The sequence below is a fragment of the Amycolatopsis sp. MEPSY49 genome (assembly GCF_051337345.1).
Taxonomy (GTDB): domain Bacteria; phylum Actinomycetota; class Actinomycetes; order Mycobacteriales; family Pseudonocardiaceae; genus Amycolatopsis.
In genome coordinates this window covers 1107078-1162051 of sequence record NZ_JBDLYJ010000001.1, presented here as the reverse complement: position 1 = coordinate 1162051, position 54974 = coordinate 1107078, and the positions used below count along the sequence as shown (strand labels likewise).

Below are 54974 nucleotides of genomic sequence, written 5' to 3'. Positions count from 1 at the left end.
AGCGCCGCGTCGGCGGCCAGACGCTGCAGGTCCGGCCGACCCAGCTGTCCGACATGGACGCCGTCAACCGGATCCTCGGCGACCTCTCCGGCGTCCGGCCGACCCGCGACGACACGACCGGCCTGCTCACCGCGCCGGTCAACGACCCCGTCCTGCTGTCCACTTTGGTCCGCAAGCTGGACGAAGCCGGCATCACCGCCGACGAGCTGGCGCTGCGGCTGCCCAGCCTCGACGAGGTGTTCCTCGCCCTCACCGGACATACGGCCGAACAGCCCCCTGCGTCTTCTTCGGACAAGACCCTCGAAGGGAGCCTGGCATGACGACGCTGGCACTCGACCGCCCGGCCCCGCCGCGGCACATCAGCCCCGCCAAGGGCTTCGGCCACGCGCTTTCGCTGGCCTGGCGCGGCATCCTGAAGATCCGCAAGAACCCCGAGCAGCTCGCCGACGTCACCCTGATGCCGATCATCTTCCTGGTGATGTTCGTGTACCTGTTCGGCGGCGCGCTGTCCGGCTCGACCGACGCCTACCTGCAGATGGTCGTGCCCGGCATCATCGTGATGAACATCCTGCAGGCGTGCCTGGCCGTGGGGACGAACCTCAACACCGACATCACCAAGGGCGTGTTCGACCGGTTCCGCAGCATGCCGATCGCCCGCTCGGCTCCGCTGATCGGCGCGGTGCTCGCGGACATCGTGCGGTACGTCGTGTGCCTGACGGTGCTGATGGTGGTGGCCACGATCATGGGCTACCGCATCGCGACCAGCCCGGCGGAGTTCGTGGTGGCGATCCTGCTCGCGCTCGCGTTCGGGCTGTGCTTCTGCTGGGGCTCGGTGTTCGTCGGCATGGTGATGAAGTCGCCGGGTTCGGCGCAGGCGCTGATGTTCGTCTTCATCATGCCGCTCACCTTCGGCAGCAACGTGTTCGTCTCGACCTCGACGATGCCGGGGTGGCTGCGGGCGTGGGCGGACATCAGCCCGGTGAGCCTGATGGCGAACGCGCTGCGCGGCCTGATGAACGGCGGCGCGGTCGCCGGCCCGCTGGCCGGGGCGCTCGCCTGGATGGCCGGCGCGGTCATCGTGTTCTTCCCGCTGGCCACTTGGGCCTACCGCCGGCGGGTCTGAGAAAGGCGCGCGACACGGGGGTGACCCGCGCCAGGGGGAGCTGAAGGGGACGTTCGCCGGGGGCGAGCGTCCCCTTCAGCCGACTTCGGCCAGCAGCCACCCGATGGTGTCCTTTTTGGACATCGCACGGGACTCCTCGTAACGCGCGTCGTAGTCCGGCAGGGCCGCGCGCAGCTCTTCGATCAGCGCCCGCACCTCCGGGCTGCCGAGGTCGAGCCGGCCGCGGACCACCGCCGACGCGGCGAGCACCCGCGCCGCCTGCTCGGGACGTCCTTGCGCCGCGCGCACCATCGCCAGCAGCTCCACCGACCCGGCCAGGTCCGGCATGTCGCCGCGGCGGTTCGTCGCGCGGATCGCGATGGCCACGTGGGACTCGGCCTCGTCCGGGTGGCCCTCGGCCAGCAGGATCCGGGCTTCGAACGCGTGGATGAACTCGTCGCCGATCCCGCCGGGGAACCAGTCGTCGCCCCCGAACGCGGCGACGCGGTCGAGCAGTGTCCGCGCTTCGGCCAGCTCGCCGGTGCGCAGCAACAGCTCCAGCCGCCCGAACATCAGGATGGCCCGCTGCTGCGGGTTCGTGATGCCTTCGCCGTAGCGCTCGGCCGCCTCCTGGTCGCGCCACGCACCCTCGAAGTCCCCGGTCCGCGCCCGCTCGACGGACAGCCGCCACCAGTGCTGCACGGCGTCCTCGTGCGAACGCAGCTCCATCGACAGCGCCAGGCCCTGCTGGTAGATCTCGATGGCTTTCGCGCTTTCGCCGTCCTGGGACAGCGCGTAACCCTTGAAGCTCAACGTCATCGCGGTGCCCCAGCGGTCGCCGACCTCCGCGAACCCGGCGTGGGCCAGGTCGCGCGCCCGGTCCGCGCCCTCGACGTCACCCGCGTCGTCGAGCAGGAAGCTCTCCACCCAGTGGCCGCCGGCCCGCGTCCACGGATCGGGGTGCTGCGCGGCCCGGTGCACTTCGCGCACGGCGACCTCGCGGTCGCCGCCGAGGAAGGCCAGCATCGGCAGGGCCACGGCGAGCCCGGGATACCGGTCGACGGCGTCCGTGCGCACGCATTCGTCGACCAGCCGCAGGATCTCGGACTGGTCCGAGCGCACCGGGACCGCGTCCATGAGGTAGATCAGCGCGTGGTAGGCGGCCGACACCGCCGGCGGCAGCCGGTCGCCGAACGCGAGGGTCTCGCGCAGCAGCCCGCCGACCCGGCCGCCCTGGCCGAGGATGGTGAGGTACCAGAACATCCCGTCCAGCAGCGCGACCGCGTTGTCCACATCGGACATCTCGATCGAGCCGCGCAGGGCCGCGATCATGTTGTCGCTCTCGGCCTCGAACGCGTCGATCGCCTTCAGCTGCTCGGCGGTGCGCAGCGTCGGCTCCAGCCCCTGCGCGAGGTCGGCGTAGTACGACGCCATCGCGCGGCGCGTCCGGTCGTGCTCGCCCGACTCGATCAGCCGCTCGGTGGCGTACGCGCGCAGCGTCTCCAGCATCCGGTACCGCGGCTCGCCGCGGCCGCCGTCGATGGTGTCCACAATGGACTTCTCGACCAGGCTGCCGAGGACGTACGGGACGTCGGCGGCGGGCAGCAGCTCGTCCGCGCAGACGGCCTCGATCGGCTCCAGCTCGGCGCCGCCGGCGAACACCGCGAGCCGCCGGGCCAGCACCAGCTCGGCCTCGGTCAGCAGGTCCCAGCTCCACTCGACGACCGCGCGCAGGGTCCGCTGCCGCGGCAGCGCCGTGCGGCTGCCCGAGGTCAGCAGCCGGAACCGGTCGCCGAGCCTGCCGGCGATCTGCGCCACCGTCATCGACCGCAGCCGCGCCGCGGCCAGCTCCAGCGCGAGCGGCATCCCGTCGAGCCGGCGGCAGATCTCGCCAACCTGGTCCACAGTGGACTCGTCGAGCACGAAGTCGGGCCGCACGGCGGCCGCGCGGTCGAGGAACAACCGCGTCGAGTCGAGCTCGGCGGCCTCCGCGGGCGCGGCGCGCTCCGCGGGCACCGGCAGCGGGCCGAGCGGGCAGAGCGCCTCGCCGGTGATCGCGAGGGGCTCGCGGCTGGTGGCCAGGATCCGCAGCCGCGGCGCCCGCTGCAGCAGCTCGTCGGCCAGCCGGGCGGCGGCGTCGACGACGTGCTCGCAGTTGTCCAGCACCAGCAGCGCTTCCGCGCCGCCGAGCGCTTCGAGGGCCTGCTCGACGGGGTCGAGCGGACGGCGGATCTCGGTGTCGGTGCTGCGGATGTCCCGGATCTCCAGCGCGCCCAGCAGCGCGCCGCCGAGGTCGTCGGGGTCGCGGACGCCGGCCAGCGCGGCGAACCAGACCCGGCCCCGCTGGTGCGCCGGGTGCCGCGACGCCGCTTCGGTGGCCAGCCGCGTCTTGCCCGCCCCGCCGGGTCCGGTCAAGGTGACCAGCCGGGCGCCGCCGAGCAGCTCGGCCAGCAGCTTGAGCTCGTCGTCGCGGCCGATGAACGTGGTGAGCCGGGTCGGCAGCCGGTCGGTCACCGGCGACGGCGGCGCGAACTCGCCGCGCAGCGCGGCCAGGTGGATCTCCTGCAACTCGGCCGACGGGTCGACGCCGAGCTGGTCGGCCAGGGTGCGGCGGATGCCGGAGTAGACGCCCAGCGCCTCCGACTGCCGCCCGGCCGCGCACAGCGCGCGGATCCGCAGCCCGGCCAGCCGCTCGCGCAGCGGGTCGGCGTCGGCCGCGGCGGCCAGGTCGGCGAGGACGGCGGCGTGCTCGCCCAGCCGGATCAGGGCGTCGAAGCGGTCTTCGGCCGCCTCGGCCCGCAACTCGGTGAGCCGGCGGGCGGGCGCCGGCGCGAACGGCGCGTCGAGGACGTCGGCGAGCGCGCCGCCCTGCCACAACGCGAGCGCCTCGGCGAGCAGCTCGGCCGCGTAGGCCTCCCGGCCCGCGGTCAGCTCGCGGCGCCCCTCCGCGGCGAGCCGTTCGAAGCGCTCGGCGTCGACGTCCTCGCGGGCCACGGCGAGCCGGTAGCCGCCGGGGCCCGATTCGACCGGCACCGGCAGGGCCTTGCGCAGCCGCGAGACCAGCGACTGCAGGGCGTTGGCGGCGTCGGCGGGCGGTTCGCCACCCCAGAGTCCGTCGACGAGCGCGTCGGCCGGGACCGCGCGCCCGGCGTCCAGCGCGAGCCGGGCCAGGAGCATGCGGAGGCGGGCGCCACCGATGTCGATCGGCGTGCCGTCGTCGTTCACCGCCCGCAGCGGGCCCAGCAGCGCAACGCGCATGCGTCCAGCTTTCCAGACGACACCCGGGCAGCGGGGCGGGCCGACGTAAGTGCTGATTATCCGGACAAAAGCGACGGGCCTCTTCGAACCATGCATTCGTGGCGATACGTTGCGGACGAGGTCCATCCGATACGGACAGGAGCGTTCATGAGGGGAAAGAAACCGGCCGTGGTCGCGGCCGCCGTGGTCGCCAGCCTCTGCCTCGGCACCGGCGTCGCCGCGGCGGGCGACGGCTGGGGCCCGGCGCGGCCCGGCAGCGACGGCGCCGGGGACAGCTACTACCCGCAGGACGGCAACGGCGGCTACGACGTCGCCGACTACAACCTCAAGGTCACCTACGACCCCGCGTCGCACCAGCTCACCGGGAACGAGGACATCGCCGTGCGGGCGACCCAGTCGCTCAGCTCGTTCAACCTCGACCTGCACGGCCTGACCGTCGACTCGGTGAAGATCGACGGCCGGAGCGCGCGGTTCGCCCGGACCGGCGACCACGAGCTCGTCATCACGCCGTCGCGCGCCCTGCGGCGCGGCCAGAACTTCAAGGTCAAGATCGCCTACCACGGCGTGCCCGCGCCGATCAGCGACCCGGCGCTCGGCAACAACGGCTGGCAGTACGCCCAGGCGGGCGGCGCGTTCGTCGCCGGCGAGCCGAAGTCGGCGACCACCTGGTACCCGGTCAACGACACCCCGCTCGACAAGGCCACGTTCCACCTCGCGATCACCGTGCCCGACGAGTGGGGCGTGATCGCCAACGGCCGTGAGAAGCCGTCGATCAAGACGCCGGACGGCACCACGCACGTCTGGGCCGAGGAAACGCCGATCGTGCCGTACATGACGACGGTCGCGATCGACAAGTGGACCTTCGACAGGCAGAAGCGCAAGGACGGGACGCCGATCGTCAGCGCGTTCGCCCCGGGCGTGCCCGACTCGACGAAGCAGGCCGAAGCGCGGCTGCCGGAGATCCTCGACTTCCTCGAGTCGAAGTTCGGCAAGTACCCGATCGACGCGGCGGGCGGCATCTTCCTCAACGAGCAGATCGGCTTCTCGCTGGAGACGATGAGCCGGCCGATCTACTCCGCGGGCTGGGCCGGCACGGTCCCGACGATCGTCCACGAGAACGCCCACCAGTGGTACGGCGACTCGGTGGCCGTGGCGCACTGGCGGGACGTCTGCCTGAACGAGTGCTTCGCCTCCTACGCCACTTGGCTGTGGGACGAGGGCAAGGAAGGCGTCGACCTGAACAAGCAGTACGCGGACGACGTCAAGAAGGCGTCGACGGCGTTCTGGAACGGCAAGCTGTACGACATGGGCGCCGGCCAGGAATTCACGTACGTGTACTCCAAGGGCCCGATGATGCTGCACGCGCTGCGCAACTACGTCGGTGAGCAGGCCTTCTCCAGGGTGCTCAAGACGTGGCCGTCACTCCACCGCGACGGGAACGCGAGCATGCAGGACTTCCAGCGGTACACCGAGCTCGTCGCGCACAAGAACCTGCAGGGGTTCTTCGACGCGTGGGTGTACGGCGCCGGCAAGCCCGCCGACCAGTACCTGTTCCCGGGTGGGCTGAAGCCCGCCGCTTGATCCGATGGTTCGTGAAGGCCACCCCGCGGTCGTAGGGTGGCCTTCACGGCGTTTCGGAGGTGGGGCATGGCGAAGGTGCTGATGACGGGGTTCGCGCCGTTCGGCGGCGAGTCGGTGAACCCGTCCTGGCAGGCGGTTTCCTTGCTCGGCGCGCGCCGGGACGACGTCGCGGCGGTCGAGCTGCCGTGCGAGTTCGCGGCGTCGCTGCCCGCGTTGCGCGCGGCCTTCCTCGAGCACCGGCCGTCGCTGGTGGTGTGCGTCGGCCAGGCGGGCGGCCGGCTGGAGGTGACCCCGGAGCGCGTCGCGATCAACCTGGTCGACGCGCGCATCCCGGACAACGCGGGCGAGCAGCCGGTCGACGTCCCGGTGGTCCCGGACGGCCCGGCGGCGTACTTCACGACGTTGCCGGTGAAGGCGTGCGTGGCGGCGATCCGGTCGGCGGGCGTGCCGGCGTCGGTGTCCCACACCGCCGGGACGTACGTGTGCAACCAGGTCTTCTACGGCTTGATGCACATGCTGGCGGAATTCCCGGGAGTGCGCGGCGGGTTCGTGCACGTGCCGTTCAGCCCGGAGCAGGTCGCGGCGTCGGGCCAGGCCGCGCCTTCGCTGGGGGTGGACCGGATCGCCGACGCGCTGGAAGCGTTGGCGGACACGGCGTTGGCGACGGCGGAGGACATCGCGGTCAGCGCGGGCGCGGAGCATTGACCACGGCCGTGATCTGACGCACACCGTCACCGAATCCCCCTGTCGGGCGACCGAACGGTGGTTGCATGTCCGGACGACTGCCCGGAAGAAGAGGTGAACGATGATCGGGTTCGAGACCGACCTGCAGGATCTCCGCGACTCCGCCCGCGCGCTGGCCGGCGCCGCCGAGGCCGCGGAAACCGCGTCGAGCGGCCTGCGCGGGACCGATGTGCCGGTTTCCTCGGACGGTGGCGGGATCTTCGGCGGTATCACCGGGATGCTGCCCGTGCAGAACGCCTTCGGCCGGACGCTGGGGATGCCGGAGGTCGCCAAGGCCTACAACGACCACCTGGCGAAGATCCAGAAGCTGGTCGCTCAGCTGCACCAGACCACCGCGGACACCAGCCACGCGCTGATGCGGGTCGCGGAACTGTACGAGAAGGCCGACCAGGACTCGAAGCAGCACGTCAACCGCGCGGCCGCGGGCCTGGAAGCGAACTGAGGGAACCATGGACGGCTACTTCGACACCGGCCTCGACGCCGAACCGATGTCCAGCGGCGCGGATCGCCGCGCCGAGCTCCTGGAAGGGATCTCCGAGGACCTGAAGGAGGGCGCGAACGACGCGCTGGACGCCCTCGACGTGCTGCGGACAACCGACTTCCTGCTGTTCGGCTTCGACGACTCCAACGAGAACGTCCGGAAGATGCAGGACGAGATCGCCGGGGTCTACCGCGAGTTCTCCGACGCCGACATCGACCACGAGTCGGCTTCGGGCCTGCAGCACCTGATCATGAACCACGACGCCGTCTGGAAGCAGCTGCAGCGCGACTCGAAGCCGAAGCTCGACGACGCCCGGCAGTTCCTCGAGGTGTGGCGCGGCTCGGCGGCGAACGCCGTCAAGGCTTACCTGAACGACCTGGCCGACACCTTCACCGAGGTCGAAACCAAGATCACCGTGCTGGAAAGCGGTGTCGTCGCGGCGCGCGAGGCCATCGCGTCGGCCCGGCAGGACCTGAACAGCCTCGGCGCCACGTTCAAACAGACGGCGGAGGACTACAAGAAGGAGCAGGACCGCAAGCGCGCGGCGGCCGGGTCGAAGGTGCTCGCGGCGACGTTCGCGGGCGCGGTCACCGGGCTGCTCGCCGTGGCCACCGGCGGCGCGGGTGCCGCGGCGGGCGCGTCGATCTTCACCGCCGCCAACGGCGCGCTGGTCGCCGGCAACGCCGCGGGCGGCGCGATCACCGCGATCGTGGCCAACCAGGCGGAGATCAAGGGCGACAACGCCATGGACCTGTACGGCAGCTTCATGGACAGCGCGGGCAAGATCCGCGACGCCGCCGGCGAAGCCGCCCACACGCTGGCGAACCGCATCGGCGACGAAGCCGTCGACCTGCCGGCGATCCCCGACGCGCCGGACGTCAGCCCGGGGTCGAGCTTCGACCCGGACAACTTCGAGACCGACCACACTTCGCGTCGGACCGAGAAGAACGTGCGGGACGCGAACGTCGACATCGCGCCGGACGGGCAGGTGTCCAGCGGCGCAACGCACGCCGGGAGGCTGGATGGCTGACCGCGAGGCCCTGTTGGCCGAGCTGTCCGCGCTGTCGGCGACGGCGACGTCCGCCGACGGCGCCGTTTCGCTGTCGGTCAACACCGACGGCGTGCTGACCCGGCTGCGGCTCACCGACGCCGTCTCGGGGATGACGCCGGCCGAGATCGCGGACGCCGTGCTGCGGACGTACATCGACGCGCAGCGGGAGTCGGCGCAGCGGACCGGGCAGCTGCTGGCGCAGGTCGGCACCGGCGGCTACCTGATGGACCGGCTGCGCTGGCGGATGCAGTTCGAACCGACGCCGCCTCCGGTTTTCGCGCCCGATTCTGCTGCTGCTCCCCCTGCTTCTTCGGAGAAGGACGACGCCGTGCTGAAGGACCGGTCTTCGGACGCCCCGCCCGCGGCGCCGCCGGCCGGACCGGTCGCGGACGACGACTGGTACGACAAGGGAATGCGGCTCGGCAAGGCCTGGTGAGTCAGGACGGCTTGAGGTCGCTCCTGAAGAACCCGAGGAGCTCGTCCACGCGGCCGCCGCGGACGTCGAGCGAGACGTAGAGCGCCGCTGCCCGGCGGTCTTCCGCGCCGAAGAGCACGATGGCGGTGACGCTGCCGGCCCCGGCGACGTACCGGCCGTGCAGCCCGCCGCCGTCCCACGTGCCGCGTTCGACCTCGCCACTGCCCATCTGCAGCTTCGCGCCCGCCTCGACGTCTTCGACGGTCACGCCCTGGTAGTAGCTGACGACGTCGCCGCGGCCCAGCCCGCAGCTGACCGCGGCCTGGGCGTGCACCAGCTCGGCCACCTGGTCGGCCCGCACGCAGGTCGCGCGGTCCGGGACGGTGCCGGCGAGCGAACGCAGGCAGGGCGTGAAACCGGCCTGGTCGCGCTGGGCCGTCGTCGTACAGTCCACTGTGGACTGAGCCGCGGAGCGGCTCTGGTTGACGAGCACGACGACGGTGACCACGATCGCGACGACGACGAGCACGGCCAGCGCGATCAGCCACGGCTTGGTGTCGCGGCGCTTCGGCGGCGGCTGCGGCGCGTACCGGACGGCTTGCGGCTGTTGCCACTGCTGGGGTCGCGGCGGGGCCACGGGCGGGCGGACCGGCGCGAAGGCGGGCACGGTGAGGTCGGAGGCGCTGCCCAGCGGGACGTGGTGCAGCCCGAAGGCGACGGCCGTCTCGGGCTGGTCCTGCGTGGTCGGCGTGACGCCGAGCTGGCGCGCGAGCAGCCTGGCCAGCAGCGGCATCCGGCTCGGCCCGCCGACGAGGTAGACGCCGGCGAGCTGCGCGGGGCTCAGCCCGGCCCGGCGGATCGTCGCGCCGAGCAGTTCGGCGCTGCGGAGCAGGCTGGGGCGCACGAGCGCTTCGAGCTCGTCGCGGCTGACCAGGACATCCCCGAACGGCTCGGGCATCGGCACGTGGGTCTGGGTGTGGCGCGAGAGGCTTTCCTTGGCGTCACGGACGTCCTGCAGCAGCGCGCGCCGGGTACGGCGGTCGGCGGTGGACTGCGGGCGGAGAAGCCGTTGCCACTGCGCGGGATCGGCGTGCGAGACGGACCGTCCGATGTGGACGAGCAGCGCCTGGTCGATGTCGAGGCTGCCGAGATCGGGCAGGCCGTCCTCGGCGAGCACGGCGAAGCCCTGCCGCGTCACCCCGACGACGGCGCAGTCGAAGGTGCCGGCGCCGAGGTCGTAGACACCGATGGGCCCGGCGAGCCGGTGCCCGATGCTGGCGTAGTGCGCGGCGGCGGCAACGGGTTCCGGGACCAGCCGGACATCGGCGAGGCCGGCCTTGGCGGCGGCGGTCCGGACGGCGTCCTGCCGGGTGGCGCCCCAGCCGGCGGGGTGCGAGATCCGCGTCTGCCCGGGCGACCGGCCGAGCTGCCGTCCGGCTTCCTCACCGATCCGGCGCAGCACGGCGGCGAAGGCGTCGGTGACGTCGACCTTCGTGCCGCCGAGGTCCAGGGTGCCTTCATCGATGCGCCGCTTGGGGTTGGGTTCGAAGCGACTGGGATCGAGCCGCGCCCGCCGTTCGGCATCCTGCCCGACGACGAGGAGGCCGTCATCGTTGACGAAGACGGCGGAGGACATGGTGACCGAGCCGTCGACTTCGATGGCCCGCGGGCCGCGCCCGAAGGCGGAGAGGACGCCGACGGTGCTGGAAGTCCCGAAGTCGATCGACAGCACGTCCACAGCGGTCCCCTCCCAAGCCCCGCGGGCATCGTCTCACGGGCTGGGGAGGCGGCGTCGCTCAGGCGCAGACGTCCCGCTCGGCGGTCGAGACGGTGACGTCGTGATCATCGAAATCCGCGACGCCCGTCCTCTCGAAGCTTAGCCAGGCGAAACCCGAGCACGTAAGCCTCGGTGGCCTCACGTGCGGCGGTACGAGCAGCCTCGACGTCCCGGCCGGTCGCCCGGTCGACGGCCGCCTTGTCCGCCTTCACTTCCTTCCAAGTCCGGCTCATCTCGTCAGCCCTCCTCTCCGTGCCGCAGGTGGTCTCGGACGGCCGAGGCGAGGACCCCACGAGGAACATGCCGATCGCCACTTCGACCCGATCCGCGCGACGCCAATGTCCGCCTCGCTCCCCAAAAGCGGGAAGGGCGGCTCCCCCGAACCGGGGGAACCGCCCTTCCTACGTGCCGCTCAGCCGATCACTCGCTTTCGGCTTCGCCGCTCTGCTCCTCGTGGCCCGCGCCGATGCTGACCGGCGGGGCGTCCGGGACCGACGACGGCTTGCGCTCACCGCGGAAGGTGAACCGGGCCTGGTCGTCCTTGTCCTCGGGGTTGCCGCTCCAGCCCTCGACGTCGACCAGGATGATCTGACCCGGCTCGACCTCGCCGAACAGGATCTTCTCCGACAACTGGTCCTCGATCTCGCGCTGGATCGTGCGGCGCAGCGGCCGCGCACCCAGCACGGGGTCGAACCCGCGCTTGGCCAGCAGCGACTTCGCCTTCGCCGTCAGCTCCAGCTCCATGTCCTTGGCGCGCAGCTGCGTCTCGACCCGGCCGATCATCAGGTCGACCATCATGATGATCTGTTCCTGCGTCAGCTGGTGGAACACGATGATGTCATCGATCCGGTTCAGGAACTCCGGGCGGAAATGCTTCTTCATTTCCTCGTTGACCTTCTGCTTCATCTTCTCGTACCGGGTGCCGGTGTCGTTGGACCCGGCGAACCCGAGCGAGACGGACTTCGAGATGTCCGACGTGCCCAGGTTGGACGTGAAGATGAGGACCGTGTTCTTGAAGTCGACCGTGCGACCCTGACCGTCGGTCAGGCGGCCGTCCTCCAGCACCTGCAGGAGCGTGTTGTAGATCTCCTGGTGCGCCTTCTCGATCTCGTCGAACAGGACCACCGAGAACGGCTTGCGACGCACCTTCTCCGTCAGCTGGCCGCCCTCTTCGTAGCCCACGTAGCCCGGAGGGGCACCGAAGAGCCGCGAAGCGGTGTAGCGGTCGTGGAACTCACCCATGTCGATCTGGATGAGCGCGTCGTCCTCGCCGAACAGGAACGAGGCCAGCGCCTTCGACAGCTCGGTCTTACCGACACCCGACGGGCCGGCGAAGATGAACGAGCCCGACGGGCGCTTCGGGTCCTTCAGACCGGCACGCGTACGGCGGATCGCCTGCGAGACGGCCTTGACCGCGTCCTCCTGGCCGATGATGCGCTTGTGGAGCTCCTCCTCCATGCGCAGCAGCCGGGTGGTCTCCTCCTCGGTCAGCTTGAACACCGGGATGCCGGTCCAGTTGGCCAGCACCTCCGCGATCTGCTCGTCGTCGACCTCGGCGACGACGTCGAGGTCGCCGTCCTTCCACTGCTTCTCCCGCTCGCCCTTCTGGCCGAGGAGCGTCTTCTCCTCGTCACGCAGGCGGGCGGCCCGCTCGAAGTCCTGCGCGTCGATCGCGGACTCCTTGTCGCGGCGGACGTTCGCGATCTTCTCGTCGAACTCGCGCAGGTCCGGCGGCGCGGTCATCCGGCGGATGCGCATCCGCGCGCCGGCCTCGTCGATCAGGTCGATCGCCTTGTCCGGGAGGAACCGGTCGTTGATGTACCGGTCCGCCAGGGTCGCGGCGGCGACCAGCGCCGAGTCGGTGATCGAGACGCGGTGGTGCGCCTCGTACCGGTCGCGCAGGCCCTTGAGGATCTCGATCGTGTGCTCCAGCGACGGCTCGCCGACCTGGATCGGCTGGAACCGGCGCTCGAGGGCGGCGTCCTTCTCGATGTACTTGCGGTACTCCTCGAGCGTGGTCGCGCCGATCGTCTGCAGCTCACCGCGGGCGAGCATCGGCTTCAGGATCGACGCCGCGTCGATCGCGCCCTCGGCGGCACCCGCCCCGACCAGTGTGTGCAGCTCGTCGATGAACAGGATGATGTCGCCGCGGGTCTTGATCTCCTTGAGCACCTTCTTCAGGCGCTCTTCGAAGTCACCGCGGTAGCGGGAGCCGGCGACCAGGGAGCCCAGGTCCAGCGTGTAGAGCTGCTTGTCCTTGAGCGTCTCGGGCACCTCGCCCTTGACGATGCTCTGCGCGAGGCCCTCGACGACGGCGGTCTTGCCGACGCCCGGCTCGCCGATGAGCACCGGGTTGTTCTTGGTCCGGCGGGACAGCACCTGCATGACCCGCTCGATCTCCTTGCCGCGCCCGATGACCGGGTCGAGCTTGCCCTCGCGGGCGAGCACGGTCATGTTGCGGCCGAACTGGTCCAGGACCAGCGACGACGACGGGGTGCCCTCACCACGGCCGCCGGAACCGGTCTCGGTGGACTCCTTGCCCTGGTAGCCGGACAGCAGCTGGAGCACCTGCTGGCGGACGCGGTTCAGGTCCGCACCGAGCTTGACCAGGACCTGCGCGGCGACGCCTTCGCCCTCGCGGATCAGGCCCAGCAGGATGTGCTCGGTGCCGATGTAGTTGTGGCCGAGCTGCAGCGCCTCGCGCAGCGACAGCTCCAGCACCTTCTTCGCCCGCGGCGTGAACGGGATGTGCCCGCTCGGCGCCTGCTGGCCCTGGCCGATGATCTCTTCGACCTGCTGGCGCACGCCCTCCAGGGCGATGCCCAGCGACTCCAGCGCCTTGGCGGCGACACCCTCACCCTCGTGGATCAGACCCAGGAGGATGTGCTCGGTGCCGATGTAGTTGTGGTTGAGCATCCTGGCCTCTTCTTGAGCCAGGACGACCACCCGCCTCGCGCGGTCGGTGAACCTCTCAAACATGTGCACTCCCTCGACTGCTGCGCCGGCGGCCCGTTTCCATCGTGCTTTCACCGCGATGGATTCAGCACCGTGAGACCACTCTAGTAGCCAACTCGTCGCACTGGCGTACCACTGGGGCTCTTCGTGGCCTTTTCCGCACCCGGACGTGGGGTCTGCCGGGTGCTTCCATCTTCAGGTTGCCCTGCACCTTTACGTCAACCCCAACGTGCGGGCGGCCACCCGGATTCCGCCGTTCGCGCGGTGTCCGCTCACCGCGAACAATCCGCAACCTGGGAGTGACCGGGGTGACAGCCACCCGATCGGCGCAATCCATTAGGTTAGGCACGCCTAAGGAGGACGTCGTGACGCAGCCGAGCACCCGCGAGACAGCGGACGGCCTCGCGCCGTCCCTGCGGCGGCTCGACCTGCGGCGGGACGTCCCGGAGACCGGCATCCGCTGCTCGGCCGCCCTGGCGGGGTTCCTGGGCGAGTGGCGTACGCGCCTGACCGCCTGGCTGCGGCGCGAGTACGGCGAGGCCCCGCCGCGGACCGCCGACGCGTACCTGGTCGCGTGGTACCTGCACGTTCCGGCCCAGGTCGGCGCCCTGCTCCTGCACCACGAGCGGCGAGTGCCCTCGCTCCGGCCCGCCGACCTGGCCTTCCGCCTCGGCGTCGAGCAGCCGTACCCGGACGCGCTGGCGGTACTCGGCGACGGGTTCTGCTGCCTGCCGACCGACCCGGCCTCGGCCGCCCGGGGCGCGACGGTGGTCCGCGACGAGCGGGCCCTGGCGGCGGTCCTCCGGGCCCGCTACACGGCGCACGCCGCCGAGTTCGTCCAGGCGTACGGGCCCCACAGCCCCTTCGGCCGCCGGACGCTCTGGGCCGCGGCGACGGACGCCCTGGAGAGCGCCTTGTGGGGCGCGGCCCGGACCCCGGAGGCCGAAGGCGCCGCCGTCGCGGACGCAGCCCTGGTGCTCGACGCGCGCTACCCGCCGCTGACGTCCGCTTCGACGTTGCGACTGGCGAACCGGGAGTGGACCCGGCGGCGGGAGAGCTGCTGCTTTTCGTACCTGCTCCCGGCCGAGTCCGAGTGCGACGGCTGCCCGCGCACCTGCGCCCGGTAGCCCCAGCCCCCTCAGACAGCCCCCGCCCGTCCCTGCAGGGTCCCGGCAAAGTCAGGTCAGCGCGGCCGATCCGGTCGCCCGCACGTCATGAAAGGGTCGTTCACCTCGTCAGACGACATGAACGACCCTTTCATGACATCGCCGCGACGCCGGGCAGACCGCGCGGCCACGACTTTGCCGGAGCCCTGGCCCGTCCCTGGGGGCGTCCCCGTCCCAGTCTATCGGCGCCCCCGACAAAACCGGCCGATCACCGCCCGAGCACCCGCAGTTGTCCACATCCGAGTACCCCTGTGGACAACCCGTCAGGCGGTCCACCCCGGATCCCGCCCGGAAGCTCCCAGCGCCCGCTCCAGCGGCGACGCGTCCTCAGGCACCGCCACGGCCTCCCCGTAGACGCCCCTCGACCGCGCCTGCTCACCCATGGCCACCGCGGACTCGTACACCGCCGTCGCCGCCTCCGGGGCGCACCGCAGCTCCTGGCCACTCGCCCGAGCCAAGTCCCACCCGTGCAGGACGAACTCGCCCAGCACCATGTCGCCGACCACCGCGGCCGGCAGCTCGGCCGTCCCCAGCGCCGTCGTCCCCTCCCACGCCGCAGGCGTCCCGAACACGTCCACCAGCGTCTCCGTATGCTTCTCCAGCGCCGCCCGCCAGTCCGCCGTCACCAACCCCGCCGAAGCCTCGGCCACCGACGGCTCCGGCGGAGCCTCCCGACGACCCGCGGCGACGAGCCACGGGCCCCAGTACAAGAGGTGGTTGAGCAGCCCGCGGACGTCGTAACCCGCGCACGGCGTCGGGGCGGACAGGTCGGCCGCCGCGTGGGCGATCCGGAGGAACTCGGCCGCGGCGGGCCGGATGTGCGAAGCGCTCATCCCGCGATCCAATCCGGGCGCCGTCGGGCCGTCTTGAAGGAACGCGACAGCTACCGTTGTCCCGTGGGCGAGCACCGGATCCCGCGCGGCATCGTGGCCGAGGCCACCGCGCGCACGATGTTCACGTTGAACCGATACGCACCCGCGCCCGAGCTGGCGGAATTCGTCGACTACCACTGGGTGCTGCACTGGGACCTGCGTGGCAAACCGGCCCACGACCAGCGCGTCCTGCCGAACCTCGCGGTGCACGCGACGTTCTTCCCCGGCGCGTCCGGCGTCCACGGCCCGGCGCACGACGTCTTTTCCCACCGCCTCGAAGGACGCGTCCAGGGCTTGGGTGTGCGTTTCCGCCCGGGGTGCTTCCGCGCGTTCCTCGGTGCCCCGGTGAGTGACATCGCCGACCGCGCTGTCCCGCTCGCGGACGTTTTCGGACGGAAGGCGATCGACGCCGCGGAATCGGTGCAGAACGCGGCGGACGACGCGCAAATGGTCCGCGCGATCGACAACTTGCTGATCGCAAATCCCGTCGAGCTCTCGCCGGCCGCGCGGCGGGCCGCCGAGGCCGTGGAATCAATCGCGCGCGACCCGGGAATTACCCGGGTGGCGCAACTGTGCGCGGATACTGGACTAACCACCCGGTCCGTACAGCGGTTGTTCGCCGAACACGTCGGCTGCACCCCCAAGTGGGCGATCCGGATATACCGCCTCAACGACGCCGCGCAGCGGATCACCACCGAAGGTGAGCCGGATTACGCCGGACTGGCGGTTCGGCTGGGCTATAGCGACCAGTCGCACTTCATCCGCGATTTCCGCGCCGTCACGGGCCAGCCGCCCGCGGAGTACGCCCGGACGGCGCGGGCGGACAGCGAACGGACACCGGACAACGATCGGACATGAAGAAAGCCGCCGGGCGAATTCGCCCGGCGGCCTCGGCTGTACCCCGCTTCGAGGAGTTTCCGGCCGGCCCGGTGACCTGCGCGCACCCGGACCGGCGGAAGGGTCCTCAGTTCTTCTTGTGGTAGGCGTCGACGACCTCGGACGGGATCCGGCCCCGGTCCGAAACCGCGTAACCGTTCTTGCGCGCCCACGCGCGAATGGCCTGGTTCTGCTCGCGGTCGACGGCCGCCGGACGGGACGGGCCCTTGCCCGCGACCGGACGCACCGAAGCGCGCTTGCGGCCACCCGCGCGACGCGCGTGCTCGACGTACTGGGCGAGCGCGTCCCGCAGCTCCTCGGCGTTTTCCGAGGAGAGGTCGATCTGGTAGCTGACGCCGTCCAAACCGAACTCGACGGTCTCTTCCGCCTCGCTGCCGTCCAGGTCGTCGACCAGCGAGACGAGCACCTTCTGTGCCATCCGATTCCTCCTGCGGGGACTTGCGCAATGATCTGGTTACGGGGCGAGCCCCGGACAGAAGACTTTGTCTAGAACATTAGTACCCGCTTCCGGAGGACAGCGCAAATCTCATATGGATAACCGACACTGCCGGGTTATTCGGGTCGCACGAGCGGGAAGAGGATCGTCTCCCGGATACCGAGACCGGTCAGCGCCATCAGGAGCCGGTCGATCCCCATTCCGACACCGCCGCTGGGCGGCATTCCGTACTCCAGGGCGCGGAGGAAATCCTCGTCGAGCCGCATGGCTTCGCTATCGCCCTGCGCGGCCAGCCGGGACTGTTCGGTGAGCCGTTCCCGTTCGACGACCGGATCGACCAGCTCGGAGTATCCGGTGGCGAGTTCGAATCCGCGCACGTAGAGGTCCCACTTCTCGGCGACGCCGGGCCGCGAGCGGTGCTGCCTCGTCAATGGCGACGTCTCCAGCGGAAAATCACGCACAAAGGTGGGGGCGTGCAGGTGATCTCCGACGAGGTGTTCCCACAGTTCCTCGACGAGCTTCCCGTGGCCGAGCTTCGGATCCACTTCCAGGCCCCTGGCCTGCGCGAATCCGTGCAGTTTGGCGGCCGGCGTCTCCGGCGTCACCTCTTCGCCGAGGGAATCGGACAACGACTCGTACATTCCGAGTGTGGTCCATTCGCCGGAGAGGTCGTACTCCGAACCGTCGGGCAGGGTGACGACCTGGGTGTCCAGCACCGCCTGCGCGGCCTCCTGGATCAGCTCGCGGGTCATCACCGCATTGGTGTCATAGGTGGCGTACGCCTCGTAGTACTCGAGCATCGCGAACTCCGGCGAGTGCGAGGAGTCGCTGCCTTCGTTCCGGAAGTTGCGGTTGATCTCGAAGACCTTTTCGATGCCGCCGACGACGCAGCGCTTGAGGTAGAGCTCCGGCGCGATCCGCAGGAACAGCTCCATGTCGAACGCGTTCGAGTGCGTGACGAACGGGCGGGCCGCGGCGCCGCCGTGCAGCGTCTGCAGCATCGGCGTTTCGACCTCGGTGAACCCGCGGCGGTGGAACGACTCCCGCAGCGACCGGACCACGCCGGCGCGCGTGCGCACGACGTCCCGCGCCCGCGGGCGCATGATGAGGTCGACGTAGCGCTGGCGGATCCGGGTCTCTTCGGCCAGGTCCTTGAAGGCGTTGGGCAGCGGGCGCAGCGCCTTCGACGTGATGCGCCACGCGTCGGCCATCACGGACAGCTCGCCGCGCTTGGACGTGATGACCTCACCCTGCACGAAGACGTGGTCGCCGAGGTCGACGTCGGACTTCCACGCCGCCAGCGCGTCCTCGCCGACCTTCGCCAGGCTGATCATGGCCTGCAGCTCGGTGCCGTCGCCCTCGCGAAGGCTCGCGAAGCACAGCTTGCCCGTGTTGCGCAGGAACATCACCCGGCCGGTGACGCCGACGGTCACGCCGGTGGCGGTGTCGACGGGCAGCCCCTCGTGCGCCGCCCGCACCTCGGCGAGCGAGTGCGTCCGAGGTACCTCGACCGGGTAGGGATCGATACCCTCCGCGAGGATCCGGTCGCGCTTCTCCCGGCGCACCCGCATCTGCTCGGGCAGTTCGTCTTCGGCGGGCACGCTGGTGGAAGCGGGGTTTTCGGTCATGGCCCATAGGGTACGAACTCGGCCGCGCGCTACGCCAACCGGATTACCTTTCCTTTCCGTCCATTAACCTGGGCCGGGTGAGTGATCCCACGCGCGCCCGCCGGGCGGCTTCGTTCGGCAGCCGGGCCGCCGCATACGCCGAGCACCGGCCCGGCTACCCGCGGGAAGCGATCGAATGGGGCCTTTCGGGCGCTCGCGAGGCACCGCGGCGCGTACTCGACCTGGGTGCCGGAACGGGCAAGCTCACCCTTGGCCTGGCAGAACTCGGGCTCGACGTCACGGCGGTCGAACCCGACCCGGAAATGCGCGCCGAACTGGGGCGAGTGGTGCCGTCGGCGACGTCGCTGGCGGGCCGCGCGGAACGGATCCCGTTGCCCGACGCGGCCGTCGACGCGGTTTTCGTCGGCCAGGCGTTCCATTGGTTCGACGTGCCGGCGGCGATGACGGAGATCGCGCGGGTGCTGCGCCCGGGCGGCGTGCTGGTGCCGATGTGGAACTACGAAGACGAATCGGTGCCGTGGGTGGCGAAGTTCACCGAACTCGGCCGCGAGGGCGCCCGCCGCACGGCGGCCGTAGACGATTTCCGGCAGGTGGCGCACCCGGAGTTCGAACCGTTCGAAAGCGACCGGTTTCGCCATGTGCAACGGCGGACGGCGGAGAGCCTGCTGGAAACGATCGCGACGTATTCGAGGGTGATCGTGTCGGCACCGGAGGAGTCGACGGCGCTGCTGGCGACGCTGCGCGAGTTCCTGGCTTCGAATCCGGCGACGGCGAGCGGCGAGTTCGACCTGCCGCTGATTACGTGGGGACTGCGCGCCCGGCGCCGCTGAGACATTTTTTGTCATGCTAGCTTCGGAAGGGACGTCGCCCGACGTCCCGGACGAGCGCGTCGTACCCGGTCAGGACAAGACGGCGCAGTGTGGACAAGCACTGCGAAAGGGTTTTCATGTCCTGGTTGGTCCTGATCCTGTCCGGAATCCTGGAAACGGTGTGGGCGGCGGCGCTCAAGGGGTTCTTCAAGCCGGCTTCGGTGGTGACGTTCGCGGTCGCACTGGTGCTCAGCATGAGCGGACTGGCGTACGCGCTGCGCGAAATCCCGCTGGGGACGGGGTACGCGGTGTGGGTCGGCATCGGCACGATCGGCACGGCGCTGTACGGGTTGGTCGCACTGGGCGATTCCGCATCGGCGGCGCGGCTCACGTGCCTGGGGTTGATCGTCGCGGGCGTAGTCGGGTTGAAACTGCTGCACTGACCCGGGCTCGACCTTCCGCACGGCGCACCACTACCGCCTTGACCTCGATCAAGCTGGAGGTTCGATACTGCGGAGATGAGCAGGAAATCGTTGGGGCGAGCGCTGATCTCGCTGACGTCACTCGTGACCGCGGTCGGCCCGTACCGGGCCGACTGGAACGAAACCCACGTGCACAACCCCGCTTGGCCGCCGCACGCGAAGTTCCACAACGGGCAGACCATGAGCCTCGGGCTCGCGCTGGGCGTCACCAGCCTCTGGCAGCTGTGGCGGGCGCCGACCCGCGCCGGGCTCGACGCCGGCGCCGCGCTGGCCTCGCTGTACTGGCTCACGCAGATCTCCGCGCTCGCCTACCCGGGCTCGAAGGCCGTGGACCCGCCGGGTGAGGCGCGGTTCCCGCAGGCCAAAGTGGCCTTCCCGGCGTTGGCGGTGACGGCCCTCGGGTACGTCCTCGAACGGCGGCGGCTGACCAAGCTCACCGCGGGAAGTACGGCCACAGCGTCGCCGCGGTGATCCGGTCGAGGACCCGATCCGGCAGCACGCGCACCAACCACGGCAGCAACCCCGCGTCCCGCCCGATCGCGTAGCGCGTTCGTGGCCGGCGCGCCGTAGCCGCGTCGGCCACGAGCGCGCCCGGCATCGCCGGGCTCGAAATCACCGGCCACCTGGCCACGGAAAAATGGGGCGTCGACGGCGAAGAACTCGTGCGCACGCTCGTCGGCGCGACCACAAACTAGGGCCGGATGTTCCGCTCGTAGACCAGCCGCAACCCCAGCAGCGTCAAATCCGGGACGTGGTCGGTGATCGTCTCCGACTCGCTGATCACCAACGGCGCCAACCCGCCGGTCGCCAAGACCGCGACCGGTTCCGTCCCGCTCGGCGACAGCTCGCGGACGATCCGCCGCACCAGCCCGTCCACCTGCCCGGCGAACCCGTAGAGGATCCCCGACTGCAGGCACTCCACGGTGTTCTTGCCGATCACCGACCGCGGCGGGACCAGCTCGACCTTCCGCAACGCCGCCGCGCGCAACGCCAGCGCGTCCACCGAAATCTCGATCCCCGGGGCGAACGCGCCGCCGAGGAACTCGCCGCGCGCCGAGATCGCGTCCACATTGGTCGACGTGCCGAAGTCGACCACCACGCACGCCGTTCCACTGTGGAGGTGGTGCGCGGCCAGCGTGTTCGCCAGCCGGTCCGCGCCCACCTCCTTCGGGTTGTCCACCAGCAGCGCCACACCCGTGCGGACGCCCGGCTCCACCACGATCTTCGGCACGGCGGCGTAGTACCGCGTCAGCATCACGCGCAGTTCGCGCAGCACCGCCGGCACCGTCGACAAAGCACTGATGCCCGTCACGGAATCCGCGTGCGGGCCCAGCAGGCCGCGCACCGTCAACGCCAGCTCGTCGGCCGTGATGCGCGCGTCCGTCCGCATGCGCCAGTCGCCCACCAGGTCGTGGCCGGACCAGAGCCCCAGGACGATGTTCGTGTTGCCGACGTCGACGGTGAGCAGCAAGCGGGTCAGCTTTCCGCGTGCAGCAGCGCGTCGAGGCGGCGGGCGTCGGCCGTCTCCGCGACCGGGAACACCGCCGTCTCCTCCTCGGGCGGCAGCGTCACCGTGCCGGACAGCAGCCCCGACCCCTCCGGCGCGTAGCCCGGGTCGGCGTGCCGGTGGACGATCCGGTTGTCGGCGTCGACGAACACCACGCGCGGTTCGTACGTCGCGGCTTCGGCGTCGTCCATCTGCCCGTAGGAGATGAGGATGACCAGGTCGCCCGGGTGCACCAGGTGCGCCGCGGCGCCGTTGATGCCGAGCACGCCGCTGCCGCGCTCGCCCTTGATGACGTAGGTCTCCAGCCGCGCGCCGTTGGTGATGTCCACAATGGACACCTGTTCGCCCGGCAGCAGGTCCGCGGCCTCCATCAGGTCCTCGTCGACCGTCACCGAGCCGACGTAGTGCAGGTCGGCCTGGGTCACGGTGACGCGGTGGATCTTCGACTTGAGCATGGTGCGGTACATGTTGGACTCCTATTCCCCTGCGTCCAGCCGCTCCGGGTGCTCGACAGCGGCGCCGAGCAACACCGGAACGTTGTCGATCAGCCGGGTACTCCCCACCCGGGCCGCGATCAACAAGCGTGCTTCACCATCGACGGGCGCGGGCCCGAGGTCGGTTCCCCTCAACTCCAGGTAATCCACCTCGACCGCGGGCCGCGCGGCGAGGGTCTTCCACGCGGCCTCGAGGACCGCCTCGGCACCGTCGCGCCCAACGAACGCCCCCGCGGTGAGGGCGGCCGACAGGACGACGGCGTCTTCGCGCTGCTCGGGCGTCAGGTAGACGTTGCGCGACGACAGCGCCAGCCCGTCGCGCTCCCGCACGGTCGGCACGCCGATGACGTGCGTGTCGATGTTCAGGTCGCGCACCATCCGCTTGATCAGGACCAGCTGCTGGTAGTCCTTTTCTCCGAAGAGGGCGTAGTCGGGGCGAAGCAGGTTGAACAGCTTCGCGACGACCGTCAGCACGCCGGCGAAGTGCCCGGGCCGGGCCGCGCCCTCCAGCTCGTCGCCGAGCGGGCCCGGGTGCACGGTCACGACCGCACCCTCGCCGTAGAGGGCGTCGGCGCTGGGCGTGAACGCGATTTCGACGCCGTCCTCGCCCAGGACGGCCAGGTCGTTCTCCAGCGGCCGCGGGTACGCCTCGAAGTCCTCGCCCGCGCCGAACTGCAGCGGGTTGACGAAGATCGAGGTGGCCACGACGTTGTTCGGCAGCCGCTTCGCGCGGCGGATCAGCTCGCGGTGGCCGGCGTGCAGCGCACCCATGGTCGGCACGAGCGCCAGCTTGCGGCCGACGCCGTGCAGAGCCTTGCTGACCTGGCTCATCTGCTCCGGCGACGCGAACGTGTTCAACGTGCCGCGGCTGAATTTCGGTGTGGTCACTGGTCTTGCTGCCCTTCGGCGGGATCGTCGAGGAGTTCGGTGAGGTCTTTGGCGGCCGCGGTGTCCAGCAGCCCGGCAGCCGACGAACGCGCCACCGTGCGCCTGGCCAGCGCGCGATAGGCCGGCTCCACCTCCGGCGCCCGGTCCGCCAGCACCGCGAGGTGCTTGCGGACGGTGCCGAGATCGCCACGCGCGACCGGCCCGGTGAGGGCGCGGTCGCCGTGTCGCAGCACATTATCCAACGCCGCCGAAAGCAGTGGTGCCACCAGGCGCTCGGAATGCCCGATTCCCGCTTCCCGCAAGACTTCCGCGCAGTCGGCGACCAGCGTCATCAGGTGGTTCGCGCCGTGGGTCAACGCAGCGTGGTAGAGCGCTCGCGCGGAGTCGGGGATGCGCACCGGCTCGGCGCCCATCTCGACCGCGAGCGCCTCGCCGACGTTCCAGGCCGCCTCGTCGTCGGCCGCCGCCGTGACGCCGATGCTGCACGCCGCCAGCCGCTCGAGGTCCTCTTCGCGGCCGGTGAACGTCATCACCGGGTGCAGCGCGAGCGCCAGCGCGCCGACGTCGGCCGCGGGGGCGAGCACGTCGATGCCCTGCGCGCCGGAGGTGTGCACGACGATCTGGCCGGGCCGCAGCGACTCGGTCGCGACGAGCCCGCGGACCATGCCGGCCAGCGCGTCGTCGGGAAGGGCGAGCAGCACCAGGTCCGCCTGGCGGACGGTTTCGTCGGGCGGCAGCAGGGGCACGTCGGGGAGGAGGCGTTCGGCACGGGCCAGCGACGCGGCGGACAGCCCCGACGCGGCGACCACGGTGTGTCCCGCCCGGGCCAGCGCGGCACCGAGCACACTGCCCACCCGGCCGGCGGAGACGACGCCGACCGCCAGGCGAGCGGGCCTCATCATGGCGTGCGCCTGTGGACGCTCATGGCTGGCAGACTCCCTCTGCTCTCGTTCCAGTCCCTTTCCGGGTACCGGACGAACGGCGCGAGACTAACTCGATTGAGCGCGATGCGTTGAGCCCGGGTGACCAGCTTCACCCGGACCGGGTCACCCTCGGGCGGCCTCGTCGGCGAGGCGCGTCGCCTCCGCGCGGGCGGCCTTCAACGTGCGCAGCAGCTCCTGCTGGCGCTGCCGGTCGGCGTCGCTCGTGAGCTCCTGACGGTCCAGGAACGCGAGCTCGGTCACGCTGGCCTGGTAGACGGCGACGGCCTTCGCGGCGCGCTTGCCGGACTGGCGTTTCGCCTGCCGCCGCCAGGCGCGTCGCCCGGGCAGGCTGGCCAGCAGGTCGACCTCGGACGGCGCGATCCACCGCGCGGCGGCCATGTGCGGCAGGGCGGCGGCGATGATGCGCTGCTCCCGCCGTCGTTGCAGGACGACCAGGTAGACCACGCCGAGGAACAGCGGCAGCATGATCAGGAAGTAGACGGTGAGGAACTTCGACCCGCCGAGCAGCGCGGCACTGTTCCACAGCGCGTGCAGGCAGACGGCGGCGAGGTAGCCGGCGACCGGCGCGACGACCCGCATCGCCTTCGTGGTCGTGCGCGCGGCGATGCCGATCCCGATGCCGGTGAGCACGGCGAACAGCGGATGCGTGAAGGGCGCGAGGACGCCGCGGAGGAAGAACGCCGTGATGACGCCCTGGCTGTGCCCGTCCCCGAAGCCGTAGTCGGCGAACGCGCGGCCGAAGTAGTAGATGTTCTCGGTGAACGCGAACCCGGCGGCGCTGAACCCGGCGTAGACGACGCCGTCCACGACGCCGTCGAACTCGTCCGAGCGGCGCCAGAGCATGAGCACGACGAAGAGGGCCTTCGCGGCTTCCTCGACGACAGGCGCGGAGATGAGCGCGGCGATGGTGTTGCCGCTGCCCGAGCCGAGCAGCTCGTCCCCGACGGCCTCGGCGGTGGTGTTGATGAGCAGCGCGGTGATGGTCGCGATGCAGGCGCCCCAGGCGAAGGCGAGCAGCAGGAACTTGGCCGGTTCGGGCTCCCAGCGGTCGACCCAGAGGAACCCGGCGACGACCCCGGCGACCGGCACGAGCGCGGCGAGCACGCCGATGGTGACGGCGAGCGGGCCGACCCGCGCGGTGGCCAGGCCGAAGAGGAACAGGCCGCAGAGGGCGACCACGATCAGGCCGAGCACCGGCAGCAGCACGGTGATCCGGCGAGGCCGCCGTCCCCGGTCGAGTCCCGTCGCGGGCGAGAGGGTTCCGCTCACAGCCGGTCACCCTACGCAGACCGGACAGGAAGAGAAACGCCACCTGGCACACATGGCGCGGGTTCAACCTGCCGGGGGCTTCGGGTGCGCCCCAAGGCGGCCTTGGTTGCGTTGAATCGACGCAGCGGCGCGAAGCGCCTCCGTTGAGGGCGGTGGTGGGGGCATGGGAGGAGCACCCAAGGTGGCCTTCGGTGCGTCTCACGCACCGAAGGCCACCTTGGGGCGCTTGGGTCCCGACCGGCGCGTCAGTCCTCCGCGCGGCGACGGCGGCGGGGCGTCGAGCCCGTTCCGCCGTTCGCGGCCAGCAGCTCGCTCACCGAGCGGCCCGCCGTGTGCGAACCGCTGCCCGGGGGCGCCTCGGCCGACCGGCGGCCGTTGCGGGCGTGGCCGTTGCTCGCGCCGTTGTGGCCGTTGCCGTTCTGCTCCACGTCCGCCGGGTCGACCGGGGCCATGTTGCGGCGCGACATCGACGCCCGCTCGGCGACCATGCCCTCCCACGCCGGGGGCTCGCCGTCCGGGCGACGGCGGCGGCCACCGCCCGTCGGCTCCGGCGGCGCGGCGGGCACGGCCGGCAGCTGCTGCGACTCGTCCGGCTTGCGGCGACGGCCACCCGAGCGGCCCTGGAAGTTGCGGACCGACTCCGGCAGCGTCGGGTTCGCCATCGGCGCGTCGGTCTGCGCGGCGTCGGCGGGCGCGCGGTGCGAGCCCCCGTGGCGCGACGCCGGCTCGTCGAGGATCGGCGACATGTCCGCCCGCGAGAACTGCTCCAGCCGCGACGGACGGCGCCCGTCGGCGGCCGGGACCGGCGTCGTCGGGGGCACCACCGGCGGCAGGTTCGTGCGCGACGGCTGCCGCGACGCCGGCGCGTTGTTCGGCACCGGAGTCGTCGGCGGGACGACCGGGAGGTCGCGCCGCGACGCCGTGGCGTCCCGCGGCATCGGCGGCGTCTTCGGCTCCGGCGGCTTCGGCCGGTTCGGCCGCTGGCGCTCGGCGAAGTCGTCGCGGTTCTGGAAGGCCGCGCTCAGGTCGGTCACCGGCCGGATGTCCGACCGCGACATCTCCGACGGCTTCACCGGCGGAGCGGGGCGGGCGGGCGCCGGCCGCGGCGGCTCCGGCGGCTTGGGACGCGCACCGTTGCCGACGCGCGGCAGGTCCGGCCGCGACATCTCCACCCGCGGGATGTCCGGACGGGACATCTCGACGCGAGGGATGTCGGGACGCGACATCTCGACGCGCGGAATCGCGGGCATCGAGCGTTCGACGCGCGGAATGTCGGGGCGCGACATCTCCACCCGCGGAATCGCCGGCATCGACCGCTCGACCCGCGGGATGTCGGGCATGGAGCGTTCGACGCGCGGGATGTCCGACCGCGAGACCTCGGCCGGGCGCGGCGCGTCGACGCGCGGCAGGTCGGGACGTGACATCTCGGCGGGCCGCATCGCCGGCCTCGACAGCTCCGCCCGGCGTGCCGGCGGCGGCTCGGGACGGCGGATCTCCGTCTTCGGCTCCGGCGCGCGGCGGATCTCGGTCTTCGGCTCGGGCCGCGGCACCTGGCGCGTCGGCTCGGCGGCGGCCTCGGGACGGCGCTCGGGCTGGTTGCCGGCGACCTCGTCCGGCTTCGGCAGCCGCATCGGCTGCGACTCGGCCTGGCGGCGGGCCGCCTCGGCGCGCAGCTCGGCGGCCTTCAGCTCGCGCTGCGCGGCGTTCAGCGCCGGGTCGACCGCCGGCACCGGCGGCCGGCGTTCGCTCAACGGCGTCGGCCGCGAAATCTGCTGGGTGCTCTGCACGGAGACGTTCGCCGGGGTCTTGGGGACCGGCTTGCCGCCGAAGCCCTTGCCCTTGCCGAGGCCCTTGCCGTTCGCGGGCTTCCCGCCCGACGCCTTGCGGCGCCGCTCGTCGAGCACGCGGTCGATCAGCTCGGTCGGCCGCTCGCCCGCCTCGGCCGGCTTCTTCCCGGCCATCAGCTGAGCGGGCCGCTTCTTCGGCGCGCCGTCGGTGACCATGCGGTTCTCGTCGGAGAGCTTGCGCATCCGGGTCGCCTGCGCGGTCAGCGCGACGCGTTCGAGCAGCACCTCGCCGCCGAACAGCGACTGGAGGCTGTCGCGCAGCGCGGAGACTTCGGCGCGCAGCGCCTCCAGCTCCTCGCGGCCCTTGGAGTCGGCCGCGGTGCGGTTCTCGGCCTCCACCTCCAGCTCGAATTCGCGCCGGGCCGCGATCTCGCGTTCCAGCTCCAGTTCGTACACAGCCTGCGCCTCGGCGACCGCGTCCTCGCTCTGTGCCGCGTGCTTGCGGTACTTCACGGCGAGGAAAGCGCCGATCAGGGCGGCCCAGAGGGCGGCGACGATCCCGAGCCGGAGATAGCGGAGATCGTCGCTGAGCACCAGTGCGAGGGTGGCTCCGATGGCGAGGACGAATCCGACGACGAGCCACGGCCTGCCCAGTAGGCGGCCGCGCGAGTCGTCACCCACGCCGGTCATGCCTGACACCGTACCTGCTCGTAATCCGAACGAGACCTACTCGGTCCCGCGAGCGGTGGGATTCCAGCGCTAACCGGTCGTCCCGCGGGTGTGCTCCCGGTCTTGGTCACGCGGGGTCCGGCAGCAGTGCTCGAGCCACAAACCCGCTGCTACCAGGGCCGCGGACGACGCGACGCCGACGACGCCGGCCCGCGTGTCGAGCACGGCGGCGACGAGTTCGTCACGTCGCGGGAAAACGTAGGCGAGCGCGGCCAGCCAGGCGCCGCCCATGAACGCTCCGGCGAGTGACGAAGCCTTCGCCAGCGCCACCGATCGGGCGATCCCGATAGCGGCGACGACCCGGCCGTTCTTGATCCGGGAGCGAATGGAGAGCGCGAGCCCGGCCTCGACGGCGGCCAGCACGGCGAACGTGACGCCGGCGAACGTGGGCAGCTGCGGCAGTGAGCCGTACGCGACGACGAAGAGCAGGTAGCCGAGGACCAGGCCGAGCAGCCCGGCCACCACCAGGTCACGGGGCCGGGTGAAGTGCATATTTCCACCGTACCGTGCGAGGCTTGACTCTCCACCGACTGGAGAGTTCATCATGCGTCTTGTGGGCACCACCGCGACTTTCACCATCGGCGAGCTGGCCCGGCGGACCGGCCTGCCGGTCAAAACCATCCGCTTCTACTCGGACGAGGGCCTGCTGCCCCCGACCGAGCGGACGGACGCCGGTTACCGCCTCTACGACGCCGCGGCGATGGCCCGGCTCGAGCTGGTCCGCACCCTGCGCGAGCTGGGGCTGGGCCTCGCCGACGTCTCCGCCGCGCTGACGCAGTCGGCGACGGTCGGCGAGCTGGCGACCCGGCACGTCGAGGCGCTGGACGAGCAGATCCGGCGCCTGCGGCTGCGCCGGGCGGTGCTGCGCGCGGTGGCCAAGCGTGATTCCGAACTGGAGGAAGTGAAACTGATGAACCGTCTCGCGTCGATGTCCGACGAAGAGCGCAAGCGGCTGGTGGACGAGTTCTGGGACGAGATGGTGTCCGGGCTCGAGATCGACTCGCGGTTCTACGAGCGCATGCGCGCAGGCAAGCCCGAACTGCCGGACGACCCGTCGCCCGAGCAGCTGGAGGCGTGGATCGAGTTCGCCGAGCTGGTCCAGGACCCGTCCTTCCGGGCACTGATCCGCGGCATGAGCGAGACCCAGGCGGCGCAGATCAAGGCGGGCGAGTTCCAGCAGCCGGCGGACGCGTGGCAGTCGAACTGGCCGAGCTGGGTCTCACGCGCCGAAGCGGCGGTGGCGGCGGGAGAGTCGCCGACGTCGGAAGCGGGGCAAACGCTTGCGGCCGAGATCGCGGCGGCGACGGCCCGCCCGGACCAGGACCCGGAGTCGCCGGAGTTCCGGAGTGAAATGGCGGACCGGTTCGAGACGAGCGGCGACCCCCGGGCGGAGCGGTACTGGCAGCTGCTGGCGACGATCAACGGCTGGCCCCCGGTCCCGACGGCCCAGCCCGCGGTCCGCTTCATGATCGAGGCGTTGCGCGGCTGAGGCTCGTGGGTGTTCAGGGCGGTCAGAACCGCCCTGAACACTCACGACGAGTCCGGAAGGGGCACTCGCCGACCCGCGACTGCAACTCGGCGATCAGCCGGGCGCGCTCGGTAACGGACCCGCCCGGTGCACCGATAGGCCGTCTTTTCCGGCCGCCGCCCGCTGGGGGACCCCCGGTTTCAACGTTACTCGCGGCGGCCGACAATTCCGGGCCCGCGCACTCGAGTTGTCCACAGGGCCCGGAGTTGTCCACAGCCCGGCGTCAGCGCAGTTCTAGGTCCGTCCGACGGACCGTTGCCACCTCGGCTGACGGCCGGGCCGCCAGCAGCGAAGCGATCGGGCCGTGGCCCGGCAGCACCGCCAACGGCTCGATCTCAACCCACGGCACCAGCACGCTCGCCCTGTCCGGTGTGCCCGGGTGCGGCAGCAGCAGCTCCGGGTCGGCCGACTCGACGCCGTCCACCGTGACCACGTCGACGTCCAGCGTCCGCGGGCCCCAGCGCAGCTCGCGGACCCGGCCCGCCGCCTGCTCGGCCGCCTGGCCCGTGCGTAGCCACGCCCAGTGGTCGCGCGCCGGGTCGTCGACCACGCACACCGCGTTCAGGAAGTCCGGCTGGTCCTCGACGCCCCACGCCTTCGTCTCGTACACGCTCGACACCGCGACCAGCGCCGGCCGCACCGCTTCCAGCGCCAGCCGCAAGAAGCCGAGCCGGTCGCCGAGGTTCGAACCCAGCGACAGCACCGCGCGGCTCATCGGTCGCGCCGGACCGTCACCGCGACGTCGTCGAACGTCAGCGGGATCGGCGCCGAGGGCTTGTGAACCGTCACCTCGACCGCGCTCAGCCGCTCGTCGCGCATCACCTCGTCGGCGATCTTGCCCGCGACGCTCTCGATCAGGTCGTACGGCTCGCCCGCGACGATCCCCGCCGCCAGCTCGGCCAGCTCGCCGTAGTGCAGCGTCTTCGTCAGGTCGTCCGACGCGGCGGCCGGCCCGAGGTCGAGCCAGACCGTGACGTCGACGACGAACTCCTGCCCGTCGCGCTTCTCGTGCTCGAACACGCCGTGGCGGCCGAACACGCGCAGGCCGGTCAGCGTGATCCGGTCAGACATCGGGGGAACCCTTCCACCAAGCGGCGGCCACGGCGACCGCGTCCAGCGACGCCCCGACCTCGTGCACCCGCACGCCCCACGCCCCCGCGGCGGCGGCGAGCGCGGAGATGGCGGCCGTGGCGTCCTCACGGCCGTCCGGCGGCCGCGGTGTGCCGTCCTTTTCGGACAGCAGACGACCGAGAAACCGTTTGCGCGAAGCCCCGACGAGTACCGGGAACCCCAGCGACAGCAACGAATCCAGCCCGCGCAGCAACGCCCAGTCGTGCTCGGCGTTCTTCGCGAAACCCAGCCCCGGATCCAGCACGATCGCGCTCTCGGCGACCCCCGCGGCGAGCGCTTCGTCCACCCGGGACAGCAGCTCGGCCCGCACATCGGCGACAACGTCGTCGTAGGACGCGAGCGCCTGCATGTCCTTGCTGTGCCCGCGCCAGTGCATCAGCACCCACGGCACCCCGCTGTCCGCGGCGACGCGCGCCATGTCCGGATCGGCCAGCCCACCCGAGACGTCGTTGACGATGTGCGCCCCGGCTTCGAGCGCCGCGGCGGCGACGGCCGCGCGGGTCGTGTCGACCGACAGCGCGATCCCTTCGCCGGCGAGGGTCCGGATGACCGGCAGGATGCGCTGCATCTCGGTGTCGGCGTCCACCCGGGCCGCCCCGGGCCGGGTCGACTCGCCGCCGACGTCGATCAGGTCGGCGCCACGCGCCCACATCGCGCGCGCGTGCTCCAGGGCCTGCTCGAGCCCGAGGTAGCGGCCACCGTCCGAAAAGGAATCGGGCGTCACGTTCAGCACGCCCATCACGACGCACCGGCCGGGAGCGGGAAGCCCCACGCTCACCGGCGCGCCCTGATCAGGTCGAGCGCCTCCGCCCGCGACGACGGCGAAGTCTTCAGCTGCCCGCGCACGGCGGAGGTGGTCGTGCGCGCGCCGGGCTTCCGGATGCCGCGCATGGCCATGCAGAGGTGCTCGGCTTCGATCACGACGATGACACCGCGCGGTTCGAGCTTCCGCACGATGGCGTCGGCAACCTGGGAGGTCAGGCGCTCTTGGACCTGCGGGCGCTTGGCGTAGAGGTCGACGAGCCGGGCGAGCTTGGACAGCCCGGTGACCTTCCCGGCAGCGTTGGGGATGTACCCGACGTGCGCGACGCCGTGGAAGGGCACCAGGTGGTGTTCACACTGGCTGAACATCGGGATGTCCGTGACCAGCACGAGTTCCTCGTGGGACTCGTCGAACGTGCGGTCCAGCACCGAGTCCGGCTCGGTGTACAGCCCCGCGAACATCTCGTGGTACGCGCGGGCCACCCGGGCGGGGGTCTCCCTGAGACCGTCCCGCTCCGGGTCTTCGCCGCACGCCAGAAGGAGCTCGCGGATCGCCTTCTCCGCCCGGTCCTGGTCGAAGACCGGGCGGTCGGCGTCACTGGGGCTTTTCGGGTCCATCCACGTCACGTCGTTCTCCCTCGTTCTGCTGGTTGCCCGCCTGGTCGGCGAACCAGCCGTGCTCACGAGGGCGTTCTTCACCACCGGGCCGCCACGACTGGCCCGGCTGACCGCCCGGCGAGGTCGCGGGCGTCCAGCCCGGAGGGGCACCGTAGTTCGGGGGGCCGCTCTGGCCGGGCGGGTAGCTGCCCGGCTGCTGGCCGCCGTACGTCTGCGGCCAGTGCGCCGTCCCGTTGGGGCCACCGTTCGGGCCGCCGTACGGACGGCCGCCGTTCGGGTAGGCGCCCGGCTGCGGCGGGGCGTACGGGTTCGCGTTCGGGTCGGCCGGGGTCGGTGCCGGGTACGGCGGGCCGCCCGGGAGGTCGCCCGCGCCCTGGGCGGTGCCGACCGGGGTCGGCTCCGGCTTCAGGACCGGCTTCTCCTTCTCCGGCGGCGGCCACGGCTCGCCGCGCTCCATCGCCAGCTCGCCCGGGGTCTTGATCGGCGGCTTGTCCGACGGCGTCCGCTCACCGAACTCGTTGAACACGGTGATGTGCGGGCGCTTCTCGACCGTCGCGAAGATCCGCTCCAGGTCCTTGCGGGTCAGCGTCTCCTTCTCCAGGAGCTCGATGACCAGCTCGTCGAGCACGTCGCGGTAGGTGTTGAGCACGTGCCACGCCTCGGTGTGCGCCGTCTCGATGAGCTTGCGCACCTCCTCGTCGATCTCGTGCGCCACCTCGAGCGAGTAGTCCGCCTGCCGGCCTGCCGACCGGCCGAGGAACGGGTCGCCCTGCTCCTGGCCGTACTTGACCGCGCCGAGCCGGGCGCTCATGCCGTACTCGGTGACCATCGCGCGGGCGATCTTCGTCGCCTGCTCGATGTCCGCCGACGCGCCGGTGGTGGGCTCGTGGAAGACGAGCTCCTCCGCCGTGCGGCCGCCCATCGCGAAGACCAGCCGCCCGATCATCTCGGAGCGGGTCATCAGGTCCTTGTCGTCCTCGGGGACGAGCAGCGCGTGCCCGCCCGTGCGGCCGCGCGGCAGGATCGTCAGCTTGTACACCGGCTCGATGTCCGGCATCGCCCACGCGGCGAGCGCGTGCCCGCCCTCGTGGTAGGCCGTGATCTTCTTCTCCTTCTCGGAGATGATCCGGCTCTTGCGGGCGGGGCCGCCGACGACGCGGTCGACGGACTCCTCCAGTGCCGCGTCGGTGATCACGTGCCCGTTCTGGCGGGCGGTGAGGAGCGCGGCCTCGTTCAGCACGTTCGCCAGGTCGGCGCCGGACATGCCGACGGTCCGCTTGGCGAGGCTGCCCAGGTCGGTGCCCTGCGCGATCGGCTTGCCCTTGGCGTGCACCTCGAGGATCGCCTTGCGGCCGCGCAGGTCGGGCGCGGACACCGGGATCTGCCGGTCGAACCGGCCGGGGCGCAGCAGCGCCGGGTCGAGGATGTCGGGCCGGTTGGTGGCCGCGATCAGGATGATGCCGCCACGGGCGTCGAAGCCGTCCATCTCGACGAGCAGTTGGTTCAGGGTCTGCTCGCGCTCGTCGTGGCCGCCGCCGAGGCCGGCGCCGCGCTGGCGGCCGACCGCGTCGATCTCGTCGACGAAGATGATGCACGGCGCGTTCTGCTTGGCCTGTTCGAACAGGTCACGCACACGCGACGCACCGACACCGACGAACATCTCGACGAAGTCCGAGCCGGAGATCGTGTAGAACGGCACGCCCGCCTCGCCGGCGACGGCTCGCGCGAGCAGCGTCTTACCGGTACCGGGCGGCCCGTAGAGCAGCACGCCCTTCGGGATCTTCGCGCCCAGCGCCTGGTAGCGCGCCGGGTTCTGCAGGAAGTCCTTGATCTCGTACAGCTCTTCGACGGCCTCGTCGGCACCCGCGACGTCCCCGAAGGTCGTCTTGGGCATGTCCTTGTTCAGCTGCTTGGCCTTGGACTTGCCGAAGTTGAGGACGCGGTTGCCGCCGCCCTGCGCGTTGTTCATCATCCACATCAGCAGGCCCAGGACCAGGGCCAGCGGGATGGCGAAGATGAGGATCTGCGTCAGCACGCCCTGCTGGGTCACCTTGGTGGTGAACTTGATCGGCTGGCCGCCGTTCTTCGCCGCGATCAACGAGTCGTAGATCGGGCGGGTGGCGTCCGAGGGGTACTGCGAAATGATCTGGGTGACCTGCTGCCCGTCGACGTCGATGGGCTTGGACAGCAGCAGCTTGAGCTGCTGTTCCTTGTCCTCGAGGCTGGCTTCCTTGACGTTGTTCGAGGAGATCTGGGAGTTCGCCACCGAGATGGGTGCCTGGGTGTACCCACGATCACTGTCGAAGATCGTGTTGTACGCGAACAACGCCAGCAACCCCGCGACGATCCACAGCAGTGGGTTCCTGAGCACGCTCTTCCGGTTCATACGACTCGGCCCTGGTGGCCTCGACCCTCCCTGGTTGGGCGGCTCCTGTGATACCCGCCATCACGATCTTGACAACCCGTGGTGCCCGGGCCGCCGTCCCATCAGGGTACCGTCCGCTGCCGCGTTCATCCCCTGTGAGCCTCTCGCAGGTCAACGGGCGATACCGCGCCCGGGTTCCCGCCCGGCGTCCACGCACCTCAAGCTAACGCGTGCCGTCCGACACACTGCTCACCATCTCGCCCAGCCGGGTCCGGAGCGTGGCCGGGTCGGCGGGGGCGACCGTGACCCACTCGCGGCCGTCCGTACCTGCGCGGGAGAGGCTGAGGTAGCGCCCGGTCGCGGTGTCGAACCAGGCCAGCACCCGGGACCGCTGCTTGGCCCCGACCTGCGATCGGCTGTTCGCTGCCAGCTGACCGCCGCGTTGCCGCGGCTGCCCGGAGATCCGGCCGTAGGCCTCCCGCGGGTCGGCCGTGACGCGTTCGCTGAGCGGCGTCCGGCGCGCCCGCCCGCGGTCCTCGCCCGGGTTCGACGGCAGGGAGACGGGCACCCGGATCGGCGCGGTGCGCAGGGCGTCGTCCAGCGGGAGTGTGACCGACGCCTCGCTCCCGCGCGGGCCGGCCGGGAGCACGCCGACGACGGCGGACACCAGGCCGTCCGGTGGGACGTCCCGCAGCCAGATGCCGTCGGCGTCCTGGACCGCGAGGACGCCGAGGGTGTCGTCGGCCGCCGCGAGCACGCCGACGGTGGGCGCCTCGAACTGCGGGATGTGCAGCGCGTCGATGGTCAGCGGGGCGAAGGCCAGCAGCTGCAGGGCGTCCTCGATCGGCGGCGCGAGCCTGCCGCGCGGATCGCGGATGCCGCGGGCCTTCAGCTCGGCGTCGACGCGGTGGCGCAGCGAGACGCGCTCGTCTTCGGTCGCGCCGTGCGACCGGACCAGCAACGGGTACGGCAGCTCGCCGACCTGCGCCGACTCCCAGAGGAAGTCGAACACGAGCGGCGAGAAGAACTCTTGCATCACTACTCTCCCGGATCGGACTCTTGCTCAGCGTAGCCCGCACCACCGACAAAAAGTGACGAGCACGTTCGGAGAAGCCGGAGCCCGATCTTGGCAGAGGCGCCGGAGCGGCCGTCAAACCGTGCTGGTCTGCGCGGCCCCCGCCAGCATCTCGCCCAGCCGGTGGCGCAACGTCGCCGCGTCGGCGGGGGCGATCGTGATCCAGTCACGGCCGTCGCGGCCGCGGCTCGCCTGGGTGAAGTACCGGCCCGTCTCGGTGTCGAACCAGCTCAGCACCGGCGTCCGGGTGCGGCCGCCCACGCGGGACCGCGCGTTGGCCGCGATCTGGCCGCCGCGCAGCCGCGGCTGGGCGTGCAGCTTCGCGAGCGCCTTGCGGTCCTCGTCGGCCGACGCGCGCTCATCGCCGTTGCCGCGGCGGGACAGGAAGTCGACGCCGTGCGCGCCGACCAGCTGCTCCAGCGGGACCGTGACCGACTTCTCCGAACCCCGCGGGGCGCCCGGGAGCAGGGAGACGATCGCGCTCGCCAAGCCGTCCACCGGGCACGGCTGCAGGTGCAGGCCCCGCGTGTCCTGGACCGCCAGCAGGCCCTGGCCGCCCAGCACGCCGGCGATCGCCAGCAGCGGCTCGGCGTCCGGGGCGATCAGCTGGACCGCGTCCAGGCTCAGCTCGGCCTGCGCCAGCACGCCGAAGTAGTCCTCGACGTGCGGTTCCGGCCGGCCGCGGCCGTCGGCGAGCCCGCGCGCGGCCAGCCCTTCCAACGTGCGCCGACGCAGCAGCGACCGCTCGTCCATGGTCTCCCCGTGCGAACGGACGCGCAGCGGGTACGGCAGCTCGCCCAGCCCGGCGGACTCCCACAGGAAGTCCACCTCGACCGGGGTGAGCAGCTCAGCGTTCGGCATCGAGCCACCCCCAAGAGAAACCGGGCCGGGCCCGCCGTCGGCGTGCCCGGCCCGAAAGGATCAGCGGTTCTCGTCGTCCTCGGACCACGCGCCGATCACCGGCGGCGGGGTCGCCTGGTCGGCGCCGAAGGCCGCGTCCGGGTCGGCCTCGATGAGGAACGACGCGTGCGTGTGCTCCTCGTCCTGCTCGCCCTGGGCACCCTGCGGGGCCATGCCGCCCATGCCCGGGTTCATCGGCGGCGGGGTCTGCCCGCCGATGGTGCCCGCCGACGAGACGAGACCCTGCTGCGGCGCCTGGGCCGACGCGGCGCTCTGGCCCTCGGCCGACGCCAGCGACGTGTCGTTCGCCTTCGCGCCCGACTTGCCGCCCTTGCCCAGCGCGCGGGAAGCCAGCGCGCCGAGGCCGCCCGCCGCGCCGCCGATGCCGAGGCCCATGCCGATCTTGCTCAGCGGGTTGCCGCCGCCCTGCTGGCCGGCACCCGTGGTGACGTGGCCCGCGCCGGTGTTCGTGCCCGTGCCGGTGGCCGTGCCGCCCGCGCCGCCGTCGCTGCCGAGCGCCGCCGCGTCGTGGCCGAAGGCGCCGCCGTGGACGCCGTTCGGGCCGACCGCCGCGTGCTGCGCGTCGAACGCGCCGCCGTGGCCGCCGAAGCCCGAGCCGCTCGAGGCGAATACAGCGCCGCCCGCGCCGGACAGGCCCTGGACCGGGCCGGTGCTGCCGACCGAGCTGATGCCGTTGAAGGACACGGAGTTGTGCGAACCGGTCGGCTTCATGCCGAGCGACTCCGGGCCGAAGCTCGGGGTCGAGCTGTCGACCTCGCTCATCGCCTTGGTGTAGGCGTTGAAGAACGCGACCTGCTGCGCCTTGACGTCGTTCGCGGCGTCGGCCTGCGCCTTCTGGTCGGCGATCAGGGCCGCCGGGCCGCCCGCCAGCGCCGCCGCCATGGCCTGCTTGGGGTCGTAGTCCTTGGGGGCCGGCATCTTCTTGACCTCGGCGGCCGCCGAGGCCTGCCGGGCGAGCCGGTCGGACATCGTGTGCGCGGCGTCGGAGGCCTGCGAGCCGGAGTTCGCGATGGCCACCAGCGCGCCCTGCGCACCCGCGGCACCGCGGCCGACCCACGCGTTGCCCAGCTCGGAGATCGCGTTGTACAGGTGGTCGGACGCCTGCTTCAGCTCGGAGCCGTGGTGCGCCCAGGCGTGCCCGGTCGCCTCGGCCGTGCCGGGGTCGTTGTTGTTGACCGCGCCGTTGTAGAGCTGCTGGCTGGCCTGCGCGTTCCAGTTCGGCGGGTTGGCGATCGCGCGGTCGCTGCCCATGTCGAAGCCGCCGGCGCTGCCGCGGGCGTTGTCGACGATGTTCTGCGACGTCGAGTTGTCACCGAGCGGGACGAGCGAGCCCGGGTCGGCCGACGAAGGCTGGTCGCTGTGGTTCGGAGCCATGACTTCGAAATCCCCCTCTGGGCTCAGGCGTTGCGGAACGGGTCGGCCGCGGCCTGGTCGATCTCGTGGTACCGGGACATCGCCGTGACGATGCCCTCCTCGGCGGCGGTGTACTGGTCGAGCAGGTTCTGCAGCGCGGCGGCGTAGGAGTCGTTCCCGCCGTCGGCGCGCTGGACGAACTTGGCCGCCATCGCGTTGCCGACCGGGTTGTCCCCGAGCTTCGGCGGCTGCGCGAGCGTGCCCGCGCCGGCGAGGAGGGCCTCGACGGCGTCCTTGCCGGTGCGGATCTTGTTCAGCACGGTCTGCGCGGCGTCGGGGTCGATCCCGACCTGACCCGCCGCGGCCGCGGCCTTGAAGGCGTTCGCGTCGGCAGCGCTGCTGTTCCCCATCTGAGCTCTCTCCCGTTCCCCCGACCCGGTCACCGCGGGCACGAATGGTCTTCGCATAGGTTAACGCACGTGATCAGAGCGTATGACGCAATCAACGCAGCCGGGGTTCCGCAGATCCGGTGGATGCGGTGAACGGTCGGTGAACTACGCGGTGTACACCTTCGGGTCAAGCGTCCCGATGTACGGCAGGTCCCGGTAGCGCTCGGCGTAGTCGAGGCCGTAGCCGACGACGAACTCGTTCGGGATGTCGAAGCCGATGTACTTCACCGGGACGTCCACCTTGACCGCTTCCGGCTTGCGCAGCAGCGAAACGACCTCGAGCGACGCCGGGTTCCGGCTCGCGAGGTTCTTCAGCAGCCACGACAGCGTCAGGCCCGAGTCGACGATGTCCTCGACGATCAGCACGTCCCGGCCGGCGATGTCCCGGTCGAGGTCCTTGAGGATCCGCACGACGCCGGACGACGACGTCGCCGAGCCGTACGAGGAGACGGCCATGAATTCCAGCTGCGTCGGCAGCGGCAGCGCGCGGGCGAAGTCGGTCATGAACATGACCGCGCCCTTCAGGACACCCACCAGCAGGAGTTCGCCCTGCCCGTTGGCCGGATAGTCGGCGGCGATCTGCGCCGACAGCTCCGTGATCTTGTCCTTGATCTGCTGCTCGGTGACGAGCACGGAGGCGATTTCGCCCTCGTACACGGGTCAGTCCCCTCGTGTGGTGGGTTGGGAGGTGAGGCAGAGCCTGCCATGCGCCCGCCGCGCCTCCAAGTTGCCCGGCAACCACACACCGCCCTGACCACGCCACCGGGCGACGAGGTCGTCGACCGCGCGCAGGTGCTTGTCGGTGAGCTCGCGCACACCCGATTGCAGCAGCCACCTGCGAAGAACCCGCCGGCGCACCGCCGCAGGCTCGGGCGCGAGTGTTGCCGCATCCAGCCCTTCGGGGCCGCCCGCGCGGGTGAAGATCATGTCCGCCAATGTGTCCAGCGCCTCACTGTCCTCACGCAGCTGCGCGGCCGTGCGGGCGAGTGCGCCGGCGACGCCGCCGTTGAGGACGTCCTCCAGCAACGGCAGGACCTCGGTGCGCAACCGGACGCGGGTGAAGCGCGGTTCGGCGTTGTGCGGGTCCTCCCAGGGCTCGACGCCGAGCTCGGCGCAGGCGGCCCGGGTGGTGGCGCGCGGGACGGCGAGCAGCGGACGGCCCCACGGCGGGTCGAACGGGCGCATGCCGGCCATGCTGCGCGGGCCGGAGCCGCGGCCGAGGCCGAGCAGGACGGTTTCCGCCTGGTCGTCGAGGGTGTGGCCGAGCAGGACGAGGTCGTGGCCGGCGAGCGCGCGGTAGCGGGCCTTGCGCGCGGCGGCTTCCGGGCCGCCCGGGCCGGTGACGTCGGTCCGGCGCACCTCGGCTTCGTCGGCGCCCAGCGACTTCGCCGCGGCGGCCGCGTCGAGCGCGATCTTCGCCGACCCCTGCTGCAGGCCGTGGTCGACGACCAGCGCGCGGACGCGGTGGCCGCGGTGGTGCCCGACGTACGCCGTGGCCTCGCACAGCGCGAGGGAGTCGGCACCGCCGGAGACCCCGACACAGATTTCAGGCGGGGCCTCGACCGCCTCCAGGAAGCCCCGGACGGCCCGGCGGACGGCCGCGACCGCCGGCCCGGTCATCCGTGCAGGCGCCGGACCCACGCGGCCGGGTCGGCGATCTCGGCGCGCGAGGGCAAGGTGTTCGGCGAGCGCCAGACGGCGTTGAAGCCCTCCATGCCGACCGCGTCCACGACGTGCTTCGTGAACTTCGCGCCTTCTTCGTACTGGCGGATCTTCGCGTCGACGCCGAGCAGCGCGCGCAGCAGCCGGTCGAAGACGCCGCCGCCCTTGCGCCGGGCGGTGAACCGCGCGCGGATCGTGTCGACGCTCGGGACGACCCGCGGGCCGACGGCGTCCATCACGAAGTCGGCGTGGCCTTCCAGCAGCGTCGAAAGCGCCAGCAGCCGGTCGAAGACCGCGCGTTCCTTCGGCCCCTGGAGCAGCTCGGCGAGGTTCAGCTTCGGCCCCTGCTTGATCGCCTCGGGCAGCCGTCCGACGAGGTCGGCGAGGCTGTCGGAGCCACCGCCCGCGAGCCCGGCGACGAGCCGCTCGACCTCGTCGGCGAAGTAGTCGCGCAGCCAGCGGACCGCGGTGAACTGCAGGCGATGGGTGCACTCGTGCAGGCAGACCCAGAGCCGGAAGTCGCGGCCGGGGACGTCCATCGCCCGCTCGGCGGCGACGACGTTCGGCGCGACGAGCAGCAGCTGCCCTTCCCGGTCCGGGCCGCCGAAGGGGTCGTACTGGCCGAGCACGCGGCTGGCCAGGAAGGCGAGCACGAGCCCGGTCTGCACGCCGGCGCCACCGGCGAGGATCGGCCCGAACGGCCCGCCCTGCCGCGGCAGCGCACGCCCGGTCAGCGCGTCCAGCCCGTTCGCGGCCGAGCGAACCCAGCCGGGGCGGTCGACGACTTCGCCGGGGAGCAGCGGCAGGTCGAGGCCCAGGTTCGTCAGCTCCCGGACGTGCCCTTCGGCTTCGCTGGTCAGCTCACGCAGGTCGGTGACGGCCGCCTCGGCCACTTCACGCGGAACCTGCGGGCCGCCGCGCACGAGCAGCGCGCCCGTCTGCGCGGCGAGCGCCCAGTCGACCATGGGCCGGGTCTCGGTTTCCTGACTCACCCTTCCGACGCTACCTGGCCCGGGTCGGTTTCCGGCCACGATCTTCGTACGGTTCTACGCGCACCCGCACTTGCGCAGGCTCGTCGCGAGGGCGTCGATCGCGTCCCGGCCCGGCTGCTGGTCCGAGCCGTTCGACATGAACGCGAACACCAGCACCCGCCCGTCCTGGTCCAGGACCAGCCCGGCGAGCGTGTTGACGCCGGTCAGCGTGCCCGTCTTCGCCCGCACCCAGCCGCGGCCGGCCTGGGACGCCGGGGTCTCGAACCGCTTGTCCGCGAGGGTGCCCGAGCCGCCCGCCACCGGGAGGCCGGCCAGCATCGCGCGCAGCTTGGCCGTGTTCGGGTTCTTGCCCTCCGGCGCCGCCGCGGCCGCCATCAGCTGGGTCAGCAGCTTCGCCGGGATCTTGTTCTCCGTCGAGATGCCGCTGCCGTCGGACAGCTTGACGCCGGCGGTGTCGAAACCGTGGTCCTTGAGCACCTTGATGGTCGCCGCGGCGCCGCCCGCGAAGGTCGCCTCCTGGCCGGTGGCCAGCGCGACCTGCCGGGCGAGGGCCTCGGCGAGGACGTCGTCGGACAGCTCCATCGTGTCGGCGACCAGCTCGGTCAGCGGGGCCGACTTGACCTCGGCGAGGACCTTCGCGTCCTTCGGCGCGGTCGCCTGGCCGCCCGGCGACGCGCTGAGCTTCGACGCGATCGTCCCCGCCAGCGCGCTGCCCGCGTTGGGCACGCGCTGCGAGTTGTTGTTCCTCGGGTCCTGGCGCCCGGCGTCGGCCATCACCGAGCCGATCTGGGTGGCGAACGTCGACGGCGCGTCACCCGCGGCCCAGCCCGGCGCGGTCGTCGCGCCCTTGAAGAGGCTCAGGTCGACCTGCACCTTCTTGACGTTCGGGTTCGCCTTCTTGACCTGCGCGACGAGGTCGTCGACGTGCGCGGCGCCCGGGTACAGCGGCGACTCGGTGCCCAGCGGCAGCGCGGTCAGGGTGACGTCACCGCCGCCGACCAGGATCACCGTGCCCGGGTCGGCGCCTTGGACGATCTTCGTCGACAGCCGCGTGTTCGGGTCCATCGCCAGCAGCGCGGCCGCGGTCGTGAGCACCTTCGTCGTCGACGCGGGGGTCACCGCGGTCGACGCGCTGTGGTCCCACAGCGTCGTGCCGGTCACCGGGTCGACGACGCTGCCGTTGAGCTGCCCCAGCGCGCTGTTGCCGGCCGCGGCGGCCAGCGCCGACTTGACGCCGTTCGCCGTCGGCGCCTGTCCCGAGGTGTTGGGTCCCTGCAACTGGCGCGTGGCGGCGGCCGGGTCGGGGCTGTCGCCCTTCGGCGCGTTCGGCGCCCACGGCAGGCCGAGCCGGTTCGACACCTTCGGCATCGCCGCGGCGACCCCGCCGCCGGCCAGCAGCAGCACGACGACCGCGACGATGGCGATGATCTTGCCCTTGCGGCGCTTCTTCGGCGGCTCCTCGGCGGCCGCGGGCTCGGCCGGGGGCGGCGGAGGCTCCGCGGGCGGCTCGTTGCGAGGCTGGGGCTGCTGCTGGAAGGCGCCGGGGAACTGGGTGGGCCGTTCGATCCCGACGGTCGCCTCGGCGTCGAACCGCTGCCCGTCCGGCTCGATCCGCTGCGGCCGGGCCAGCGAGCCGGCGGACGCCGACGGGACGACCCCACGCGGCGGTTCCGGCGGCAGGCCGGGACGCCGTTCGGCAGGCTCGGCCGTGCGCTCCGGCACGTCGATGCGCTGCGCCCAGGGCGCGTCGGCTCGCTGCTGAGGCTCCTGGCGGCGCGTCTCCGCACGCTTCAGCTGCTCTTCGCGACGCTGCTGCTCCTCGCGCCAGAGCTGGAGCTCTTCGCGCCACGGCTGCGCCTCGGGCTTCTCGGCCTGCGGCTCGTCGTGACGCTCCTGCTGCTCGGCGGGCCAGACGTTGCGCTCCACCGGCACGATCGGCGTCTTCCGCGGCGCCATCTGCTGGGTGCTCTGGGGGTCCGCGGACTTCGGCTCGGCCTGGATGTACTGGGTGCTCTCGGCCTGCTTGACGTCGATGTACTGGGTGCTCTCCGCGACCGGCGCCGGCGCGGCCTCGGCCGGCTTGGGCTCCGGCTTCGGCTTCGATTCGCGGGACCCCAGCCGGTCGGCGAGGTCCTGCTTCGCCGGGGGCGGCGAGGGTGGCGGCTCCTCCGCGGGCGCGTTCAGGCCCGGGACCGGTTCGGGCGCGACGTTCGGCGCGAACCACGATCCCTTCGGCGCCTCACTGCCTGTGACCTTCGGCACGCCGGGCCCGTCCGGAGCGCTCGCCGGCGGGTCGGGCAGCGCCATCGGCGTGGTCTCCCGCGCACCGGACGACGAGCCGTCTTCGTCCGACGACGGCCACATCGGCTGGTCGTTTTCCGGCACCCACCACTCCTTCTCACCTGCCCCGGAAGGGGCCAAGCTCACATGCCTCCGGGCCGACATCGATGCGACCCGGACGCAGGCCGTAGTCCACACTAGGAGACGTCAAGACAGTCATGAAGGTTGCCGCCCGCGACGCGTGGCTGTGACATTCGGGGCTCCGCCCCGGCCGGGGGCTTCGCCACCCGGACCCCCGCAGTACAAGTGCCCGGGACCTATGAAGAAGCAGTGAGGACAGGCGTGGAGTTCGACGTCACGATCGAAATCCCCAAAGGGGAGCGCAACAAGTACGAGGTCGACCACAAGACCGGCCGCATCAAGCTGGACCGGACCCTGTTCACGGCCACGCAGTACCCGGCCGACTACGGCTTCATCGACGACACCCTCGGCCAGGACGGCGACCCGCTGGACGTGCTCGTCCTCGTGCAGGAGCCGACGTTCCCGGGCTGCCTGATCCGCTGCCGCGCGATCGGCATGTTCCGGATGACCGACGAGAAGGGCCCGGACGACAAGGTCCTCGCCGTCCCGACGAACGACCCGCGCCTGGAGCACCTGCGCGACATCCACCACCTGAACGAGTTCCACAAGCTCGAGATCCAGCACTTCTTCGAGGTCTACAAGGACCTCGAGCCCGGCAAGAGCGTCGAAGGCTCGTCCTGGGTCGGCCGCGCCGAGGCCGAGAACGAGATCGCCCGCTCGTACGAGCGCGAGACCGACCGCCTGGCCAAGGAAGAGGCCAACGGGACCGGTCACTGAGACCGCACGTGAAAGAGGCCCCCTCGGGATTCCCGAGGGGGCCTCTTTCACGCGGTCAGTGCGCCAGGGCGAGGGCCGGAGCGTCCGCCTCGGCTTCCGCGCGCTGCTCCATCGCCGACTTGTCCGAGAGCGGCTTCTCCTTGAGGAACCACACCAGGGCGAACCCGACGGTCAGCACGATCCCGCCGACCAGGAACACCGTGCTCATCGACTCGGCGAAGCCCTGCAGGATCGGCCGGGCCAGCGTCGGGTCGAGCGTGGACAGGAACGACGTGTCGTTGACGTCCAGACCGCTCTGCATCTGCTTCGCGAACTCCGGGTGCTGCGCCAGCGCCGTCACATAGGCCGGCTGGGTCATCGCCGAGCGGATGGCGTTCGCGATCCGGTCGCCGACCGTGCCGAACAGGATCGAGAGGAACACCGCGGTGCCCGCCGTGCCGCCGATCTGCCGGAAGAACGTCGCCGCCGAGGTGGCGACGCCGATGTCCTGCGGGCGGACGTCGTTGGTCGCGGCCAGCACCAGCGTCTGCATCGAGGCGCCGAGGCCGAGGCCGATCACGAAGGCGATGATCATGACCAGCGCGAGCGAGCTGTCGACGGTGATCGTGGACAGCGCGAACAGCGCCGCCGCCATCAGGCCGATCCCGGCCACCGCGAACATCTTGTAGCGCCCGGTCTTCGAGATCAGCCGGCCACTGGTCAGGCTCGCGGACATGATGCCCAGCGTCAGCGGGAGCATCTGCAGGCCGGCCTGGGTCGGCGTCGCGCCCTTGACGATCTGCAGGTACAGCGGCAGCGACATCATCGCGCCGAACATCCCCGCGCCCTGCACGACCGTGACGAGCGTCGACATCCGGAACACCGGGCGCCTGAACAGGCGCAGCGGCAGCAGGGCGGCGTCGCCCATCCGGCGTTCGATCCAGACGAAGGCGGTCACGCCCAGCGCGCCGACGACGTACATGGCGATCGAAGCGGCGGAGCCCCAGCCCCACTCGCGGCCCTGCTCGGCGACGATCAGCAGCGGCACCAGGCCGGTGGCCAGCGCGACGGCACCCCAGTAGTCGACCTTCTGGTCCACGCGGGTGTGCGGCAGGTTCAGCACCTTGGTGACGACGACCAGCGCGGCGAGCGCGATCGGGACGTTGACCAGGAAGACCCAGCGCCAGCCGGTGATGCCGGCGAAGGTGTCGATGCCGGCGAAGAAGCCGCCGACGACCGGCCCGGCGACGCTCGAGATGCCGAACACCGCCATGAAGTAGCCCTGGTACTTGCTGCGCTCACGCGGCGCGGTGATGTCGGTGATGATCGCCAGGGCGAGGGACATCAGGCCACCGGCGCCGAGGCCCTGGAAGGCGCGGAACGCGGCCAGCTCGTACATCGACGTCGCCATGCCGCTGGCCAGCGAGCCGACCAGGAACAGCGAGATCGCCGTCAGGTACATGGGCTTGCGGCCGTAGAGGTCGGACAGCTTGCCGTACAGCGGCGTCGAGAGCGTCGCGGTGATGAGGTACGCGGTGGTGGCCCAGGCCTGCAGGGACAGGCCGTGCAGCTCGTCGGCGATGGTGCGCATCGAGCTCGAGACGATCGTCTGGTCGAGCGCCGCGAGGAACATGCCGAGCATCAGCCCGGACAGGACGGTCAGGATCTGGCGGTGGGACAGTTTGCCGTTCGTAGCGGCTGCTCCTTCCGCCGTGGTGGTGTCGCTCATGGTGGGTCTCCCTCAGCCTTCGTCGTAGTTGCTTGTATCCGTCAACTACTTGTCTCGACCAAGTATTCCCAGAGAGCTTGCATCGTGCAATCAAATTTCTGGTGACCCCGGACACGCCGAGGGCGGCACTTTCACGTGAAAGTGCCGCCCTCGGGGAGGTGGGTCAGGCGGAGTAGCCCGGGATGGGGAACGGCGCCAGGAACTCGCGGATCTCCGCGGCGATCGTGTCCAGGGCGGAGTCGTCGGCCGCGGCCGCGGCGGTGATCGTGCGATCGATCCACGCCGCTACCTCGACTTGGTGCTCCGGCCGGAGGCCGCGGGTGGTGATCGCGGACGTGCCGAGCCGGATGCCCGAGGGGTCGAACGGCTTGCGGGGGTCGAACGGCACCGTGTTGTAGTTCAGCTCGATACCCGCGCGGTCCAGCGCCTGCGCGGCCGGCTTGCCCGCGACCCCCTTGTTCGTCAGGTCGATCAGCAGCAGGTGGTTGTCGGTGCCGCCGGACACGAGGTCGTACCCGCAGGCGAGCAGGGCGTCGGCCAGCGCGCGGGCGTTCGCGACGATCCGGTGCGCGTACTCGCTGAACGACGGCTGCTGCGCTTCGCCGAGCGCGACGGCGATCGCCGCGGTCGTGTGGTTGTGCGGACCGCCCTGCAGCCCCGGGAACACCGCCTTGTCGACGGCCTTCGCGTGGTCGGCGTCGGACAGGATCATCGCGCCACGCGGGCCGCGCAGCGTCTTGTGCGTGGTCGTCGTGATGACCTGCGCGTGCCCGACCGGCGACGGGTGCGCGCCGCCCGCGACGAGGCCGGCGATGTGCGCGATGTCGGCGACGAGCACCGCGTCCACCTCGCGCGCGATCTCGGCGAACGCCGGGAAGTCGATCGTGCGCGGGATCGCCGTGCCGCCGGCGAAGATCAGCTTCGGCCGGTGCTGACGGGCGAGGTCGCGGACCTGGTCGAGGTCGACGCGGCCGGTCTCTTTGGCGACGCCGTAGCGCACCGGGTTGAACCACTTGCCGGTCGCGGAGACGCTCCAGCCGTGCGTGAGGTGCCCGCCGTCCGGCAGGGCCATGCCGAGCACGGTGTCGCCGGGCTGCGCGAACGCCAGGTACACGGCCAGGTTCGCCGGCGACCCGGAGTACGGCTGGACGTTCGCGTGGTCGGCGCCGAACACGGCCTTCGCCCGCTCGATGGCCAGCTGCTCGACCTGGTCGATGAACTGCTGGCCCTCGTAGTAGCGCTTGCCCGCGTACCCCTCGGAGTACTTGTTCGTGAGCACGGTGCCGGTCGCCTCGAGCACGGCCTGCGAGACGTAGTTCTCCGACGCGATCAGGCGGATCTTGTCGTGCTGGCGCTTCGCCTCGTCCTCGACGAGCCCGGCGATGGCGGGGTCGGCGGCGGCGAGTGCGGTCAGTTTCGGCTGGTGTGTCATGGCGTACTCCGGCTCTGGAGTGGCCTTCACCCAGGCGCGCGGTGCCGGCCTCGTCGTCGCTTCCCGGTGGTGCTCCACCTCGATGGCGCCAGTCGCTGCTGCGCGTAAGAGCCTAGTCCACCGCACTCGAAGACCGGCGGTGTTCGGCGCACCACTTGCGGGTGCACCCCGAAGTGCGGTCGCAGAACGGCCGCGCGCAGGTCGCGCAGCGCTTCACCCGCCGCCAGCCGCCGACCGTAACGAGTTCGGCGAGGCCCGCGGCGCCGGCCGCCAGCTCGCTCTCGCTCACCAGCGACGTCACGTAGACGATCCGCCACGCCGCGCCCGTGTCGACGAGCCGCGGCCGCGCCCCGGCCTCCGCCAGCACGGCGTTGAGGCGGCGCGCGGCCGCGTGTTCGTCGGGCAGCTGGGCGACGATCGCGCTCAACTCCGGATTTGCCTTGCGCAGCAACCGTTCCGCCACCCCGAGCTCGGGGTCCAGCGCGTGGAACGGCGGCACGACCGCGTGCTTGCGCACGTCAGTCGACGACCACGACGCCCATGGACCGGGCCGTGCCCGCGATCGTGCGCATCGCCATCTCGACGTCCGAGGTGTTGAGGTCCGGCAGCTTCCGCTGGGCGATCTCGCGCAGCTGGTCCTTCGTCAGCTTGCCCGCGACCTCGTGGCCCGGCCGCGCGGAACCCTTGTCCCCCAACGCCTTCTTGATCAGGAACGACGTCGGCGGCGTCTTCAGCCGCAGCTCGAACGAGCGGTCCTCGAACACCGAGACGACGACGGGCACGATGTCGCCGCGCTGGGCCGCCGTCGCCGCGTCGTAGGCCTTCTTGATCTCGACGAGGTTGACCCCGGTCTGCCCCAGCATCTTGCCGAGGTCGACGACCGGGGCGTTGCCCGCGGTGAGTTCCAGGGTGACCTGGTGGGTGAGTTTCTTCGTCTTCGGAGCCATGCCCCGAAGCTAGAGTCTCCAGTTACTGGAGAGTCAAAGCTGTTTTGTTCCCGCGCGGTGCCGGCGCGCCAGCTCCTGGTAGATCGCCGCGTTGTGCTCGACCCACATCCGCGCCGAATCGGTCAGCGGGACGAACTTCTTCGCCGGGCTGCCCATCGCGATGACCTCCTCCGGCACCTCCGTCGACGGCGTGACCGTCGCCCCGGCCGCGACCAGCGCCCGCGCGCCGATCTTCGCCTTGTCGAGCACCGTCGAGCCGTTGCCGATCAGCGCCTGCTCCCCGATCGTGCAGTCGTGCACCAGGCACTGGTGGCCCACGGTGACGTTCTTGCCGACCTCGCAGACACCGTCGTTGACGTGGATCACCGAGTTGTCCTGGATGTTGGCGCCCTCCCGGATGACGATCCGGCCGAAGTCGGCCCGGATCACCGCGCCGAACCAGACCGAGGCGTCCTTTTCCACGACGACGTCGCCGATGAGGGTGGCGGTGGGGGCGATCCAGGCGTCCGGGTGGACCTGCGGGCTGAGCCCTTCGAACGAGAACAGAGGCATGCCCAGACCCTAAACCGCCCCCGCCTGTGACATCCGAGGCTTCGCCTCGGGCCGGGGGCTCCGCCACCCGGAACCCCCGGAAAGCACGGGGTCAGCCGGTGATAGCCGCGTTGATCAGGATGTCCACGGCCTGGTCGTTGCGGGTCGTCTGCGGAACGATCTGGGTGTCGCGCGGGTAGAAGCCGGGGCTGCTGCCCTTCGGGTACATCTCGAAGGTGAAGCTCCAGATCTTGTGCGTCGCCCACATCCAGTCGTTGACGCTGCCGTCGGTGATGTAGAGGTCGCTGGACTGCTGCGGCGTGTAGCCGTTGGTCGCGGCCATCTGCTTCCCGAGGTTCTCGAACTTCGTCGCCTCGGCGGCGGTGAGCCCGGGCGCGGTCCGGTCGTAGGTGTAGCCGAACGGCCAGAGCACCAGCTCGGAGTAGGTGTGGAAGTCGATGTGCGTCTTGATCTGCTGGGCGCCGCCGACCACGCGCGAGTTCACCCAGTTCGAGACGGCGCGGGTCTCGGGCGCGGAGAACGCCGCCGTGCCGCGGTAGGTCTCACTGGACGTCGAGCCCGACGAGCCGCCGCAGCAGCCCCACTTGTAGCCCCAGTTGCGGTTGGTGTCGGTGCCGGGGCCCTGGCGGTTCTTGCGCCAGCTGTGGAAGGTGCCGCCGGAGATGTCGTACTCGGAGCCGTCCGGGTTGACGCTCGGGACCACCCAGATCTCGGCGCTGTCGACCAGCCGCTTGATCGCGCTGTTCGTGGCGTACCCGCTGGTCAGCCGCTGCACGATGTGCAGGCACATCTCGGTCGTGAGGTGCTCGCGCGCGTGCTGGTTGCAGGTGAAGAGCACCTCGGGCTCGTTCTCGTCGGTCGCGGCGTTGTCGGAGATCTTGATCAGCGAAAGAGCGCGGCCTTCGTACGACGTCCCGGCGCTGCCCAGCTTGGTCAGCGACGGGTGGTTCGCGACGGCTTTCTGCAGCTCGGTCTGCGTTTCGGCGTAGGTGTGGTAGCCGGTGTAGCCGGCCGGGAAGTCCTCGACGGTCGCCGTGGCCTGCGGCCGGTTGACCACGCCGAGCGCCTTGACACCGAAGCCGAGTGCGCGCAGCTGGGCGGCTTCGCCCGGGTTGGCGATGACCGTCGTCGTGCCGTTCGTGCTGTCGAGGATGTCGGCGCCGGTCCGCGCGACCTCGGTGCGCTGCTGGGCCGTGCCGGTGCCGGTCACCTCGTAGACCTGCGGTCCGCTGGGCTGGGCACCGGCCACGCCGCCGGTGGTGGTGAGCATCAAGAGGGCGGCCGCGGCCGCCGCCAGGCATGTTCGTGGGCGCATCACGTCTCCTGCTCTCGGGGGTTCCCCGAGATTGGCCGGAGCCGGACGTACCGCACAATCCGTACGTCTACGGATCTAAAGGGCGTTGCTAGCCGTAGTTGGCGAAGCAGAGCGCCTCGATGTCGCCGCGCAGTGCGGCGAACGGCCGCGGGCGCACCCGCTGCTGGACGACCGTGCCGAGCAGGTACGACAGGAGCGCGCGGGCCCGGGCCCGCGGGTCGTCGACGTCGAGCGGGGCGAGCAGCTCGGCCAGCAGCTCGGTGAGCGACGTGAGCATGGCGTCGATGGCCTGCGGGTGCTGCGCCCGGCCGGCGGCGATCCAGTACTCGAACCAGAGGAACGCCGCGTTGGGGTTGGCGGCGAAGACGCTCAGGTACTCCTCGAGGACGGCGAAGAGGCGCGTACGCGGGTCGTCGTGCTTCGCGGCGACTTCGCGCAGCCCCGCGGCGAAGGCGGTGATGTGCGCGGCCATGGCGCGGTCGATGAGGACGTCGATGTCGGCGAAGTAGTAGTGGATCGCGCTCTTGGTGAGCGGCCCGGCGTCGGCGATGGCCCGGACGGTGCACCCGGCGAGCCCGTCGCGGGCGAGGACGATCCGCGCGGCCTCGACGATCTGCTCCTGCTTGGCCAGCTGGTTCGGGGAGAGCCGGTCGCTGCGACCGGGGACTGCGCTCACGGTGATTCTCGTTACCTTCTGACTGGACGGCAGCCCCGAATCCTAGGGCAGACGTCCCGTGGGTGGCCTGCGGGTGAAAAACCGGATTGGCCACCCCGCTCCGCGCAGCGGACAATGCCCGGCATGGTGATCTCAGGGGACAAGGGGCTCAGCTCGGCAGCGCGCAGCCAGCTGGAGAAGGAAATCGCGAACCTGCGCGCGCAGCGGGAAGCCCTCGCGCCGCAACCCGGCGAGCAGGAGCGCACGGGTGACGCGGCGGACCAGGCGGACGTGATCGACCGCGCGGAGGCGGCGGCCCGGCTCGACCGCCAGATCGCGGACCTGGCCGCGAAGATGGAGCACGGCGGCTACGGCAACGCGCAGCTCCCCGACGGCACAGTGGTGACGCTCCGCTTCTCGGACGGAGACGAAGAGACGTTCCAGGTGGTGACGGTCCCGGGCGAAGACGCGGACGCGATCACCTCGGACAGCCCCCTGGGCCTGGCCCTGGTGGGAGCCAAGGCGGGCGACGAGATCACCTACCGAACCCCCCGAGGCGACGCCAAGGCCACCGTGGTGAAGGTGACCGCCCCGAAGTAACCCCCTGTTCGCGCGAAGGGCTCCCAGTTCGTGAGCTGGGAGCCCTCGCCAAGTCGTCATCGCGAACCCGCTTCGTATGGGTGACTTCGAGGAACGCGCTGCCGCAGCCCGGAACTACTTTTCGGTCAGCTTCTTGGCGTGTGCGAGGTTGACGAACTTCGTGTAGGCCGCCATGACATCCGTGTGAGCAGCCGACAGCTCATCAATGGCTTCCTGCCAGCGCTCCGGAGCCTTCCATTCCCACTCGGGCGGCACTCCGAACGGCGTGTGGTCGTCTGCCAGCGACCCCGAGCGGTCGAGCTGGAAGTAGTTCGATACCGCCGCGTTGCTGACGCGCTGCACAGCTTCGCGAAGCTGGGAGAAGCGCCGGGCCAGGTCCTGGTCGTGGTAGTTCGTGAGATCGTTGTTCCACTTGTCGACTTGGCTGAAGAGGGCCCGCATCTGCCCGCTACGCACCCTGTCGACCAGGTAATCGTTTTTGAACCAGTTGTAGAGACGCGTGCCGAAGCCGAAGTCCGACCAGAACTCGTCGAACCTAGCCTGGTCTTGGGGAGAGGGCGAGCGTTCCAGCTCAGCGATCTTTCGTTCGTGGAGTTCCCTGAGTTCCTCGACGCGAGACCGGAACCGCAGTTCCTGCTCGTCGAGTTGGCGATCACGCATACGGACCTGGGCCACAACTCGCAACCACCGGTTCACCACGGCCACGACCGCGAGGAAGAGCGAGGCCGCCACCAGCACCAACAGCGCCGGCCGGTCGCGGACCCACCGCAAGAGGCTTTCGTTCGTGAGCAAGACAAGCACACCGGCGACGTCGGCGACAGCCCCGACCAGTACCAGCGCCGAAGACTCCAACGCCTTGGAAACCGGTCCCTGCTCGTCCATTCGACCCACCTATCGGTCCACCGCTGGCTGTAGTCCCTATCAAGGGCGCAACTGCCCCCTCACCGGGTGAACTTCCGGAACTTTCTACGCTGCCACTGCGGCGGCGCAGCCACTCACTTAGTCACCCACCAGACGAGTCAGGCCCCACCCGAGGTGTCTCGGATGGGGCCTGACCTGCGGAGCCGCCTGGGGGAATCGAACCCCCGACCTATTCATTACGAGTGAATCGCTCTGGCCGACTGAGCTAAGGCGGCATGTCTCCGGCTCGCGCTGGCGACGATAGCAAGTGTAGCGGAGGCTGTGCGCGTCACTTTCCGGGGGGACTGTCGTTAGGGCCCTATGACGTCGGTCTCACTCCCCGGTCGACCTATCTGGAGGCTCTGGCACATGCGGCGAAGACTGCCCCGTTCGGTGGCGCTGCCGGCGGCTGCTGCGTTGCTCCTGTTCAGCGCTGCGCCGGCGAACGCCGATCCGACCTATCCGACCACGCCGATCCCGCAGCCGGCGAATCCGGGGCAGGCGCCGATCTCGGCGCCGGTCGGGCCGCAGCCGCTGGGGCGGGCCGTCGGGGATGCCGGGACCGCGCTCGGGATCATCCGGTTGCTGCCCAACGCCGTGCCGACGAGCACGATCCTGCCGGGGTTCGGGGACACCTTGCCGAAGCAGTCGGCGCTCGAGGCGGGGATGGGCCTGTCGAGCGCGTCGGCGAACTCGGACGCCTACCTGAGCTACGAGAAGGCGATCGCGCAGGCGTCGCCGTTCGGGTTGTCGATCGGCGGGAACGCGCCGCAGACGCCGGGCAGCGTCGTGCAGACCGCCTTGCCCGACAACCCGCAGCCGATCAGCGGGGGGCTCAACGCGCCGTCGAACCCGCTGCTCAACGTGGGGCTGCTGAACGGCAGCGCGCACGCGCGGTGGAGCCCGACGCTCGGGCCGTGCGTCGACACCATCGCGGACGCCAGCACGTCGGTGGCGAGCCTGTCGCTGCTGAACGTCATCCCGTCGATGCCGAACCTGGGCCTGGACGCGCTGAAGCCGAAGCTCGACCCGAGCTCGCTGGCCAGCGGGTTCGACCTGACGAAGGGCCTGCAGAGCCTGGGCGGCCTGCTGCAGGGCGGCGGGCAGACGGCGAAGGACGGCACCGGCTCGCTGCTGAGCCTGCCGAACACGCTGTCGTCGCGGTCGCAGGTGAAGCTGGTCGACGTGCCGGGCTCGAAGAACAAGGCCGTGCAGTCGACGTCGACGCTGCAGGCCGCGGACATCGAGATCCTCAAGGGCACGCCGCTGGCGCTGAGCATCAAGGTGGCCAGCCAGCCGACGCTGAAGGTGACGTCCACCGGTGACGCGAAGACGTCCAAAGTGGAGTACGCCGCGCCGGTGCTGACCATCGCGGCGGGCGGCAAGACGCTCTACACGCTCGACGCGGCGCACCCGACGAAGGACATCCCGATCGGGCTGCCGCTGAAGGGCCTGAGCGACCAGTTCGGGCAGGTGAACGACATCCCGGTGGTCGGCGGGCTGGTCTCGACGCTGACCAAGGGCATCCAGCAGGTCGGCAACACCGCCGGCACGGTGCTGGACCTGGGCGTGCTGCGGCTGAGCATCGCCGGGCTGGACCAGAAGTCGGCGCAGATGACCACGCCGTTCAAGGGCTTCCAGCTGGGCGCCTCGGCCCGGTTGTTCGACCTGCAGCTGCTGCCGACGACGAAGCTGAAGAGCCTGCTGCCGGACGACCAGGCGAAGAACCTGCCGTCGTCGCTGGCCCAGCTGTCGCTGGGCGAGCAGGTCGCGCGGGCCTACGCGCCGACCGGCGGCGTCGTCTGCGGGTCGACGTCGACGCCGCCCGCGGGCGGTCAGGCGCCGAAGGGCCCGGTGAAGAACCTCGCCTACACCGGCGGCGCGTACGACACCGTGCCGCTGTTCTGGACGGGCACGGCGATGCTGCTGCTCGGCGTGGTGATGGTGGCCGCGATGCCGGGCACGCGCCGGCGGCCGCTGGCGGTCGCGATCGAGGAGAAGCCGTTCAAGCCGTCACCGCGGCCGCGCGAGTGACCCGAGGGGTGTGAAGGAGCCCGCCAGGTGCGCCTGGCGGGCTCCTTCGTCTTCAGCTGCCGAGGGCCGTCATGACCTTGCGCACGGCTTCCACAACCGGGGCGCCGACCTGGCCGACCATCATCGCGACACCGGAGACGGCGCCGAGCGCGCGCCGCAGCCGGGCCGGTTCCGGTCGGGGCGCCTGGAGGGTGGCCAGCGACTCGTCGACGACCTGGCGGTCGGTGCCGGTCACCTGGGGGCGCAACGCCTGAACGGCGGCGAGCAGTTCCCGGAACGCCGCCTGCTGGTCGACGGGGCCGTGGTGGACGATCTTGCCGATGCCCTGGTCGTGCACTTCGAACTTGTCGCCGCCGACCTGGTCGCCGTAGTAGTGGGTACCACTCATCAGCCGGTCCCTTCCCGCTCAGTGCACGATCTTGCCGATGCCGTGTCCGCCGACTTCGAACTTGTCCCCGCCGATGTTGTCTCCGTGGCGGGTGTAGTTCACGGTCTTGTGGAAGACCACCCGCGGATCGTCGACAGCCGCCATGATCGCGTGCACGATCTCGTCGAGGATGTGCCGTTCGGTGGTCGCCAGCGCGGTGTACGGGTTTCCGGCCGTTTCGATGACGAGCGCGAACAGCGCCGGGCGCAGCAGCAGGTAGAGCAGCCGGACCGCGCTGATCCCGATCAGCACCGCCGTCGCGATCACCACGACCTGGCCGAGGCTCTTGTCCAGGTGCACGCCTTGGCTCCGCGCGGCTCGCAAACCCAAGGTCGCGCCCATGCCGAGCACCAGCCACAGCAGCGCGAAGCCGAGGAACCGGCCGAACGCGGCCGCCCGCCGGATCGTCAGCCGTACGACCCGCGCCCGCGCGACGTTGCGGACCGGGTAGGCCTCGCGGCCGACCCAGAGGACCTGGTTCTCGACCTTGACGCCGATGACACCGCTGCGCTCGGACATGCTCCGGTCCTCCCCGTGCGGCCGACGTGACGGCAACCAGCGTCACCCCGAGGCAGAACCGCGACAATGTCCTTTCGGGCGGACCTCAGCCCTGTCGCAGAGTCGTGACCATCGCTTCGACGGCGATGCGCGGCTTCACGTTCAAGTCGATCGCCTCACGGCATTCCAGCACCGCTTCGAGCCGGCGCAGCGTCGACTCCGGCGTCCACGCCTGCGCCGCTTCGCGGATTTGGTCGGCGTGGTCGGGGTGGTTGAGCGTCGCGCCGGAGCGGGTCGTCGTCACCAGGACGTCGCGGTAGAAGGCGGCCAGGTCGATCAGGGCGAGGTCGAGCGTGTCGCGCTGGGTGCGGGTCGCGCGGGACTTCTGCTTCTTCTCCAGCTGCTTGACCGCCGCTTCGGCGGCCCGCTTCGCGCCGGCGACGCCCTTGCCGACGCCGTCGCCGCCCATCGCCGTCCGCAGCTCGTTGCGCTCGTCTTCGTCACGGGTCTTGCTCGCCTCGCCCGCGTCGGCCTCGGCCGCGCTGATCAGCTGGTCCGCGCTCGTGAAGACGTCGCTCGGGCGCCTGAGGCCCAGCGGGATCCGCAGCACGGTGGCCCGCCGTTGCCGGGCGGCCTCGTC

54 protein-coding genes, 1 tRNA gene and 1 riboswitch (2 of these 56 cut by a window edge) are annotated in these 54974 nt (G+C 71.1%); of the genes, 16 read left to right on the top strand and 39 right to left on the bottom strand.

The window, feature by feature from the left end; all coding sequences use genetic code 11:
- Together ABFJ78_RS05795 and ABFJ78_RS05790 are read left to right on the top strand one after the other, a co-directional pair.
- Positions 1-320, top strand: partial view of an ATP-binding cassette domain-containing protein gene (locus ABFJ78_RS05795; protein ID WP_436384641.1) — the end only. The gene continues 667 nt to the left of window position 1, outside the view; the window shows 320 of its 987 coding nt (coding positions 668-987); its start codon lies beyond the left edge, outside the window; the stop codon is at positions 318-320.
- On the top strand, positions 317-1123 hold the full coding sequence (locus ABFJ78_RS05790) for an ABC transporter permease (RefSeq protein WP_436384640.1): 807 nt from the start codon (positions 317-319) through the stop codon (positions 1121-1123). Before ABFJ78_RS05795 ends, ABFJ78_RS05790 begins: the two co-directional genes overlap by 4 nt.
- A 75-nt stretch (positions 1124-1198) precedes the next feature.
- Here the strand turns inward: ABFJ78_RS05790 and ABFJ78_RS05785 are convergent, their stop codons facing one another.
- Positions 1199-4360, bottom strand: a complete 3162-nt coding sequence (locus tag ABFJ78_RS05785; protein WP_436384639.1) for a BTAD domain-containing putative transcriptional regulator — start codon at positions 4358-4360, stop codon at positions 1199-1201.
- 147 nt (positions 4361-4507) lie between these two features.
- Between ABFJ78_RS05785 and ABFJ78_RS05780 the strand changes: the two genes are divergently transcribed.
- The 5 genes from ABFJ78_RS05780 (at position 4508) to ABFJ78_RS05760 (ending at position 8653) form a co-directional block, all read left to right on the top strand.
- Positions 4508-5941 carry a M1 family metallopeptidase gene (locus tag ABFJ78_RS05780; protein WP_436384638.1) on the top strand — a complete coding sequence of 478 codons (1434 nt, stop codon included), beginning with the start codon at positions 4508-4510 and terminating at the stop codon, positions 5939-5941.
- A 66-nt stretch (positions 5942-6007) separates the two neighbouring features.
- Complete coding sequence (pcp, locus tag ABFJ78_RS05775; RefSeq protein WP_436384637.1) at positions 6008-6646, top strand: pyroglutamyl-peptidase I; 639 nt, start codon at positions 6008-6010, stop codon at positions 6644-6646.
- Between the two features lie 100 nt (positions 6647-6746).
- Positions 6747-7127: a hypothetical protein gene (locus ABFJ78_RS05770; protein WP_436384636.1), complete on the top strand. Its 381-nt coding sequence runs from the start codon at positions 6747-6749 to the stop codon at positions 7125-7127.
- A 7-nt stretch (positions 7128-7134) separates the two neighbouring features.
- On the top strand, positions 7135-8196 hold the full coding sequence (locus tag ABFJ78_RS05765; RefSeq protein WP_436384635.1) for a hypothetical protein: 1062 nt from the start codon (positions 7135-7137) through the stop codon (positions 8194-8196).
- Positions 8189-8653, top strand: coding sequence for a YbaB/EbfC family nucleoid-associated protein (locus tag ABFJ78_RS05760; RefSeq protein WP_436384634.1), 465 nt, complete (start codon positions 8189-8191; stop codon positions 8651-8653). Before ABFJ78_RS05765 ends, ABFJ78_RS05760 begins: the two co-directional genes overlap by 8 nt.
- Position 8654: 1 nt before the next feature.
- On the opposite strand, the gene ABFJ78_RS05755 is transcribed toward ABFJ78_RS05760, so the two are convergent.
- A complete protein-coding gene (locus tag ABFJ78_RS05755) occupies positions 8655-10370 on the bottom strand; it encodes an Hsp70 family protein (protein WP_436384633.1) in 1716 nt (571 codons plus the stop codon).
- A gap of 459 nt (positions 10371-10829) precedes the next feature.
- Complete coding sequence (locus tag ABFJ78_RS05750) at positions 10830-13388, bottom strand: ATP-dependent Clp protease ATP-binding subunit (protein ID WP_372669863.1); 2559 nt, start codon at positions 13386-13388, stop codon at positions 10830-10832.
- Between the two features lie 341 nt (positions 13389-13729).
- Here ABFJ78_RS05750 and ABFJ78_RS05745 point away from each other — a divergent pair, with 341 nt between their 5' ends.
- Positions 13730-14491 (top strand): (2Fe-2S)-binding protein, encoded by a 762-nt coding sequence (locus tag ABFJ78_RS05745; protein ID WP_436384632.1) that lies wholly within the window; start codon positions 13730-13732, stop codon positions 14489-14491.
- Positions 14492-14793: 302 nt separating this feature from the next.
- Here the strand turns inward: ABFJ78_RS05745 and ABFJ78_RS05740 are convergent, their stop codons facing one another.
- The gene (locus ABFJ78_RS05740; RefSeq protein WP_436384631.1) at positions 14794-15363 is read right to left on the bottom strand and encodes a TIGR03086 family metal-binding protein; all 570 of its coding nucleotides are present in this window, start codon (positions 15361-15363) and stop codon (positions 14794-14796) included.
- A 63-nt stretch (positions 15364-15426) separates the two neighbouring features.
- On the opposite strand from ABFJ78_RS05740, the gene ABFJ78_RS05735 reads away from it, so the two are divergent.
- Complete coding sequence (locus tag ABFJ78_RS05735) at positions 15427-16260, top strand: AraC family transcriptional regulator (RefSeq protein ID WP_436384630.1); 834 nt, start codon at positions 15427-15429, stop codon at positions 16258-16260.
- Between the two features lie 106 nt (positions 16261-16366).
- On the opposite strand, the gene ABFJ78_RS05730 is transcribed toward ABFJ78_RS05735, so the two are convergent.
- Both ABFJ78_RS05730 and lysS read right to left on the bottom strand, forming a co-directional pair.
- Positions 16367-16717, bottom strand: coding sequence for a histone-like nucleoid-structuring protein Lsr2 (locus ABFJ78_RS05730; protein ID WP_086674451.1), 351 nt, complete (start codon positions 16715-16717; stop codon positions 16367-16369).
- Positions 16718-16851: 134 nt separating this feature from the next.
- Positions 16852-18363: a lysine--tRNA ligase gene (gene lysS / locus ABFJ78_RS05725; RefSeq protein WP_372669855.1), complete on the bottom strand. Its 1512-nt coding sequence runs from the start codon at positions 18361-18363 to the stop codon at positions 16852-16854.
- Between the two features lie 77 nt (positions 18364-18440).
- Between lysS and ABFJ78_RS05720 the strand changes: the two genes are divergently transcribed.
- The 3 genes from ABFJ78_RS05720 to ABFJ78_RS05710 all read left to right on the top strand — a co-directional run bounded on the left by ABFJ78_RS05720 (position 18441) and on the right by ABFJ78_RS05710 (position 20125).
- Complete coding sequence (locus ABFJ78_RS05720; RefSeq protein WP_436384629.1) at positions 18441-19193, top strand: methyltransferase domain-containing protein; 753 nt, start codon at positions 18441-18443, stop codon at positions 19191-19193.
- Positions 19194-19220: 27 nt separating this feature from the next.
- Positions 19221-19282: riboswitch (guanidine-III (ykkC-III) riboswitch) on the top strand.
- Positions 19283-19309: 27 nt separating this feature from the next.
- Positions 19310-19615 (top strand): DMT family transporter, encoded by a 306-nt coding sequence (locus ABFJ78_RS05715; protein WP_436384628.1) that lies wholly within the window; start codon positions 19310-19312, stop codon positions 19613-19615.
- 75 nt (positions 19616-19690) lie between these two features.
- Positions 19691-20125 (top strand): DUF6640 family protein, encoded by a 435-nt coding sequence (locus ABFJ78_RS05710; RefSeq protein ID WP_436384627.1) that lies wholly within the window; start codon positions 19691-19693, stop codon positions 20123-20125.
- On the opposite strand, the gene ABFJ78_RS05705 is transcribed toward ABFJ78_RS05710, so the two are convergent.
- The 8 genes from ABFJ78_RS05705 to ABFJ78_RS05670 all read right to left on the bottom strand — a co-directional run bounded on the left by ABFJ78_RS05705 (position 20088) and on the right by ABFJ78_RS05670 (position 27764).
- Positions 20088-20270 (bottom strand): hypothetical protein, encoded by a 183-nt coding sequence (locus tag ABFJ78_RS05705; protein ID WP_436384626.1) that lies wholly within the window; start codon positions 20268-20270, stop codon positions 20088-20090. The genes ABFJ78_RS05710 and ABFJ78_RS05705 overlap by 38 nt on opposite strands.
- Before the next feature lie 75 nt (positions 20271-20345).
- Positions 20346-21125 carry a type III pantothenate kinase gene (locus tag ABFJ78_RS05700; RefSeq protein ID WP_436384625.1) on the bottom strand — a complete coding sequence of 260 codons (780 nt, stop codon included), beginning with the start codon at positions 21123-21125 and terminating at the stop codon, positions 20346-20348.
- A 5-nt stretch (positions 21126-21130) separates the two neighbouring features.
- On the bottom strand, positions 21131-21628 hold the full coding sequence (gene panD, locus ABFJ78_RS05695) for an aspartate 1-decarboxylase (RefSeq protein WP_436384623.1): 498 nt from the start codon (positions 21626-21628) through the stop codon (positions 21131-21133).
- A gap of 9 nt (positions 21629-21637) precedes the next feature.
- A complete protein-coding gene (gene panC / locus ABFJ78_RS05690) occupies positions 21638-22543 on the bottom strand; it encodes a pantoate--beta-alanine ligase (protein ID WP_436384622.1) in 906 nt (301 codons plus the stop codon).
- Positions 22540-23499, bottom strand: coding sequence for a Rossmann-like and DUF2520 domain-containing protein (locus ABFJ78_RS05685; protein WP_436385396.1), 960 nt, complete (start codon positions 23497-23499; stop codon positions 22540-22542). The genes panC and ABFJ78_RS05685 overlap by 4 nt, the downstream gene beginning before the upstream one ends.
- A 90-nt stretch (positions 23500-23589) precedes the next feature.
- A complete protein-coding gene (locus ABFJ78_RS05680; RefSeq protein WP_436385395.1) occupies positions 23590-24693 on the bottom strand; it encodes a PrsW family intramembrane metalloprotease in 1104 nt (367 codons plus the stop codon).
- A 308-nt stretch (positions 24694-25001) separates the two neighbouring features.
- Positions 25002-27233: a DUF6779 domain-containing protein gene (locus ABFJ78_RS05675; RefSeq protein WP_436384621.1), complete on the bottom strand. Its 2232-nt coding sequence runs from the start codon at positions 27231-27233 to the stop codon at positions 25002-25004.
- Between the two features lie 69 nt (positions 27234-27302).
- On the bottom strand, positions 27303-27764 hold the full coding sequence (locus ABFJ78_RS05670) for a DUF3180 domain-containing protein (protein WP_436384619.1): 462 nt from the start codon (positions 27762-27764) through the stop codon (positions 27303-27305).
- Positions 27765-27825: 61 nt separating this feature from the next.
- Between ABFJ78_RS05670 and ABFJ78_RS05665 the strand changes: the two genes are divergently transcribed.
- Complete coding sequence (locus tag ABFJ78_RS05665) at positions 27826-28761, top strand: MerR family transcriptional regulator (RefSeq protein ID WP_436384618.1); 936 nt, start codon at positions 27826-27828, stop codon at positions 28759-28761.
- A 262-nt stretch (positions 28762-29023) separates the two neighbouring features.
- Here ABFJ78_RS05665 and folK read toward each other — a convergent pair whose 3' ends face one another.
- From folK to dacB, 13 genes are all read right to left on the bottom strand, one after another.
- Positions 29024-29515, bottom strand: coding sequence for a 2-amino-4-hydroxy-6-hydroxymethyldihydropteridine diphosphokinase (gene folK, locus ABFJ78_RS05660; RefSeq protein WP_436384617.1), 492 nt, complete (start codon positions 29513-29515; stop codon positions 29024-29026).
- Positions 29512-29871 (bottom strand): dihydroneopterin aldolase, encoded by a 360-nt coding sequence (gene folB, locus ABFJ78_RS05655; protein ID WP_436384616.1) that lies wholly within the window; start codon positions 29869-29871, stop codon positions 29512-29514. The genes folK and folB overlap by 4 nt, the downstream gene beginning before the upstream one ends.
- Positions 29864-30670, bottom strand: a complete 807-nt coding sequence (folP, locus tag ABFJ78_RS05650; RefSeq protein WP_436385394.1) for a dihydropteroate synthase — start codon at positions 30668-30670, stop codon at positions 29864-29866. The genes folB and folP overlap by 8 nt, the downstream gene beginning before the upstream one ends.
- Before the next feature lie 35 nt (positions 30671-30705).
- Positions 30706-31311, bottom strand: a complete 606-nt coding sequence (gene folE, locus ABFJ78_RS05645) for a GTP cyclohydrolase I FolE (RefSeq protein WP_436385393.1) — start codon at positions 31309-31311, stop codon at positions 30706-30708.
- Entirely contained in the window at positions 31289-33697 is a 2409-nt protein-coding gene (gene ftsH, locus ABFJ78_RS05640) for an ATP-dependent zinc metalloprotease FtsH (RefSeq protein WP_436384614.1), read from the bottom strand. The genes folE and ftsH overlap by 23 nt, the downstream gene beginning before the upstream one ends.
- Before the next feature lie 202 nt (positions 33698-33899).
- On the bottom strand, positions 33900-34715 hold the full coding sequence (locus tag ABFJ78_RS05635) for an ESX secretion-associated protein EspG (protein WP_436384613.1): 816 nt from the start codon (positions 34713-34715) through the stop codon (positions 33900-33902).
- A 111-nt stretch (positions 34716-34826) separates the two neighbouring features.
- A complete protein-coding gene (locus ABFJ78_RS05630) occupies positions 34827-35612 on the bottom strand; it encodes an ESX secretion-associated protein EspG (RefSeq protein ID WP_436384612.1) in 786 nt (261 codons plus the stop codon).
- 60 nt (positions 35613-35672) lie between these two features.
- Positions 35673-37046: a hypothetical protein gene (locus ABFJ78_RS05625; protein WP_436384611.1), complete on the bottom strand. Its 1374-nt coding sequence runs from the start codon at positions 37044-37046 to the stop codon at positions 35673-35675.
- 23 nt (positions 37047-37069) lie between these two features.
- A complete protein-coding gene (locus ABFJ78_RS05620) occupies positions 37070-37435 on the bottom strand; it encodes a hypothetical protein (RefSeq protein WP_364465452.1) in 366 nt (121 codons plus the stop codon).
- Positions 37436-37579: 144 nt separating this feature from the next.
- Positions 37580-38131: a hypoxanthine phosphoribosyltransferase gene (gene hpt, locus ABFJ78_RS05615; protein ID WP_086671409.1), complete on the bottom strand. Its 552-nt coding sequence runs from the start codon at positions 38129-38131 to the stop codon at positions 37580-37582.
- A gap of 3 nt (positions 38132-38134) precedes the next feature.
- Positions 38135-39094 carry a tRNA lysidine(34) synthetase TilS gene (tilS, locus tag ABFJ78_RS05610; RefSeq protein WP_436384609.1) on the bottom strand — a complete coding sequence of 320 codons (960 nt, stop codon included), beginning with the start codon at positions 39092-39094 and terminating at the stop codon, positions 38135-38137.
- Positions 39091-40101 (bottom strand): zinc-dependent metalloprotease, encoded by a 1011-nt coding sequence (locus tag ABFJ78_RS05605; RefSeq protein WP_436385392.1) that lies wholly within the window; start codon positions 40099-40101, stop codon positions 39091-39093. Before ABFJ78_RS05605 ends, tilS begins: the two co-directional genes overlap by 4 nt.
- 81 nt (positions 40102-40182) lie before the next feature.
- Positions 40183-42513 carry a D-alanyl-D-alanine carboxypeptidase/D-alanyl-D-alanine endopeptidase gene (gene dacB, locus ABFJ78_RS05600; protein ID WP_436384608.1) on the bottom strand — a complete coding sequence of 777 codons (2331 nt, stop codon included), beginning with the start codon at positions 42511-42513 and terminating at the stop codon, positions 40183-40185.
- A 237-nt stretch (positions 42514-42750) separates the two neighbouring features.
- On the opposite strand from dacB, the gene ABFJ78_RS05595 reads away from it, so the two are divergent.
- Complete coding sequence (locus tag ABFJ78_RS05595; protein WP_086853343.1) at positions 42751-43266, top strand: inorganic diphosphatase; 516 nt, start codon at positions 42751-42753, stop codon at positions 43264-43266.
- A 55-nt stretch (positions 43267-43321) separates the two neighbouring features.
- Here the strand turns inward: ABFJ78_RS05595 and ABFJ78_RS05590 are convergent, their stop codons facing one another.
- From ABFJ78_RS05590 to ABFJ78_RS05560, 7 genes are all read right to left on the bottom strand, one after another.
- The gene (locus ABFJ78_RS05590) at positions 43322-44974 is read right to left on the bottom strand and encodes an MDR family MFS transporter (RefSeq protein WP_436384607.1); all 1653 of its coding nucleotides are present in this window, start codon (positions 44972-44974) and stop codon (positions 43322-43324) included.
- Between the two features lie 163 nt (positions 44975-45137).
- Positions 45138-46406: a serine hydroxymethyltransferase gene (gene glyA, locus ABFJ78_RS05585; protein ID WP_436384606.1), complete on the bottom strand. Its 1269-nt coding sequence runs from the start codon at positions 46404-46406 to the stop codon at positions 45138-45140.
- A gap of 112 nt (positions 46407-46518) precedes the next feature.
- Complete coding sequence (locus ABFJ78_RS05580) at positions 46519-46923, bottom strand: hypothetical protein (protein WP_436384605.1); 405 nt, start codon at positions 46921-46923, stop codon at positions 46519-46521.
- A gap of 1 nt (position 46924) precedes the next feature.
- Positions 46925-47353, bottom strand: coding sequence for a 50S ribosomal protein L11 (rplK, locus tag ABFJ78_RS05575; RefSeq protein WP_436384604.1), 429 nt, complete (start codon positions 47351-47353; stop codon positions 46925-46927).
- Positions 47354-47386: 33 nt separating this feature from the next.
- Positions 47387-47905 (bottom strand): gamma carbonic anhydrase family protein, encoded by a 519-nt coding sequence (locus tag ABFJ78_RS05570; protein ID WP_436384603.1) that lies wholly within the window; start codon positions 47903-47905, stop codon positions 47387-47389.
- 91 nt (positions 47906-47996) lie between these two features.
- Positions 47997-49202, bottom strand: coding sequence for a M14 family metallopeptidase (locus ABFJ78_RS05565; RefSeq protein WP_436385391.1), 1206 nt, complete (start codon positions 49200-49202; stop codon positions 47997-47999).
- Positions 49203-49308: 106 nt separating this feature from the next.
- Positions 49309-49896: a TetR/AcrR family transcriptional regulator gene (locus ABFJ78_RS05560; protein WP_372669805.1), complete on the bottom strand. Its 588-nt coding sequence runs from the start codon at positions 49894-49896 to the stop codon at positions 49309-49311.
- Positions 49897-50019: 123 nt separating this feature from the next.
- On the opposite strand from ABFJ78_RS05560, the gene ABFJ78_RS05555 reads away from it, so the two are divergent.
- Positions 50020-50475, top strand: coding sequence for a GreA/GreB family elongation factor (locus ABFJ78_RS05555; RefSeq protein WP_436384601.1), 456 nt, complete (start codon positions 50020-50022; stop codon positions 50473-50475).
- Between the two features lie 114 nt (positions 50476-50589).
- Here ABFJ78_RS05555 and ABFJ78_RS05550 read toward each other — a convergent pair whose 3' ends face one another.
- Positions 50590-51357, bottom strand: a complete 768-nt coding sequence (locus ABFJ78_RS05550) for a hypothetical protein (RefSeq protein ID WP_436384599.1) — start codon at positions 51355-51357, stop codon at positions 50590-50592.
- Positions 51358-51537: 180 nt separating this feature from the next.
- Positions 51538-51611, bottom strand: a tRNA-Thr gene (locus tag ABFJ78_RS05545).
- Between the two features lie 133 nt (positions 51612-51744).
- Between ABFJ78_RS05545 and ABFJ78_RS05540 the strand changes: the two genes are divergently transcribed.
- A complete protein-coding gene (locus ABFJ78_RS05540) occupies positions 51745-53409 on the top strand; it encodes a hypothetical protein (RefSeq protein WP_436384597.1) in 1665 nt (554 codons plus the stop codon).
- Positions 53410-53461: 52 nt separating this feature from the next.
- Here ABFJ78_RS05540 and ABFJ78_RS05535 read toward each other — a convergent pair whose 3' ends face one another.
- The 3 genes from ABFJ78_RS05535 to ABFJ78_RS05525 form a co-directional block, all read right to left on the bottom strand.
- Positions 53462-53797: a hypothetical protein gene (locus ABFJ78_RS05535; protein ID WP_436384596.1), complete on the bottom strand. Its 336-nt coding sequence runs from the start codon at positions 53795-53797 to the stop codon at positions 53462-53464.
- Positions 53798-53815: 18 nt separating this feature from the next.
- Positions 53816-54355: a DUF6232 family protein gene (locus ABFJ78_RS05530; RefSeq protein ID WP_436384595.1), complete on the bottom strand. Its 540-nt coding sequence runs from the start codon at positions 54353-54355 to the stop codon at positions 53816-53818.
- A gap of 85 nt (positions 54356-54440) precedes the next feature.
- Positions 54441-54974 carry the end of a DNA polymerase III subunit delta' gene (locus tag ABFJ78_RS05525; protein ID WP_436384594.1) on the bottom strand. It continues 672 nt past the right edge of the window, so only the last 534 of its 1206 coding nucleotides appear in the window; its start codon lies beyond the right edge, outside the window — the gene reads right to left on this strand; the stop codon is at positions 54441-54443.

What these genes read in the sequence shown, in the direction of transcription:
- ABFJ78_RS05790 (WP_436384640.1), top strand. Translation starts at nt 317, where the DNA reads ATGACGACGCTGGCACTCGACCGCCCGGCCCCGCCGCGGCACATCAGC.
- ABFJ78_RS05785 (WP_436384639.1), bottom strand. Translation starts at nt 4,360, where the DNA reads ATGCGCGTTGCGCTGCTGGGCCCGCTGCGGGCGGTGAACGACGACGGC.
- ABFJ78_RS05780 (WP_436384638.1), top strand. Translation starts at nt 4,508, where the DNA reads ATGAGGGGAAAGAAACCGGCCGTGGTCGCGGCCGCCGTGGTCGCCAGC.
- pcp (WP_436384637.1), top strand. Translation starts at nt 6,008, where the DNA reads ATGGCGAAGGTGCTGATGACGGGGTTCGCGCCGTTCGGCGGCGAGTCG.
- ABFJ78_RS05770 (WP_436384636.1), top strand. Translation starts at nt 6,747, where the DNA reads ATGATCGGGTTCGAGACCGACCTGCAGGATCTCCGCGACTCCGCCCGC.
- ABFJ78_RS05765 (WP_436384635.1), top strand. Translation starts at nt 7,135, where the DNA reads ATGGACGGCTACTTCGACACCGGCCTCGACGCCGAACCGATGTCCAGC.
- ABFJ78_RS05760 (WP_436384634.1), top strand. Translation starts at nt 8,189, where the DNA reads ATGGCTGACCGCGAGGCCCTGTTGGCCGAGCTGTCCGCGCTGTCGGCG.
- ABFJ78_RS05750 (WP_372669863.1), bottom strand. Translation starts at nt 13,388, where the DNA reads ATGTTTGAGAGGTTCACCGACCGCGCGAGGCGGGTGGTCGTCCTGGCT.
- ABFJ78_RS05740 (WP_436384631.1), bottom strand. Translation starts at nt 15,363, where the DNA reads ATGAGCGCTTCGCACATCCGGCCCGCCGCGGCCGAGTTCCTCCGGATC.
- ABFJ78_RS05730 (WP_086674451.1), bottom strand. Translation starts at nt 16,717, where the DNA reads ATGGCACAGAAGGTGCTCGTCTCGCTGGTCGACGACCTGGACGGCAGC.
- lysS (WP_372669855.1), bottom strand. Translation starts at nt 18,363, where the DNA reads ATGACCGAAAACCCCGCTTCCACCAGCGTGCCCGCCGAAGACGAACTG.
- ABFJ78_RS05715 (WP_436384628.1), top strand. Translation starts at nt 19,310, where the DNA reads ATGTCCTGGTTGGTCCTGATCCTGTCCGGAATCCTGGAAACGGTGTGG.
- ABFJ78_RS05710 (WP_436384627.1), top strand. Translation starts at nt 19,691, where the DNA reads ATGAGCAGGAAATCGTTGGGGCGAGCGCTGATCTCGCTGACGTCACTC.
- panD (WP_436384623.1), bottom strand. Translation starts at nt 21,628, where the DNA reads ATGTACCGCACCATGCTCAAGTCGAAGATCCACCGCGTCACCGTGACC.
- ABFJ78_RS05675 (WP_436384621.1), bottom strand. Translation starts at nt 27,233, where the DNA reads ATGACCGGCGTGGGTGACGACTCGCGCGGCCGCCTACTGGGCAGGCCG.
- ABFJ78_RS05670 (WP_436384619.1), bottom strand. Translation starts at nt 27,764, where the DNA reads ATGCACTTCACCCGGCCCCGTGACCTGGTGGTGGCCGGGCTGCTCGGC.
- folK (WP_436384617.1), bottom strand. Translation starts at nt 29,515, where the DNA reads ATGAGCCGCGCGGTGCTGTCGCTGGGTTCGAACCTCGGCGACCGGCTC.
- folB (WP_436384616.1), bottom strand. Translation starts at nt 29,871, where the DNA reads ATGTCTGACCGGATCACGCTGACCGGCCTGCGCGTGTTCGGCCGCCAC.
- folP (WP_436385394.1), bottom strand. Translation starts at nt 30,670, where the DNA reads ATGGGCGTGCTGAACGTGACGCCCGATTCCTTTTCGGACGGTGGCCGC.
- folE (WP_436385393.1), bottom strand. Translation starts at nt 31,311, where the DNA reads ATGGACCCGAAAAGCCCCAGTGACGCCGACCGCCCGGTCTTCGACCAG.
- ftsH (WP_436384614.1), bottom strand. Translation starts at nt 33,697, where the DNA reads ATGAACCGGAAGAGCGTGCTCAGGAACCCACTGCTGTGGATCGTCGCG.
- ABFJ78_RS05630 (WP_436384612.1), bottom strand. Translation starts at nt 35,612, where the DNA reads ATGCCGAACGCTGAGCTGCTCACCCCGGTCGAGGTGGACTTCCTGTGG.
- ABFJ78_RS05625 (WP_436384611.1), bottom strand. Translation starts at nt 37,046, where the DNA reads ATGGCTCCGAACCACAGCGACCAGCCTTCGTCGGCCGACCCGGGCTCG.
- ABFJ78_RS05620 (WP_364465452.1), bottom strand. Translation starts at nt 37,435, where the DNA reads ATGGGGAACAGCAGCGCTGCCGACGCGAACGCCTTCAAGGCCGCGGCC.
- tilS (WP_436384609.1), bottom strand. Translation starts at nt 39,094, where the DNA reads ATGACCGGGCCGGCGGTCGCGGCCGTCCGCCGGGCCGTCCGGGGCTTC.
- ABFJ78_RS05605 (WP_436385392.1), bottom strand. Translation starts at nt 40,101, where the DNA reads ATGGTCGACTGGGCGCTCGCCGCGCAGACGGGCGCGCTGCTCGTGCGC.
- ABFJ78_RS05590 (WP_436384607.1), bottom strand. Translation starts at nt 44,974, where the DNA reads ATGAGCGACACCACCACGGCGGAAGGAGCAGCCGCTACGAACGGCAAA.
- glyA (WP_436384606.1), bottom strand. Translation starts at nt 46,406, where the DNA reads ATGACACACCAGCCGAAACTGACCGCACTCGCCGCCGCCGACCCCGCC.
- rplK (WP_436384604.1), bottom strand. Translation starts at nt 47,353, where the DNA reads ATGGCTCCGAAGACGAAGAAACTCACCCACCAGGTCACCCTGGAACTC.
- ABFJ78_RS05570 (WP_436384603.1), bottom strand. Translation starts at nt 47,905, where the DNA reads ATGCCTCTGTTCTCGTTCGAAGGGCTCAGCCCGCAGGTCCACCCGGAC.
- ABFJ78_RS05555 (WP_436384601.1), top strand. Translation starts at nt 50,020, where the DNA reads ATGGTGATCTCAGGGGACAAGGGGCTCAGCTCGGCAGCGCGCAGCCAG.
- ABFJ78_RS05550 (WP_436384599.1), bottom strand. Translation starts at nt 51,357, where the DNA reads ATGGACGAGCAGGGACCGGTTTCCAAGGCGTTGGAGTCTTCGGCGCTG.
- ABFJ78_RS05540 (WP_436384597.1), top strand. Translation starts at nt 51,745, where the DNA reads ATGCGGCGAAGACTGCCCCGTTCGGTGGCGCTGCCGGCGGCTGCTGCG.
- ABFJ78_RS05535 (WP_436384596.1), bottom strand. Translation starts at nt 53,797, where the DNA reads ATGAGTGGTACCCACTACTACGGCGACCAGGTCGGCGGCGACAAGTTC.
- ABFJ78_RS05530 (WP_436384595.1), bottom strand. Translation starts at nt 54,355, where the DNA reads ATGTCCGAGCGCAGCGGTGTCATCGGCGTCAAGGTCGAGAACCAGGTC.